Here is a 57,671-nt window from a genome sequence, read left to right as displayed (position 1 = left end):
GGTCACAGTAGGGCTCCTCTCGACCAACATCAGTGTGACTTTCAAGCAATTTAGGCTTAGTGGTTATGGCTGGAGTCTCTTCTCTCAATAATAGCGTTGGTTTAGAAAGCTTTTCCATTAAAAGGTCAGGTTCATCGGTCAATAATATGATTGGTGTCCTGAATACTGCACAGATAAAAAATAGGCTTTTTAAAGTAAAAGAACATTGAGAATGTTCGCAACTTACCTTTTATAAAGAGAATTTTGAAGCAGCTATTTCTCTCTCCACAAATTCCTGTGAGTAATGCGACATAACTTTTTCCTGAAATTTTTTAGAGTCTGGCCTATCAATTATTTCAAATTCGATCTCTTTATCTTCATGGCCATAATCGATTATATCTGGGAGGTTTAAGGAAGATTTAGTAAACACTTTAAAACTGTCTCCCCATATTATATCTTGCTGAGGGGGGACATGACCTATCATCGGGCCGAATATCATCTTTCTATTATGCGTAACATCTATCACTTCTCTGGCTATCCACAATGAAGGGATAGGAAATGAACCTGGGATAACTACTTGTCGCCATTTGCCCCCAGGAGCAAAAAAAGTTCCAGTTAATAAACAAGCATACATATATTTTTTTTTATCTTTCGGAAAATGGTCATTAAAAATAGCGGCACATTCAGGCAGCAATGAAAAACAGATAGACCCTGTATTATCACCAGATCCTGTTGTTGCTATGTGGAGTGAAGAGGCGGATTTAAATCCCCCATTTTTAACCATTTCTTCGGGAGAAAGGTCGCATAATCTGTAAACAATTCTACCTGGCTTAAAGGAATCTTCCATCACGTTCGGAAAATTAGTGCGCATGACTTGCATCTTTTGTTCTTTGTAATCGATTAAATCTTTTACTTTAGATGCATCTGGCTGCATGTGAAATCTCGGGAAATTACTAGAAGACGTTGAAAAAAAACTCCTACTCGAGAGATAACCAGGTTTAAATTTTATTGAACTAAGAGTCCTTGACCGCATTGATTCTGTACCTTACTGAAATTAAAAGAGGCTAGCTGTTTATCTAGTTCTATACTGGTTGTATTAAAGTGGCCGAAAATGCTTAATTCCATCAATAGGATGGTCTATTCCCGAACTTAATCATAAAGCCATTTGAAGAAGACATAAAATATATTGCAGAAGGGAGACTGTAAAGAGTTAGATAACCATTAAAAGTCCCATTAATCGTGTAGCTAACTAATTAAATTGCCGAGACCATCTAATTGTTACCGTATTAACACGGTATTAAGAGGGTTAAAAATAAAATATAAGTGACAAATTATGTTCAATCAAGTGATTTTTTATGCTTAATTTAAATGAAATAGAAATTTTGGAAGATAAAAGTGTTGTTACTTTATGATATGAATTCCCTAGCTGAAAGTGTCGGGTGGGGAGGATGTTATTATAATTCTCCTGAGTATAGTTCGTGTTTAAAATTAACTACAAACCAAAATGGATTTACTCATCACCATTTATCTTGTTGGATTAGTGATTGCGATTTGGCGAGCGAGCATTGTCTTCTACGGTTTTAAGTTAATGAAACACAATTCACTCATCGACATGTTTTCAAGGCGCGTCCTGATGTTATTGGCTATGTTCTTTTAAAGACCTTTTTCTGGCCATGTTACCTTTTTGCAGAATGAGTCCTCTCGTTCGATTCTTGAAACTTTTTTAAACATTATGGTGGTGATAAGGGGCATTGTTACTACGGTACCCGCGGTTTAAAGAATTTCTTAAACGACATGATTAAGGGAAAAAAGCGTTATCGGTATTTTAAGGTTCAGCATTTATTTTGGGAGCTAGAAACCACAATTACCCTAAAGAGGAATTTAAAGAACGGTATGCTGAAATCATTCTAGCGCGCAATAGGGGATTATCATCTACTCTTAAATTAGTCGCTTCATGTTGGATAGTTGTGAACGATTGCCACCCTCTGAGATGAAAGAAAGGCTTAAATTGCTTAATCCAAATGAACTTAAACAAGTGCAGTTTTGAATACCAGTTAAATTTTAACTTTGCTCGATTCAAAACTGATAGGGAAGATGGACTTTAAACATCATTAGGAGGGGAAATGATTAATGGCTTTCCAACCAATGGCTAATTTCGAGCATACTTTCTTCAATCACACTAACGGTTTGACGGTATAACTGTTCAAGCAAATCACGTTGCCCTGTTTTCCAGTAGCGCTCAAGAAATTGGCAAGCCATTTTTATTTTCATTGTGCCTACATATACGGCACCCCCTTTGATTTTATGAGCTAGCTGTTGTGTTTTATCCCAGTCATGAGCCTCATGAGCCTCTTTCATGAGGGCGAAATCTTTAGGAAGTGAGTCAGTTATCATAAACTTTAACATGTCGGCCAAAGCGGATTCATTGCCCGTGGCTTTAATCCCTTCCTCGATATCTAAAATAGGAAACTCTATAAGATTAAATAAATTGTCTTTATCCTCAGGTAACTCAGATAGATAGCGCTCTTTCTCTGAAGGAGCTTCTGGTTGATGGTGTCCCGGGATAAATGCATCAAGGATATCGACACAGCTTTTTGCTGTCAGTGGTTTAGTAATTACTGCGTTCATACCTGCCTCGATGCATCTTTTTTTATTTTCATCACCCGCATGTGCAGTGAGCGCAATAATGGGGGTATGTGTATTTGTTACTAATTCATGAACTCGAATCCTGCGAGTAACTTCATAACCGTCCAAATCGGGTAAACCGATATCCATTAGTATTAAATCATAAGATTTATTCTTGTAAAACTCGATGGCTTTATGGCCGTTAATGGCAATATCGGCGGTACAGCTTAAGCGATTGAGTATGGAATTTGCTGCTTTTTGGGCAATGGCATTATCTTCAACCACTAATATTTGTGTTTGATGTTGCCCTAGAGATTTTGTTGGAGTAGGGTTAAGATAGGTGGTTTCATAAGGTTTTTCGAGCATCTTGTCTAAAGCATAATCAATTCCTGATGAATCATCTAGAAGCGCTTCTTGTAGAGGAATTAAACAAGTGAAAATACTACCTTTTCTGGGTTCGCTTTCAAGATAAATCTCAGCCCCTAAATCATCAATAAATTGTTTAATGACGGATAGTCCTAATCCAGCTCCTTTGTATATTCCTTGATAAGAGGGGGTTAATCGTTTGAATTGCACGTAAATGTCTTGTTGCCTATCTTTATGTATGCCTATACCAGTGTCTTGAACTATTAATTTGAGAATTAATTCACGACTATTACGCTTAGCTAGTCGGGCAGATAGTTTTACAAAACCTGAATCCGTAAAATTTAGTGCATTGGCTATCAATTCCAGTGCAATTCGATGGAGTCGGATTTTATCCCCAATGAGATAGCGGGGGATAATCGGATCGATTTCGAGACTAAGGTTTAAATTTTTTTCCGCTGCTTTCGCACGATTCAGTGCGATGACATATTCCAGAGTTTCATGAAGGTCAAATTTTTTCCTTAATTTGGGAATTTCTCCGGAACTTACTCGAATGGCTTCTAATACTTCATCCAATAGATGAAGTAGTGCGTGACTTGAAGCAATCAAGTTATCTGCATATTCTTGAATTCTGGGATCCTCAAATTCTAATTTGATAATTTCAGAGAAACCGACAATCCCTGTTAGTGGGGTTCGGATGTCGTGGCGCATATTTTCTAAAAATTCTGTTTTTGCTTGATTTGCAGCTTCTGCTGCATTTTTAGCTTCCTTAAGTTCTGCCTCAATTTTTTTGCGGTTTGTTATATCGACTGAAATACCAACAACTCCAATGACTTTATTATCATCATCAAAAATAGGGACACGGCTAGAAAGATAATAAATTGGATTGCCATCGTTATCATGAAGCGGTGGATCTTCAATGTTTAATTAGGAATACCCGTGGCCATGACTTCCATGTCATCCCGTTTATAAATAGCCGCATGCCCCTCGTGCCAGCCGGCAATTTTACCCATCTCTTCATAGGTTATTCCGATGAAATCATCTAAATTTTTTAATCCAACAAACTTAAGTACGTTTTCATTACAGCCCTGAGTGATGCAATTTCTATCCAGCCAATAGACATTGTTTGGCATACAAGAAATAATTTTTTGATAGTAATCATGAACCTCCTGGACGGTCTTCATTTTTGCTAGAGAAGAAGGCAGCTTATTAGGCTTATTTTTTTGGGGGCGTATATCCTTATCCATCAGATTCTCTCAGTTACTGCGATATGTTTTACGTATTATTATAAGTTATTATCCTGAAAATATTGGTTTAAATATCTCGCTAATTCATAGACATGAGGCTCTTGAAACATTGATTCGTGATTTCCCGGAGTGTTGATGAGCTGAATTGGCTTATCAGTGAACTGTTCCCAATGATTAAATGGGGCATCAATCTCAGCAAATGCCGGCATAATTTCTTTTGATTTAAATAATACTATTGGATGTTCAATTAATCCTAATTGATATTTCCATAGTAATTGTAACCGATACCATTGAATATCGAATAAGATCTCAGGAGAAGGCAACCCATAGCGCTCGAAATCTAATCTGAGTTCATTGTGTTGTCTTAGCATTGAGTTTCTAAAATAATTATCATCCAATAGTGTGTTTGGGTACACTCCCCAACCATCTAATACAATAATCGCGGATACAGTTTCATTCTTTTGGCTTAGTTGTCGAGAAATTTCAGCAGCAACCGTAGCTCCAAAAGAGGCCCCACCGATTAAATAAGGGCCTTGATCCTGAATCGTTTTAATATGAGATAAATAAAAAGAGGCCATCTCTTCTATGCTATTTAGGACAGGTTTTTCTAAATCAATACTTGGATCTTGAATTCCATAGATTGGTCGAGCGTTTCCCAACAATTTCGCTAAGGAAGAAAACCAAAAGACAGTGCCCCCTATAGGATGGATTAAAAAAAGAGGAGTTTTCATTCCTTGAGATTGCAAACAAAGAAGTGGGTTTGGAATTGCTTTACTTTCCTTTTTGGACGGGTTGTCTTGTAGCTTAATAATGTATTCAGCCTGATCTTTTACTGTTGGGTATTTAAAAATATCCCGTATTCTTATTTGTACGTTAAAATGCTCATGAATCAAAGTGAGTAATTTTAATGCAAGAAGCGAATTTCCACCGGAATCAAAAAAATTATCATCAATGCCTAGTTGATTTACTTCGAGGACAACTTGCCAAAGTCGTATAAGTTCTTTTTCATGGGCTAATAGATTGCGGTCAATACTATCAATCGGTGCAGTCTTTTTAAAATCAGGCTCCGGTAAGGCGCTTACGTCGACTTTCCCATTTACAGATAAAGGGATTGTCTTAATCGGTATATACACTTTAGGCAACATAAAGGCTGGGAATTTATCCTTAAGATGCTTTTTAATGGTTACGATATCTAAAGATTGATGTGGTTTATGTGTTAAATAGCAAGCTAAATAATCATGCCCATGCGAATCAGTTTTTTTAATGACAATACAGTCGGAGATCTCTTTATGCTGCAATATCGTCAGCACTAGCTCTTTAGGCTCGATACGAACCCCATTAATTTTTACCTGATCGTTATTTCGCCCTAAATATTCGAGCTCGCCATTAAGTAGCCAACGAGCTAGGTCACCTGTTTTATAAATTAGCTTATGATGTTTGGGCTCGAATGGATTTTCAATAAAATTCTCTTTAGTTAATGAATCTCGATGGTGATAACCTTGAGATAAGCTAAGACTGCCGATAGCAATCTCTCCTGATTCTCCAATGCCCGCAAGGTTTCCTTGTTCGTTAATTAAATAAAGAGAAGTATTGGCGATGGGTTTTCCAATATTATTGGTTTGAATATCTTGGGAGGTAACCACATGAAAACTAATGTCAATGGTTGCTTCTGTTGGGCCATATAAGTTAATCAATTGACAAGCTAACTGATTGAAAAAAAGCGCTTTAATTTCTGGTCGTAGTGATTCGCCGCCAACAAAAACTTTTTTTAACGACTGACATGTTCTGATCCGTTTAGAATTTAAAAATAACTTGAGGATGGAAGGAACTAATTGAATTGTTGTTATTTGATTTTCATTAACTAAGTCAATCAATAGCTCAGGATCAATGTGCGCTCCTGAGGGTGCTATCACTAATTGTCCACCCGTATAAAGAGGAACAAGAATTTCCCAAACTGAAGGGTCAAATGAAAGGGGAGTTTTAAGAAGTATTTTATCAGAGCTATCGAACTGAAATTGATACTGCATCCATAACATATGATTGTTTACTGCGAGATGACTTATTTTTACGCCTTTAGGAACTCCGGTACTGCCTGAAGTATAAATCATGTAAGCCAAGGAGTGATTCCTTGCTTTGCAATGATAGCTGTCTTGTTGAGTATTTAAGTGTGTATCAATGCTATCTAAAAAAATGAATTTAATATTTGGTTGAGTTATGCGTGATTGGATTTCTGTCTCCGTGATAATAAATTTAGCACCGCTGTCTTTTACCATAAAATTGATGCGATCGGTTGGGTAATGAACATCGAGTGGTACATAAAAACAACCGCATTTAATAATGGCTAAAATAGAGACAATCACGTCAATACATGGTTGAGCATAAATTGCTACAGGATTATTAGGTGATAAACCTAGGGCAGTAAGATAATGAGCCATTTGATTGACGCGTTTATTCAATTCACTATAAGTTAAGGCCGAGTGCTTGAATTGAAGTGCGGCAGCTTCAGGCGTACGCTGCACTTGATGCTCTAAAAAGGAGGAAATACTTGCTTTTTTATCAAATGATAATAAATCTCCTTTTCCAATGTATTGTTTCAAGCTTTTAGTGCGGGTGTTATCCATGAATACTATCCGATTTCTAATGAAAAAAGCCCATAATTTTTTTCAATATTGAATTCGAACTCTGACGAAAGATTGCCTTTTACCATCATCATAGTGTCACATGAGATATCTCGTTTAGCTCCCAGGCTGAGCATTAATTTTTGTCCAGTTACATTCATTTCGGGTATATCGAGGATTATGTTTTCTCTCCCTGCAATTGCCACTAGTTTCATTAGCAAAAGTTTCGCAATATCTGCGTTATTTGCGTATAAGGGGCCAATTCGATACCCATGAATACAGGGGCGGATTAAGCCATAACCTACAATTGTGTTATCGACTTCCACGTAATAACCATTAATTTGAGGGTGGGATAACACGCTAGTTAATGTGTTTTTCCGACAATATCCAAAAATATTTTGGTCGAATTCGAAAATTCTGTTTAGGGATTTGAGTGATACAGGATACACCTGATGTTGATCTTTTTCGGATGAAAAGAGGGGTGAATTAATAACCCACCGCAAATGGTTTTGGCAGGGTTTAAAACCTTCTTCTTGATAGCGAGCGATTTGTTGTGGCACTGCATATAATAAGACATTTGCGTCTGGATAATTATTTAGCCTAGTGATTACTTGCTGCCAAATTTGTGAGCCGTAGCCTATGCCTCGTTCAGATTCGATTACAATAAATGGCCCAATAGTAAAAAATTGATTACTGTGCTTAACAAGTGACATAGAGCCTATAGGGTTTTGTTCTTTGAAAAAAAGAAAATGGCCTTTGGGGTCAATTTGATAATAAAAAGTGTTGTCATATTTTCCTACATTCCATCCTTCTTTCATGCACCAACTTTGGACAACCATAAAATCTTCAATGTTCATTTGCTTTTTTGATAAAGCACAGGAGGAATGATTTTCTTGAATTTTAAGCTGGATCTCATTGTTTTTTAGTGGTTTTTCCATAATTCAATGATTATATGTTGTTGTAAATGCTTTTATTTTAGCATGTTTGTTTTAAATTTATTGAATTGCAAATTAACCCTCTTTAAATGAGCATTATCATTTTGTTAGGTTTGGCAGAACACTAACCAATTATAGCTTGAGAAAAGGGGTGGAGCAGAGAAAATTAGCTATACTTCAGTCCACCAAAGACGGCTTGGCTGGTTGAGTCGGAAATCTATTCGAAAGTTTCAGCACGAAATGAATATCGATTGCCCGAGGTGATTTTAGAGCGAGAGTAAATAACTTCATCAAGCCCATTGTTTTTCCCAAAAAAAGATGAACAAAAAATATTGAAAAAAATAAATCCAAGATCTAATTTATTTACCACAAAAGAATTAATGTGTATCGATTTATTTTTGCAGGGTTATTCTAATAAAGAAATAGCAAGCATCTTAAAGTTATCTCCAAGAACAATTGAAGATAAAATAGATAATTTAAAAATAAAAATTAAGGCTAAGAGCAGGGTAGATTTAGCAATAAAACTCTATGAAATAGTGAAATAAAGTTTAAAAAGAAAGCAGTTCGACGCGTGAATTCATTTTAAAGTCGGGCTTAACCGTTCTATACGTTGACAACGTTGTTAGACTACGACTAAATCCTTATTTTCTCCTACATCGCTTAGGCAAGGGATTGCAAAAAAATCATTGCTAAATCCTGGTGTTACGATTCATAAGGAGTGATTATTCTCTTTAAAGACTAACCAACTGATAAACGTTGCAATGACAATCCCGGCGAGCACATTTAAAAACCGGCCGATAACCACTTCCGTGGCAGCATTAGGTAATCCTGCTAACAGCATGATGGCTAATGCGCTGCCCGCGTGATTTCCTGTCGCTGAAAATTTCATTTCATACCCAATCAACATACCGCACAGAAAAAATCCCAATGCTAACACTGCTCCAATAATCATGAGACTATTGGGAAATAAGATCGCTACAGAACCACCTAGAATAGCCGCAAAGCACTGGCCTAAGAAACGTACTAATCCCTTCTCCTGAGTTCCTTTGACTGTATTTTCGAGAATAACAAATAAGGTAATTGTCACCCATACCCCTTGTGGGTAACGAAAAATCATCCAGAAAAGAAATGTCAAGGAAGCCGTAATACCAATAATCAGTGAATCAATTAAATCCGCTTTAGAAAAATGAATGCTTTTAAACGCTAGTTTTATTTTTTTTGCGGCTTCACGATCAATCAGCTGTTGCTTTCTGGGAATCAATTTAGACATGATCCAACTCACCACAGCGACCACAATGATTCCCAAACAGACCTCAAGTGTACGATAAAGCGCTATCGCTTTTATGTTATTGAGCAAAAACGATTGAATGACAATAACAGCACTAAACCCAGCAACCACAGATAAGTAGTTATAAGGCCTAGTCTGTAAACCAATATAGGTGGTTATTGTGGAAAAAAGTAAAACGGCAAAAAATAATTCCAAAGGTGAATAACCTATTTGCATCGCAAGAATAAAACCAATCGATGCACCACACAAAGTACCTGCCAATCGCAGAAATGCTTTAATAAATGTTGCTGAAAAATTAGGGCGAGCAATGGAGGAAACCGTTACAACGGACCAGAATCCTTCATGAAAATGATAATATTGTGAAAGAGTGAAGCAGATAAGGCCGCTTAGGCACATCTGCAAACCAATGATTAATGCGTTTTCAATTTTATTAGTCATACCTTTGCGTTATATCAACTTTTTTCAGAGGCTGGGATTGGTTGAGTTACGATTAAGTGTAGAGCTTGAAGAGGCCTCTTTTGCTCAATTTCAAGCTAACATAAACCCTAGATCATTGCTAGAGGGTGAGCAAGAGGGTAATATTTTTACTAGCAAGTGTAGCTGTCTACTGTCTATCATTAGCAGTTCGACAACAGCCGTTTTTAGTTGCTAGGAGTGTTATTTTTTGTTAAATCATTCTCTAACTTTTGAGAAATCTCATGTTGGGGAAAATTTTGTAAAGTTTTATCACAATGCCTTTTAAACGCTTCATGGCAAGAGGGAACTTCTAAATTCATCACAAGATATTCAGAAGGGGAATCCTGTAGATGCTCAAGCCTTTCTTTTTCTGTTTGCTTAAACCAGGCGGCTAAATCTTTTTCTTCGGTGGTATCTGGTTGATAAAGCGAGTGATTCAGCTGTCGGGCTTACTGTCAAAGCCGTTTGATTGCTTTTTACAAAAAAATCTAGAGAATAAAAACATCAATAAATTAGCTAATCCTTTAAGTCGTGCTTTACATAATCTAAGAAATCAGTGCGATCGTTTATATTTGGATAATCAAGCACATATTTCATTTTACAACACGGCGTAATAGGAACAGCTAATTTTTTGCATGGAATTAATGTCCAGCAATAAATCAAATTACATCATCTGGATAAAAAATAAACTAATTACATATTTTATATTCTCAATTATCAAACTTAATTCAATTGAAAATCTGGGCTATTAAATTTTGCTTTAGGATTTTCAGGCGGTAAACCCAACAAAGGCTGGGTTTTATGTGGGATAGCTGAATTAGATCGCTATCTGCAGATTCAAGCAGGTCCATAGTAAAAAATATGTATAGATTATTCTTGCAGTTAAATAGCTTAATATGCTGAATTCGGAATCATAGAGATTGACATGAAAGCAAAGAATTTTATCTGGCAACGGCATATCTAATCTTTCATGTTTTTGATCGTCGTTATTTAATCCCATTTGCAAGCAAACGGACTATGCTTTCTTCACATGGAGGCGGATGGAACGCATTCGATGCTGGGAACCTGATCAATTACTGTAAAAAGATCAGCAAGTTTTTCAGAGTAAAAAAGATCGGCTTGGTTATCATCATTACTTTCCACTATGAAATGTTTACCCCTTTCAGTAGCCGAAAGGAGTGTTGTATAAGTGATAATATTAGAGACCACGCCCATTAAACCGTTCTTTAATTTCTCTCTAAATTTTTCAGCTTGACCCATGCAGCAACAAAATAGCTCGAGATTAGGGATATTTTGGTTTTCAAGGTCTAAATCTTCCTTTAAAAGCGCTATAACATTTTTTGCTTTTAGGCCAGCGATTTTTTCCTCGTTCAGGTTTCCCTGGGCAACAATAAGAAATGTATCAAATTTACCCAACAAGGCTTTGAATTTTGGAATAATTTCTTCATTAGCCAAATTGTATACCACGAGATTCTTATTTTGTTCCCGTAACTTTCTTTTGATGTCATCTTCCATTCCCGGATCTAGAGCGTAGATGAAATATTCCTGCTGATTATATAAATTTCTTAAACTAGATCCGATATCTGAATTGGCTATGATCTCATTATCATAATTAGTAATATCTTTGGTTTTATCGATAAAATATGAGTAAATTTCAACGACAATAACTCCATTTTTATTCAAGTGGTATTGCTTTAATTTTTTAAAAATAGAATCATTATTTTCAAATTTTCTTTTGCCCATAGATACATAAATATAGTTTTATTTAGGATCGAGTATATCTATGAAAAATTAAGTTAATATTAAATGAGTAACTTAAGGCAATTATTATTAACGCGAACGATAAGGATCATTGAAGATGAACAAGAGCACCAGAAAATACTGTATTTCTTATTTTTGCTGTGCTTGCTCAAGGCTAGATAGATTAAGTAATACTGCATACCCTTAAGATCGAGATTGGAGAAGCGTTCCAATGCGGCTACGCTCAAATTCCAAAATTGATCTGTGCTTGTGGGCATAGGCTGATTTCTGTTTCTCTTGCCACGTCGCACTGGCGTCTTTTCCACAGAGCTCAGAAAGCTTCATTTCCTCACATTTATCCTTATGATCATCGATAAGTTTTGTTATGTCATATACCCCTGTATTAACAATAATCCAACAATCCATGGCGGTCTTATGAGTTTGAATCTCTTTGATTGGAATAAATTTTTGTTCAGATAAAGCTTCCTGACATGACAATAGACTTATCAACAATATTAACCAACCTCTCTTCATAGCAATCCCTCCAATTTAATATTGTGTCTTTGAACACCACGAGATATTAAAAGCGATTTAAGATTTTTCTGAAACCCAGGATGCCCGCATATACGGAATTTTTCGAAATTTGTGCTATCAAACGGTTTGCCGCTGAATTCGGCAATAAACTGTTGCCCAGAACCGATATAAGATTCCCAGGTAAAATTAAGATGCTGTTGCATACAATCATCGAGCTCCTCACTAAAAAACATCTTTGATGCAGAGCTGTCACAGCAAATAAAATGTATCTTTTTCCGGAATGAAGAGGGAAAGGAGCGAATTGCAGCAAGGAATATAGCTGCACCTACACCGTAAGCAATCCACAACTGGGTTTGATCCGTTTTCCAAAAAGAAGTGCCGAACGGGGCTAAGACGCGAACTGATCCGGGAAGAGAAATAGTATTCAATTGCCCCGTGTCCTTGCCTCGAGCCTTGATGAAGAGTTCAATAAAGGGTTCGGACGGCCTCGAAATAATTGTAAAAGGATGCCAGATATAGGAAAGATTGGAAGATAAAAATTTAAGATACATAAAATGCCCAGGATCGAAGTGAAAATGTTTAGGTTCATTAGATTGAAGTTGGAGGAGAAATAACCCAGGACGTACTTCACACACTTTGCTGATTAAATATTTTTTACCCCAGAAAGAGAATACTGGAAGAATAACAGCTAATAATAAGGCGATTAATCCAAGTATACCTAGTGATACAAATATTAACCACTCCGCAACATTATAAGGAGCAAGTAGCAATACGGTATGAAGCAATGCCGTAATAAGACAAAGGGAAGTCAAAATATGAATACGGCGCCATCGTCTATAGGGGATTTGCAAACGGTAAAAGGCCAGTAGGCTGGCTAGAATAACACCGACAAATGTAATCCATCCGGATAAAAGGGCAAGATCGCTCCAATCAAAAATTAACTCGAAATGTCCCCTATAACTCCAGAATAATTGGCCTAGGTGATACATCATCATTGCGACGAATATCATGGCGATCCAATGATGCCAGCGCAATTGTCGTTGGAGACCATCGAATATCTTGTTTAATGTCGGACTTCGGACAGCCAGATAAAATGAGGCAATAAATAAGATCAGTGCAATATATCCACTCAATCGAATCATATATGATTTCGCCATTTTGGTTTGTCTAGGGTAGTTTCTTTTATGATCAAAATTACAAATTTGTCCTTAACTCGATTCATACCGGTTTCTCCTGAGTTATTCGCGAACCAATAATTTTTCTTACTCCATTAATAAACCAGCCAATGCGCTGATGTGATTCTCGCAAGCAGATTCAAAGGCAGGCTGAGTCTAAATTAGCGAAAATTTGTTGTGCCTTATGAAGAATTGCTTCTTTCTTATCGGTGCTCATTTTTTGCCAGTTCATGTAAGCATAGTTTAGCCGCGTATTATTCTTGAGCTTCTCTTGATTTTGTTTGAGGAAATTCCAGTATAAGGCATTAAATGGGCAGGCATTTTCTCCCAATAAATCATTTGGATTATAAGGGCATGATTGGCAAAAATTACTCATGCGATTTATATATTTTCCACTCGCGGCGTAAGGTTTGGTTGACATTAGTCCGCCATCGGCGTAAAGCGCCATACCTAATGTATTGGGAAGTTCCACCCACTCATAAGCATCAGCATAAACAGTAAGATACCAGTCACAGACTTGTTGGGGATCTAAGCCTGCCAATAACGCAAAATTTCCCGTTATCATTAATCGTTGAATGTGGTGAGAATAAGCTTCTGCTGAAGTTTGGCGCACGACTTCCTTAATACAAAACATTTTAGTTTCTGCTCCCCAGAAAAAAGCAGGTAGGTGTCTTACGGCATTAAAGTAGTTCATTTCCTTGTAACTAGGCATAAAGAGCCAATAAATACCGCGTACATACTCCCTCCATCCTAGAATTTGGCGTATAAATCCCTCGACCGAATTCAGGGGTGCTTTTTGAGTGAAGTAAGCCTGCTCAGCCCTCCGGCATAATTCTAAAGGCTGTAAGAGGCCTGTATTAAGGTAAAATGACAATTTTGAATGATATAAAGTTATTTCATTGCTGAGCATGGCATCCTGATAGTCACCAAAAAAGCCAAGGCAATGCCCCATAAAATAATCTGCTTCGGATAAGGCTTGATTGCGGGTGACTGCGAGGTTAAAAGGATGCAGTTCGCCAAAATGGTTTGAAAAGTGGGTTGAAACCAATCTCAAAATGTCAGCAGTAATCACATCTATTGGGTATTCCAAACGCTTAGGAAATGAGGGAACATGTTTTGCGTTTTTACGATTTTGCGCATCATAATTCCATGAACCACCGATTGGCTTCCCTTTTTCATCGATTAGTAAGTTATGCTTTTGGCGCATCATTCGATAAAAATGCTCCATGCGTAGTCGATTTTTGCATGTGGCCCAATTTTTAAACTCATTTGTTGTACATAGAAACCGATTGTCCTCATGGATAGTGAGTGGAACTGCTAATTGATCTTTGCAATCTTGAATCATTTTTAGAACCCGCCATTCTCCTGGTTCAGTAAGACAGATTGATGAAGGTTTTACCTCTTCGATTGCACGAAAGAGTTCTTTAGTTAGGCTCCCTTGATTATCTGGATCATCAAATTTGATATAACGAACTTGATATCCTTTCGCCACGAGTTCTTGAGCAAAATGGCGCATCGCGGAAAATATAAAAGCAATTTTTTTAGGGTGATGATCTACATAAGTGGCCTCCTGCGCAACCTCACACATCAAGATGACATCATCGCACTTATTAATTGCCGTAATGGCAGATAATGTTTCGCTTAGTTGATCGCCTAAAATAAAACATAGTTTAGCCATAAATTTTCACATATTAGGTTCGTTATATCTTCATTTTTGGACGAACACGGCTTAAACCCCCATCAACTGCAAGGACTTGTCCAGTTATCCAGCTTGTTTCTGGACTCAGTAAAAATAGGATGGCTTGAGCAATATCCTCTGGAGTGCCAATACGCCCGAGAGCATGCATCATTTTTGAGGCATTAAGGGCAAACTGGTTATTTACCAAGGAGGCAGTCAGTGGAGTATTTACCATTCCGGGGGCTATTACATTTACCCTTAAATTGTTCGGCGCATAAGTAGCTGCTGCGGCTTGGGCAAGTCCAATTATGCCTGCTTTGGCTGCTGCCACTGCTTCGTGGTTAGCAAGTCCAACTAATGCTGCCGCAGATGAAATCAATACAACTGAACCACCTTCTTTCATCATTAAACCAGCAGCACGAATTGTAGCAAATGAGGTTTTTAAAGAGGCATCAATGCTGGCTTGAAATTCTTCAACGGTGGTTGTGTGAGCACTTTTAAGGAGTAATGAGCCCGCGCAATTCACCACCCCATCAATAGTACCAATTTTATGAAACACTTCGGCAACGGCATCAAAATCACATGCATCAAGAATAAAATCAGGTTTTATCTTGCGATTATCTCTTGCGGTAGTAAATACTCGGTCACCTCGACTTTTTAAGTGTGTTGTAACGGATTGTCCAATTGCACTGCTTGCAGCGATAACTAAGTAATTAGCCATGAGATTATTTTCAATAACTTACCATAAAATTACTATGCTTCATTGAGTAGGAAACATCAATATGTTTGGGAACCAATGCAAAGTGCTCACAAGTTTATAGAGTAATTAGGAAGAGGGAAAAATTTATCTTCCATCAAACTTCTTTATAACGCTAAAGACATTCCATACGGTTTAACTCATTTTGAAAAACCACTGCAGGTTGCCCGTTTGGTTTACCACCTAACGAGCCAGTTTAAAAAGAGTAATACTATGAAAAAACAATAATCTGACTCATTGGCAAGTTCACTTTACAGGATAGTGGTATCTTTAAACAGATACTCCGTTTTAAAGTGGTGATGCTCAGCTTTTTTGTGAACATCAGTGCGTTGAGTTGATCTTCCATTTTTGTATGTCGCAGTTCATAAGGCTTGGCTAAAAAGCATTGATAAATCCCTCGATAGAAAATGAACGATAAGTAGTCAAACTAAATCGTTGTTATGTGCTATTAAATATATATTAAGTTAACTCAACGAATCGCGAAAATAGCTCTTACGAAGGAGAATTTATGTCGAAGATTAATGGCGGTCAGCTCGTTGTAAAATGCTTGGAGGCACAGGGTGTGGAGTTTATTTTCGGGATTCCGGGTGCAAAAATTGACACAGTTTTTGATGCCTTGGAAGATTCAACTATCCAATTAATCCTCTGCCGCCATGAACAAAATGCAGCGTTTATGGCGGCAGCTTATGGCCGTTTGACTGGTAAACCGGGGGTTGTGTTAGTGACATCGGGGCCAGGCGTTTCAAATTTAGCAACAGGATTATTAACAGCAACAACAGAAGGGGATCCAATTGTTGCACTTGGAGGCAATGTTGCTCGTGATATGGCTCTAAAAGCTTCCCATCAGAATACGAATAACGTGCAATTGATGAAGCCTGTCTGTAAAACCAGTGTGGAAACTGAAGTACCAGAAATCATTCCAGAAGCAATAGCAAATGCATTTCGCACTGCAGTTGCTCCGAGAAGCGGCGCTTGCTTTATCAGTCTACCGCAGGATGTATTGAAGGAAATGACATCCGCCCCAGTAATAAAGCCTGCGTCAAGAATTTGCTATGGCTTGGCACACCCTGAAACAATAAGGGCTGTTTCGCAATTAATAAATCAAGCAAAATGTCCTGTTTTATTATTAGGAGAGGAAGCAAGTCGCCCTGAAAATACCGAAGCAATCCGGAAATTACTCCTAAAAACCGGTTTACCCACCGTTGGAACGTTTCAGGCTGCTGGCGTGGTGTCAAGGGAGTTGGTTTCTTGCTTTGCTGGAAGAGTTGGATTGTTTCGTAATCAACCCGGCGATCAATTACTAAATCAATCCGACATTATTATCACCATTGGATTTGATTCAGTAGAATATGATCCAGAAGTATGGAATGCAGAGTGTCAAAAAACAATTGTGCATATCGATTATTCTCCAGCGACAATTCGCGAGGCTTATCAACCTAAATATGAAGTGCTTGGAGATATCGATGCCAATCTGAGTGCATTGATCGAACTCCTAGATACTTCCATGGTCTTAAGAAATCAGAAAAATGTAAAACCCTATCATGAGGCCCACCAAAAAATTATTTTGACGGGGAAATCATTGTCAAGAGGTAAATTAATGCATCCTTTGCATTTCATTCATGAATTACGCGAAGCCATTGACGATGACACCCTCATAACCTGTGATGTTGGAACAATTTACATGTGGATGTCCCGTTATTTTTTATCCTATCAACCCCACCATCTGTTATTTAGTAATGGCCAGCAAACATTGGGTGTGGCATTGCCGTGGGCTATGGCCGCAAAATTGGTTTATCCGAATAAAAAAATTATTTCAATGTCAGGGGATGGTGGTTTTTTATTTTCATCCATGGAGTTGGAAAATGCCGTAAGAAATAAACTTGATTTCGTCCATTTTGTGTGGCGTGATGGATCTTACAATATGGTTAAAGAGCAAGAATTAATGAAATATAAACGCCCATCAGGCGTTGAGTTTGGAAAAGTAGATCTAGCAGATTATGCCAAAGCGTTTGGAGCAATCGGATACGAATTACAAGATCCGGCCGACTTTAGCGAATTATTGCAAGAGGCATTAAAGCAAAAGGGACCTGTCCTGATTGATATTCCAATTGACTATTCCGACAACCCAGGGTTATTTGAAACGGGGGTGTTATCTTGAGCTGCTCAAATAAAACCCTGTTTCAGGTAGGGGTGCTTTGTGGATTTCTTGATAAAGTCTATGAGGGGGATCATACCCTGGCACAAATCATGGCAAAAGGAAATATGGGTATTGGAACCTTTGATTTTGTCCATGGCGAATTAATTGGATTGGATGGCCAATTTTATCGGATAATTGAAGACGGTATCGCAAGGCCTGTCGATCCACAACAAAAATCACCCTTTGCCTGGGTGGTTGACTTTGAGGAAACGCATCAGTTTACCTTGGAGGGGATTAACAGCTTCGAGCATTTTTCAGAAGCATTTGACCGACAAGTACCATCACCCAACTACATTTATGCTTATCGCTTTGAATGCCTGATGGATAAACTGGAGTGCCGGACCGAGTCCTGCCAACCAAAACCTTTTCAACCTTTGGTAGAAACAATGCCAAGCGTTCAGGTCAATTTCTCCTATAGAAAAGTAAAGGGAAAGGTTGCTGGTTTTTATTTCCCTTCTTACATGGCGACAATGAATATTCCGGGCCATCATATGCATTTCTTGGATTCAACCCATAGGCAAGGAGGGCATGTTTTTGATTGTGTATTTAAGAAGGCGTTAATCAGTGTGTGTTGTATTAAAAATTACACAGTCGCATTAGTTGAATCAGAGACGTTTGAAAAATTAAGCCCCCATGCTCAAAATTTGGAACAAGCCACCCATTTAATTGAAAAGCAAAGAAAATAGAACTTAGATACGTTTTTTTGGCAATAAAATATAAAAAAATCAAAGAGTTATTTTCTTTCTAAGAAGGCCGCGGAGGACAAAATTAAATCTTAATCTTTGCTTAAGGTTGCCATGTTAATATATGCTTCCCTATCATTCTATTTGATGATGTATGAACTTAGGTCCTTTTTGGTGTGAGCGTGATAAATCTTGGGTACGTTTTGTTTACGAGAACGAAATAGTCAAGGCTGAAATTGCTCAAATATCTTCGAAAGATCCCCGTATAACAACGGATTGGCAACCAATTACCAGGGGTAATTGGCACGTAAGTTATGCCTATAAACAGCAAGAGGCAGTGCCGGGATTTTATGTTTTAAGAGACGGTGTTTTATATTTTACTGATTGGAACCCAAATCGGGTTACGGGTATTAATGCCTCTGTGCTCAAGAAATCGGGGTGGTTTCCATATAATATCTTAAAAGATAACCCCTTCATCGGGCATCAAAAAGAAGAAGTTAGTACATTGCTCCCTAACACAGCGTTACCCTTAACCCCAGAGATGTTATTAGAAAAGTTAACAGAAGAACGCGCCTTAGAAGAGAAAAGAATAAGAGAAGCTCAAGAGGCGGAAAGGATTAGAGTAGAGCAGGAAAAAGCTCAATGGGAAGCCTGCAAAAAGGGAAATATACGTTATCGTGGTCTTGAAGCTGCGGGCCGCGACACACTATTCGAAATTGGAACCTTAGAGATTTTATATAACGAATTGTCGCTGGCTTTATATGATTTCCATATTAGTAATTACGACAATTGCGAAGATTATTTATATGCATTAAAAACGATCATTGAAGAGGATGGCGATCCTCATCATCAAGCTATTGTGAATATGGCTAGTCGTACAGATATTGATAGGGATTTAGGGTTTACGGGCGATGAGGAGTTACGCAAAGCATTAATGGCGCATAAGAAGACTTTCTTCTTTAATTTGTTACGTGAAGAAGTGAATTATCTTAGTAATGAATTCCATATTGAATGCAATCTTTTAAGCCATGAAGAAATAGCCGAGCACGAGGAGGAACAGCGGGCTTTGCGAAATATGACTTTCGATGAAATGTATGAGCAAGAAGGTAGCGATCAGGAGCTCCAAGCAGCTTTAGAACTGAGCCGAATTGAAACTGAGCGTCAGGAGCAAGAGCGCGTTCATTTTGAACAGCAATATCAACATGTTTTAGCAGCGAGTTTAGTTTCAAATCATTATCCCCATTACGATCCTATTGAAGTTGTTGAAGAAGATCAATTGTCTTTAATTCGTAATGCAGTAACCAAGGCCCAAGAAAGCTATAAAGAATGGTACGATGACAAAGATGGAGTAAAAGAGATACGGGGCAGGGATGGTTTTTTTAGCAGATGGTTTTTTAGACATGGTCCTTCTGGACAAAAGCGGGCGAGTGAGTTTAAGGATGACATTGTTCGGAATATTCATGACGAGGAGAATGCAATAGAGCGGATTAACGAGTTATTGCAAGACAGTAAAACAGCGTACAATCGGCACTCTTTCGCTTCATTTTTGCTTGATGAATTGCGAAAAATTGATGGGAGTTGCTGGAGTACAATAGCTCCGCCTAAAGAGGGAATATACGATAAAAACCAGGTCATTAAGAGGCTTTCCGTTTCTTCGGGGGATTTAGGTATTTTAGGAAGAATCTTCTAAAGCTAATTTAAATGGGGTTCTTTTTTGAATAGGGAAAATTAAATAATCCTCACATCCTCGTCAATAATCAGCCAAGCCTATGCTTGTTAGGTTTTCTGTGCGATGAAATGGTAACTCATAGTCACTAACCCCAAGCGATCCGCCTCACACAATGCTTCAACATCTTGGCTAAGTCGATCTAGCAACAAATTAAAGTGATTAGGGAGTAAATTTATTTTTACAAGAAATTTAACAATCGGTGATAATTTATCGTAATTACTCCCCGCCTTATTGATAAGAGGTTCTTGCGATTTATTGATACTTGGGTCTTCACTTAATAGCACTTTAAATCCGGCATTTTGTAAGACTAATTGATATTCTTCGGGGGAGGGAGTGCCAATTGCACCAATCAATGGTTTGATTTTTTGCATTAATTCCCGATGATGAGGATTTTGAGCGTCATAGCCAGGCAAACGAACCCACTCTAATAATGAAATTTTTCCACCTGGTTTAAGAATACGATGTAGTTCTGAAAAGAGTTTAGACAAATCTCTGCAGAGAGAAAGCGCCTGAATTTCGTAAATACAATCAAAATTATTATCATCAAAAGCGAGAGGCAAATCATTAAAGTCGGCATTGATAAAATGACATTGTTGGGATAAATTTTGCTTTTTGGCGAAAGCAATAGCATTATCTAATTGACTTTGATCAATATTAATTCCTGTGATTTGTGCTCCAGTAAGTGAAGCAAGATGCATGGCAACACGCCCTTTTCCACACCCTAATTCAAATACTTTATCATTCTCTTTCATCCCAAGGAGATGGACAAAATTTCTTTCAAATAGGATCTGATTATTGATGACATTTTTTGCTAAGTCGAGTGTAGGAGGTATATACATTTTTTCAACCTGCCCAATTGCGCAAAGATGATTAATCACCTCATACCAACTAATCAGTTTCTGCTTAACTTCCTCGTAGGCAATGGATTTTGAATCATCCATCGCTTGTCCGTGAACCCAATCACAATGATAGAGGTTATATGCCTCTAGAAATGCTTCAACTTTTTGTGGGGATAATTGATATAGCGCTTTAAATGAATTCCAGATAGTAACTAATCGATACAATGTTGAATTCGGGCTCAAAGTCATCGTGATATTTCCTTAATCGTTAAATCCCTTAAGCTATAGTATTCAAGTTCCAATGATTGATCGACTGCTTTTTTAAAAACTGCCGTCACACAAGGTATTATAGGTTCTTAAAGGGGCTATGGGTCCTGTTGTCCAATAAGGAATCCCTTGGAGAAAGTGTTCAAATATAATTCTATATGTAATAAGCATTGACTCTTGTTTGTTTTTGTATACAATTGGTGCTTGAATTGTTCTTTCCCCACTGTAATATGTCAATCTCAGAAGATGAATTAAAAGTAGTGTTAAATCGCCGTAAACACCGCCATGAAGTGCAAATTTATCAAACTCCTCAACCGAAAAAAAAAGCAAGAACAACACCTTTAAGTTTATTTGATTTGTGTGATGCTACCGCTCGTATCACAAAAATGTTACTTGCTCTTGGCGCTGAAAATAATTGGGATGATGTGCAAGAAAGCCGGGGCCGTTCTAAAGAAGCAGGGAGATATAGAGAAAATTGGTTATATTTGAGCCGTACGGATCATGGCGATTTTGCTGATTGCCCAAAAGAAAGAAAGACAAATTGGTTGAATGCTTTTCGATCAGGAATTCAACAAACATTCTTTTATTACCCTTCTAAAACCGAATTTAGAACGCATAAAAACTACATTGAAAGAAATGCTGCTGCTGCAGTACTCAGTTTAACTGGTTCATGCGATCAACATGCCTTTGTATTAGCGACTTTATTACGCGCGATATTGCCCAAAGGGACTCAAATAAATATTTGCGGGTTAAGAATGGGAGAAAAAAATTTCCCTCATACTTTTGTCGTAATTGGTAGTTTGAGGCAAAATTCAAGGGTACCTTTAACCGATCTTCCTTTAGATTCATTATTAGCAGTAGACGCTTGGCCAACAGTAGGGGGAGCTATATTGCTGAAAGATTTTTTTGTTTGCGATGGAGCGGTTAGGCATGGCGTTTTAGTTGTGGATAAATCTTATATTGCAGATGGTAAAGATCATCTTATCAAACGCGTTAGTAAGCAAAAAATACTATTGGATATTATCAAGGCAGGCGATCCTGATGTTGTGGTAGAACCTAGCCGTTATTTAACTGGCGCCACTATCAATTCGCTCGAAGATGAGGCTAATTATACTCAATTGATTAAGCGGGATAAGTACTTATCCGAGTTCCCCTCTGATTATGAAGGCATGTTTTGCGCGCCAACTATTTCAGAAAAATATGTGCAATCAGCTAAAAATATAGAGGCTCATGCATACATCTGTAAAAACTACCCTCATGAACAATTTATTCGATGCTTAGAGTATGTAGAAGAACAGGTAGGAAAAATCATTGCCGAGGATAAAAATGCTGATGGCGATTTTTCGCACCGTCTAAATTCTTTTGCTTAGTGAAATCTCCTTGTTTCTAAACCTAAATAAAAGCACTTGATCTCTTACCCAGCAGTCTGTAGTGAGAATTTAAAAGACGAATAATTTTACACTGTAAATATAAAATTACTCTTTTGTTAATAAAATATTCTATACTACACCACATTTTACAAATGGATTAATGAATGGCGACTTCTGAAGATACAGTTCGAGCTGAGCTAAAACGGGCACATGCTAACGAAAGGGGATCTTCTCCGGAGAGAGCAAAGAAAAGAAGAGCACTCGATTCTTTTAACATAGTTGAATTATGTGATGCAGCAGCACAGATAACAAAAATGTTGCTTGGCCTAGGTGCTGAGAATAATTGGAGTGATGTTAAGGAAAGCCAAGGCCTATCTATGATGGCCGGAATGTATCGAGGCAACTGGCTCTATTTAAGCCAGGTTGATCGTGGTGAGGACGAAGAACCCCCTAAAATAAAAAATAAGGCCAATTGGTTTAAAACGTTCAAAAGCGGGACTCCTCAGACATTCTTTTTTTACACGCCTAAAACTGAATCGAGAAAGCATCGCAGTTATGTTGAAAGAAATGCTGCTGCTGCAGTTCTCAGTTTAACTGGTTCATGCGATCAACATGCGTTTGTACTAGCAACTTTGCTACGAGCAATATTACCCGTGGGCACAGTTATAAATATTTGTGGTTTGAATGTGGCTGGGGAAACCATTCCCCATACCTTTGTAGTAGTAGGTTCTATAGGTAGAAAAAATATCCGTTTGCGTGATCTTCCTTTGCATAAATTATTAGCAGTTGATGCATGGACAATAATTGGAGGGGCAGTGGAATTAAAGGATTATTTTTTGTGCGAGGGGATAATTCGAGATGGGTTTTTGGTTGTTGATCAATCTTACCTTGCTGATGGCCAGGATCACCTTATTAAACGGGTTAGTAAGCAAAAAATTTTACTTGATATTATTAAAGAGGGACATTCTGGCATTCGTGTAAAAAGCAGCAGCTACCTTTCTTCGTTTATTCATCACGACCTAATAGAACAAATCAATTACACTAAAGTGATAAAAAGAGATAAATTTCTATCTGACTTACCTGACGATTATGATGGTATGTTTCATGGGGAAACCGTTTCAGCCACATATCAACCACCCATCCGAAGCAATCAGGCTTTAGAGTATATCTGTAGAACCTATCCGCATAAGAAATTTAATCGTTGCTTAGAGTATGTGAATGAGCAAGTCGAAAGCATAATCAACGAGGAGAAAAAATCGGATGCTGATTACACACAATCTTTAGCACCGACGTTGTAGTAAAAAATAAAGGCTTATTGGCTGGGGTTGCTTTGGTAAAACTAAAGTCATTAGAGGTGACAAGGGACGCAGCAATCAAGGATAGCGCTTATTTGTTATTAGTGTTTATCCTGTTTGGAAACCCATGTTGCTCAGGATTTTTAATGTCCATTGAGGGAAAAATGGATGGATAATTAGAATAAATGTCAGTTAAATATATTTAGTGTTAATATTATTGTCAAATTTACCCATTTTTAATTTTAAATGAAACGAAAATATGAAAATTCTTCCGCAATGACGGGGTCTGGGCAAAAAGAAATTCAAACCACAGCGGCTAAGCAAAAACGGCTCGGCTTCTTTACCAACTCTGATAAGAAGTATGGATTAGAGCAAAACTTAGTTTGTCAGATGAATAAGACGAATTTAGTTCAAGATGATCATACCGGAACGCAGGGTTGCTCAGTCGGACTTTATGAATTGATTGCACGTAATCAAAATAACCCTGATTGGAGTATCAGCCTATTTGATACATGTTCTGATGGCCCTGTCTTGTTACTCAATACCCAAACTGTTTTGCGGGGTGAGATACCCCATCTAAAACAAGATGGAATGGGGATTTTCATATTTTCTAATTGTAATGGCCGAATCGCTCTTGAAGAGCAATCTCTTGAGTACTGTATACGTCTTGTGATAGCCAATACTAAGCAAAGAATCGTTGTGGATAGCCATTTGCAAATTGCTGTTTCAGAAATTGATAGGTTTTTACAAAATGATTTGAAGGAATTATCAGATTATCTTAAAAAATATCAGGTGAACTTACTTGATATTGAGACGCAAATTTCAATTATTTACGGCCCTAAACCTGATTATTTAACTGAAAATGAATATGCTGAGGGAGAACTTCATTCGTCAGATTCAGAAAATGAAATACCTGAAGATGAAATTCCAGGAATTTTGATTGCATTCATGTTAGAAGAGACTTTAGGGAAAAAGATTAATTTGATAAAAGGGGATCCTGGTTCGGTTTCGCAAATAGATTTAAGTACTGGTTTGATTTACAGGAGCTCTGACACCGTTGAAGTAGCTTATGAAGCGGATGATGAATTTGAATCAACACCTCTCCAGTTTAGTTGAATTACCATGGTGAACAAGGATTTCAATCCACACAAGCTTTGGCTAGATTACTATGTAAAGAAACCGGAATTACGCCGTGCCGAAATAGCGGGAGTAAATTGATAAATAAGTCCCATCATTTTGCATGGCAATCAATGCATTATTGATTCGAGAGATAAGTTGACCTTGGTTGAGGTTAGCCATAATGCCATAACCCATACCGAATGGTATCGCTTTACCAACCAGCTTAAAAATACCTTGGCTGTTGTTAACCCAGTATGATGCTCCGATGTAATCGAACATAATAAGATCGATGTCGTTATCGGCTAGGTCTTTCAACATATCCGGCTGGTTATCGTAGCTAATCACTTTAACATTACTGTACATTTGCAACAGGAGAGATCTGAATACAGTACCTGCTTCCACTCCGATACGTTTGCCTGTATTGATATTGGTGCTATCAATATTGGAATCAGTTCTTGCAAATAATTGGGCTTTAGTCTGCAAATAAGGTTGGCTAAACAAATATTGGTCTAGCCGTTCTCGGGTAATAAAAAAACCATCTATGCCTAAATCAACTTTCCCTGATGCGACGGCTTTCATAATTTTTTCAAACGTCATGGGATGGTAGGCACAAGTTGCATTGATTCGACGGCAAATTTCATTCACAAGATCAATTTCAAATCCAGTGAACACATTATTTTTAGTCGCTTGAATTTCCATGGGGGGATTAAAGGGTGATGTACCGACTATGAGTTTTTCAGCATGCAGGCTAGGACATATCAAACAAAAAATAAGTAGGGTTAAGATGAATTTCATGAAGTAAATTCTCTATTTTTATCTATATGTTAAGAGCCTATCAAAAAAATGCATAGTTGCAAGAAGACTGTAAAAAATGAACACATTATATTTACATTAGAGATCATGCAAGTAAATACACCTGTCCATGGTGGGAGCAGACCGATAAGCTCTGTGTTTAAGCTGTTAGGTCTATAATTCAATGTATGTCAGTATAGGCAGTTGGGGCTTGCCACTCTCCCAGCCTTACTAAGAAACCTCAAAAATAGTTAAAAAGTTCACTACACTAATAATTATAAAGTAATCACATAAGGAATTGTTATGGTTGTCCCCAATACTATAAGCTTGATGGATGCTATCTATAATCGTCGTTCCGTACGAGACTATCAGCCAAAAAAAGTGAGTAAAGATCTCATTAGTATACTCCTTGATGCGGCAGTACAAGCCCCTTCCGCCCTTCATGAAGAGCCCTGCGCTTTTGCAATTATCCAGAATCAAGACATGTTAGATCGCATATCTGAGAGTGCAAAACACATATTGCGTGATGAATCTCTAAAAACCCAGTCAGAAAAGAAGAAACATGTTCTTAATGTTGTTGATCAACCCGAATTCAATATCTTTTACAATGCGAGTACATTAATAGTTATCTGCAGCAAATTCCAAGACTCATTTGTCGCAGCAGATTGTTGGCTTGCAGCTGAAAACCTCATGCTCAGTGCCTATGCCCATGGTCTTGGATCGCGAGTCATCGGTTTTGCTGTCCCCGCTTTGAATTTGCCGGAGTGGAAAGCTGAAATAGGAATTCCTGACGAAATGGTTGCTGTCGTGCCGATAATTTTGGGAATACCGGGCAGCTCTTCATTATCGTCAGGCCGGAAATCTCCCGAAATAATTGCATGGAAATAAGCGACAGTGGCTAAGCTTGGTTGATCTTAATTTAAGAATCCCCTCATTTAAGGGAAGGTCTTTAGCAAAGTTCGAGCTGGCAATAGGATTAACAGTTACTGTAAGGAGATAGGCTCGAAAGTGGTGTCCAATCAGTAGCCGGTTGCTCCGAATTTGTGCGCTGCTATTAGATAAGTGATCAGTACTATGAAGGAAACCATTGCAAGCAACAAATGAAAAATAACGAGTAATTTAAAGAGATCATCTTTTTGTACTATGTTAATTTTAAAGATGCAAATACCAAAAGAGGCTGTAAAGATAAATAAAACCACACTCACGATTAATAAAGGATGCATATGTTCTAAAATCATAGCAATGAACAGGGCTATTATCGCTGAAATTGCCACGATCCCATGCAAAAAAACCATTATTTTTCGAGGGTATTCATTTTTTAAAATAGGTATTGCGATGGTTAGTCCCAAACATGCAGCAAAGCTAAATAAAATTATCGCAATCCTTAGCATATTTAGTATCCCTCTAAGAAAATCCGTTTCCTTGCTGAAAAATAGCACTATTAAGCAAAGAAAGAAAATAAGGAATTTAATTTTGGCCTTGACTTTTCCGTTACGTAATCCCTTATCGTGTGATTTGTCAATTTAGAGGAAAATAAAATGTCCTACACGGTAAAAAAATTAGCTAAGATCTCAGGTGTGAGTCCGCGTACTCTTCGTTTTTATGACGAGATTGGTTTATTAAAGCCGGCTTATTACGGAGAAAACCAGTACCGTTACTACGAGGAAGAGCAGCTTCTGATGTTGCAGCAAATTCTATTTTTCCGTGAGCTTGGATTTTCTCTAAATGATATACAGAGGATAATTCATAGCGATGGCTTTGATAAGATTGAAGCATTGACTGAGCATAAATCTATCCTCTTGGAAGATCTTAAACGAATCAAGATCCTGACTAAAACTATTGATAAAACTATTTCACATATTAGAGGAAATTTGATCATGAGTGACATTGAAATGTATGAAGGCTTCGATCCGAAAAAGCAGCAGGAGTATGAGAATTACTTACTGCAAACGGGAAAAGTAACACAAAAGCAAATTGACGAAAGTTGGAAAAATGTTCGTCACTGGAAAAAAAACAATTGGGAAGATCATCAGCGGGAGGGTGAGGAAATTAATCAAGGATTAGTGAATGCTATCCTTAATGGAGCGAAACCTGAAGCCAAAGAGGTTCAAGATTTGATTCAAAGGCATTATCAATGGGTGAAAAAATTTTGGACGCCAACTCAAGAAAGTTATATTGGTCTTGGGCAGATGTACCTTGAACACCCTGATTTTAAGAGCTTCTATACGAATTATCATCCTGATTTGGTTGAGTTTTTAGTGGAAGCGATGAAAATATATGCCAAAGAAAAATTAAACTAAAACCCTCAAGACTTAATAGTTCAAACTTGGCCTGGTAAGTTAAGTTTGAACTATGGTCAATTTATCCTTTCTGGCACTGCTATTTTTCTGATGCATCTTTTGAGGATTATATTGATCTCACAATGACTAACAGTGAATTGCAGTGCTATTTAACAATCATCTTTAATACACTGTAAAAAAGAAAAAGGTTGTTCCCAGTGTGAAATGTTTAATTAAATCCTTAAATGATTCTTTTAAATCCACAAAGAGTTTAAATTTTGCAACATAAATAAAATTAATATAAAATTCTGTTCCCTTATTACGCTAATGAGCATTTATATAATCACTTAGAGTGCTCTGAAGCCTAAAAACACCAACTAAGAATTTTATCATGCTAAGACACACCAAACGAAAAAGATCTTTTCCTAAAAAATTTGAAGGTTTTGTAATACATACTCCGATTGCGTATACCTCCTCTGAATCTCAAACATCAAAAAAAAGAAAGGACCCAATTTCATTTTTTTCAGAAGAACCGCGTAAGAAAAGGAAATTGATTGCAAGCGTTAGTGACAAATCCGACCCCCCTTTCTTACAACAAACCCTAAAAGATCTAGGATTAGAAGACATGCCTTTGGATTCTTACATTCCTTCTCCTTTAGATAAGCCTGATTGGGTTACTGTCCGGAAAGTTTCGTTATTAACGAATATGGATGGACATGGTTTATTTGCTAGGTGTGACATTCCTAAAGGAACTTGTGTGGGTCTTTATACAGGGAAAGAATATTCATTGGATGAGTTTGAGGCATATCTAAAAGAAAACGCTGAAGCCAATGGTAATTATGCGATGACTATTGGAGAAAAGATAATTGATTCGAGTACTTCTGGGAACTACACGCGCTATATTAATTTCTCAGATACTCAAGCTAATGTATGCTTCGTAGCAGGTCGATTGCAGTATCAAAAAGTTGTAAAAGTAATAACAACGACAGATATCAAGGCAGGGCAGCAATTTTTAGTGGACTATAATGTTTATGATGAAAACGCATCGAAGCATTTTTATTTTCTAAGTCCCAGTGACAATTGGAGATCGACCGAAGACTTATATTCTGCTTATTCATATCAGACAGTTAGGCCACCTATAGATATGCCAGAGCTGGACATAAAAAGATCAAATAACTTGCTTGCAACGAATATAGGGAAGGCTATTTTAGGAAATAAAAATTTATCCACAATCGATATTCCCTATGAGCCCGAAGAAATAAATCTTCCTTATCTCAGAAAATATCGTCGAAATATCCTTAGGTTCGAGCAAGCAGATGTATTCACTCCGTTGATGCTCGCTTGCTATTTAGGCCAATTTGAAAATGTTCGGTGGCTTATTGATAAGGGAGCCAATATTAATCAACAACAACATCACTCAGGCAATTGTCCCCTGTTTTTTGCATTAATTGGCTACTCAGCTACTCTTGATAATAAGCGTGCTTATGTGGAAATAATTAAGTTACTCATTAATAACAAAGCAAATTTATGTGTGCATGATCGTACCGATAAGACCTTTTTGCATAAGGCGATCTCTACTTTAGACAAAGAAGACTTTCAAGCAGTGATGAACGTAATTAAAGAGCAAGAAGAGGTTAACTTGCATCAGCTATTCTCTTTTATCGACGAAAATAGCGATGATATTCTTGTGCATTGTCTCAGGGAAAAGCTGTTTGACCACGCTAAAATTTTGTTGCGCACTTACCCTACTTATTTTAAAGAATATTACATGAGCGGTTCTGGTGAGGATAAGGCTTTTAATAAAGAAGCATTTATTGATGCAACAAAAAATTATTCTCCAAATGAACGACAAACGCTCTTTAGGTTGCTGCAAGAACAATTTACAACGGCTAGGCCCAGATTGTTTTCTGACTTAGGGTTGGCCCGGGCTGAGGAGATTGACGCGGAGAATCTATCTTCATCGATGATGATGTAAGCAAGGATGCTTACCGACTAAATCGAAAGCCCTATTGTTCTTGAATAATGGGACTAAAGAAAATTTAAATCGCACTCTCTAATATTTATATTTTGAACTAACCAAGTGTATCGAAGGCGCTGCATTAGTTTTTACAATGATGGAGTCCTAGTGGTGCTTTCGCAGTCATCATGCTAAAGAGAGATATCTTGGATATTTTCGTTCTAGTTATGGGTGGGTATAATCCATAGTTATACCCAGTCTCAGAGTTTATAAATGTTTAAAATTGTCTCAGGTGGCCAAACCGGAGTGGATCAGGCCGGTCTTGCAATTGCCGAACAAATGGGGATTCCTTGGGGAGGATGGTGTCCAAAAGATGGATTGGATGAGAATGGCCTTTGTATCCGCAGGCAATACCCTTCCTTAAAGGAAACCGCGACTGCAGATCCTCAAGAAAGGACTAAACTGAATATTCGTGATTCGGATGGAACTTTGGTTATCGTACCTACCTGGCCGCTGCCTAAGGAAATAACAGACGGCACATACCTTACAATCACAGAGGCTCAGCAGCAAAACAAGCCTTGTTTAATTATAAGATTGGATGAAAAAGAGAGGAGAGCATTAGAGCAGCTAAGAAAGTGGCTGAAAGAGCATCATGTTGTCGTGCTCAATATTGCCGGTCCTCGAGAATCAAATTGCCCCGGAATAAACAAACTAGCATACGAATTTTTACAACAAGCGTTTGAATCGCTCAAGCCAGTTATTTAAGCAAATTGCGTTTCGTTAATCGAGTCGACCCGTTCGGGATAAAAAGCAATATATCCTCTGATTCGTTCCACAGCGTTGTGAGGATTTTCATAGGACCAAGCTGCGTTTTCAATTTTTTTATCGTCGATAGCGACGTTGTAATAAGAGCAGTTGCCCTTATAAGGACAGAAGGTTTTATGAGTACTTGGCTGCAATAATGCCATATTGACGTCTTCACGAGGAATATATTGAACCGGAGGATAATTAGCTTCACGTAAAATCAAAGCGTTATAGGTATCAGCAATCACGTTTTCTTCAATTTTAATGATCACGCGATTTGTATTTTGTTCGATGGTTATAGGGTGATCGGAACCAGGCATCCTAATTTGTTTGTTTTCCATTTTATTTCATTCCAAATTTTTCTGTCTAAATAAGTATAGTGGTCCTAATATGGAAAAATAGACCAACGGCATCTATTCTTTTAATTAATAGAATAACAAGGAAATACCATCATGCGTAATAACCTATTCTTTAGAATAATAATTAGTATAGGTTTCGCTTTTCTTTCTACTTTGGTATTTGCGGACGAAACGCCAAAAGATGCCTGGATTCGCGACCTCAAGGAATTGGCACCGGAGATAATCTGCAAAAGTTTTATTCAAGATTCGGACTTAAATAAAAAGATGAAAGCTGCAAAAATTGACTACGAAAAGTGCCTGACATTGATCCCTGCAAGCTTTGACAAATGCCAGGCAAAATATTATTCCCAAATTCCAGACACGATAACAAAAAAGGATGCCGAAAAGTGGGGCAACAATTTAGGGATGTGCATTGGAGGGGAATTTACCGTTAATTATTTATTGATTCCCCAATAGAATAGCCTTTGCCAAGGTGTCTGCTCTAAATGGCAACAATAGACTTCTATTTTTGTTCAGACTATACTCCTGCTATCTAAAAAACAGGCTTTGATTGATTTTTAATGGATAAATCAATTGTCATACATCAAACGGCTGATGTGCAATCACAAACGATCGGCAAAGGTACAAGAATTTGGCAGTTTGTTGTCATCTTGCCTCAGGCTAAAATCGGCGCTGAAGTTAATGTCTGCTCTCATTGTTTTATTGAAAATGATGTAATCATTGGTGATAGAGTAACAATTAAATCGGGTGTTCAGCTTTGGGATGGGATTCGCATTGAGCAAGATGTATTTATCGGTCCAAATGTAACATTTACTAACGATAAATTCCCACGTTCAAAGCAATATCCAGAAAAATTTTTGCAAACGCATATTAAAAAAGGGGCCTCAATAGGGGCGGGTGCAGTGATTTTGCCCGGCCTTACAATTGGTGAAGGGGCAATGATAGGAGCGGGGGCGATTGTGACTAAATCAGTTCCTCCCTACGGCATTGTCATGGGTATTGCCAGCAAATTAGTTGGCCATGTGGATGGAACGGCAGATCCAGCACTTTCTTAAAACATCGGATATTTTGATCAAAAAACCATTCAATAATGGTGTGGGTTGACCTCATCGATTTACAGAAATGGAAAATTTTTTGTGATTATCATTCGATGAATTTGGACAAAAGGATAGTCTAATGATTCTAGTAACTGGAGGATGTGGGTTTATTGGTGCTAATTTTATTTTGAATTGGCTAAAGACACATGATGAACCAGTCCTTAATGTCGATGCTCTAACTTATGCCGCTAATCCCGACAATTTATCGACGGTAAAAAAAGACAAGCGTTATTTATTTGTATACGGAAACATCGCAGATAGGGCGTTATTTAAGCAATTATTGGTTAATTTTAAACCAAGAGCAATAATTAATTTTGCTGCCGAAAGTCACGTGGATCGATCTATTCATAATCCAGAAAAATTTATCAAAACCAATATAGAAGGTACTTTCCACCTGCTCGAGTCAGTGCGCGAATATTGGTTAAACCTGGGTACCGAAGCAAAAGGGAACTTCCGGTTTTTACACGTTTCTACGGATGAAGTATACGGTTCTTTGATGGCAGATGCTCCTTCGTTCACCGAAAAGAAAAATTACGAACCTAATAGCCCCTACGCAGCAAGTAAAGCGGCTAGCGATCATTTAGTTCGAGTTTGGCATCAGACTTATGGTGTCCCTGTTCTTACTACCAACTGTTCTAACAATTACGGCCCTTTTCAATTCCCAGAAAAACTTATTCCGTTGATGATAACCAATGCATTAGCTGGTAAAACCTTACCCTTATATGGTGACGGAGAAAATATTCGTGATTGGTTATATGTGATTGATCACTGCCGGGCAATTGAATGCGTGTTGTCGCTCGGACAAATCGGCTCAACCTATAATATAGGTGGTCACAACGAAATGACTAATTTAGAAATTGTTAGCACGATTTGTCAGTTACTCGATGAATTTCAACCTAACAGCAGAGGAAGCTATAAACGATTGATTACTTTCATTGAAGATCGACCAGGACACGATAAACGCTATGCAATCAATACTCAGAAAATTGAAAGTGAATTGGGTTGGAAGCCAGTCGAAACGTTTGCTAGCGGCATAAGAAAAACTGTCGAGTGGTATTTGAATAATTCACAATGGCTAAACGACGTAATCTCCCGTAATCATCAAGAATGGCTTCAAAGACATTATTTTCATCAACAACAAAAAGAAGTGAGTGCATGAAAAGAAAAGGAATTATCTTAGCCGGGGGCGCAGGCACGCGCTTATATCCTGCAACATTGTCTATCTCCAAACAATTGATGCCCATTTTTGATAAGCCAATGATTTACTATCCATTAACAACTTTGATGTTAGCAGGAATTCAAGAGATTTTGGTGATTTCTACTCCTCGCGATCTCCCTAATTTTTGTGAGCTAATGGGTGATGGGGCACAGTGGGGATTAAATTTAAGCTATGCACCGCAGCCTTTTCCTGATGGATTAGCTCAGGCATTTATCATAGCTAAAGAATTTTTAAACGGTTCACCTTGCTCATTAGTACTTGGTGACAATATTTTTTATGGCCATAATTTAAAGGCCATTTTACTGCGGGCCCAGCAAATTGAAATTGGAGCCAGTATTTTTGCTTACCCTGTTCATGATCCTGAACGTTACGGTGTCGTAGAATTTGATAAAAATGGTCAGGCGCTAAGCATCGAAGAAAAGCCTAAGAATCCTAAATCCCGTTACGCTGTAACAGGATTATATTTTTATGATCCCCATGTTGTTGAGATTGCTGAATCAATCAAACCTTCGCTACGCGGTGAGTTAGAAATTTCTGATGTCAACAGCCGTTATTTGCAGGCTGGCTTGCTTAAAGTCGAGATTATGGGGCGAGGTTACACCTGGCTTGACACAGGGACTCACGAAGCAATGTTGGAAGCTTCTCACTTTATTTCTACGATTGAACGAAGGCAGGGGTTTAAAATCGCTTGTCCTGAAGAAATTGCTTGGCGGCAAAAATGGATAAATGATGAGCAATTAGAAACGTCCGGTAGCCGATTAGCCAAATCTGGATATGGGCAATATCTTTTAAGCTTACTGAATGATTCAGGATTTAGCACAGGTTGGTGAGTCATTGCGAAATAAGCGATAATTGCTGAAAGGTGAATCAAGTTGTAGGAAAATCATTAATGCTAGCGATTAACTTTGTTGGGTGCGGCAATTTAGGAAAAACGCTTGGGCGATTAATAACAGTACACCATTTGGGTAAGGTAGAGGGGGTCGTTACTACTTCTTTGAAAAGTGCAGATAAAGCAGTTGAATTTATCGGTGCAGGTAAGAGTTGCACCAATTACAGTGAACTCCCAACAGCAGATATTTACTTTATTACGACAGGTGATGATCTGATTGAAACAGTCTGTAACCAATTGATTGCCGAGGCAAAGGTTGCTAAAGGAGCAATCATTATTCATTGTAGTGGTTCATTATCTTCAGATGTCCTTATGCAGGCCAGGGATGCTGGTTGTTATGCCTTCAGTGTGCACCCGGTTAAAAGTTTTGCAAATCCCGAATTAAGTGTTGAGCAATTCTCCGGTACCTATTGTGGATACGAAGGAGATGAGGCTGTTTTCCCCACTTTGAATGCATTATTTACTGGTATGGGAGCAATCTTATTTCCAATAACTAAGGAGCAGAAACCCATTTATCATGCTGCTGGTGTTATTGCTAATAATTACATAGTAGGTCTTCATTACCTAGCCAGCGAATGTTACCGGTTTGCGGGGGTAGATGAAAATATAGCATATCAAATGACCTCTATGCTCATGAGCGAGGCTATACAAAATTTACAAAAATTCAATCACAAAAATGCACTTACCGGGCCATTGCAGAGAGGGGATATTGAGGTTGTCAGGGAACACCTTTCTCACCTCACTGCGTTACCACAAATTAAAGCTGTTTATGCCTCTTTGGGTGAAGCGATTATTCCAATTTCTGATCGTGCAAAGCAACTTAAAGACAAGTTCGTTGCACTTTTTCAGGAGCAAAGTAAGGAATAAATCAATCCAATGATTCCCTTAAAAAATCGGTTGCTCTTAAAGTAGGGTTTGTTTTATAAAACTGGCATAAAGCATTGCGAAATAAATTTGTCCGCTCAGATAATCCTTTTTCACAATAGATTAGAACTTGCTGATAAATAGCTTCCTTAAATGCCCCTGCATCCGATTCAACACCATTTAAATTATCGATACTTACTCGAAAGCGATAACCGGTGGCAACTGAAAGAATCCATTCTAAGGCCTGTGGTTTTACCTCGACCTTTTCAAAGCGTTTTTGTTGCTCAGCGTTTCTTCCATCGGGTTCATACCAATAACCAAAATCCACCTGTTTTCTGCGTTCCTCTCCTGCAATTAACCAATGCGCGCATTCGTGAAGAGCACTGCTGAAAAAGCCATGTGCAAAAAAAATGGCGTGATACGGGCAATGTTCATTAGCAGGAAGATAAAGGGGTTCATCACCTCCTTTTACTAATTTGGTGTTATAGTTTTCAGCGAAGCAATCGTTAAAAATTGTAATTAAATCTTGATATTGATGCACAAAAAATCACTCTAAAGTAAATCTAAAAACCATAAATATAATGTAACACAATCGCTCTTCCTAGTTTTTTTATTCGTTTTAACTAGAAAACAGACATTGAATTATCCATTAAATTAGACAAAACTAATGCGTTACTCGAGTCAGGAGATTTTTTTGAGACAAGTTTATTTTTACAATACGAATCATGCGGTCACTGTCGGTAATATTTTTTGTGTTGGGCGTAATTATGGTGATCATATAGCGGAATTGAAAAACAAACGGGAGAATACTCCTCTTATCTTCTTAAAGCCAACTTCTGCATTAAATACAGAACATGTTATTCGCTTACCCTCATTCTCCAGTGAAATTGATTACGAAACCGAATTGGTGTTGCTAATTGGTCACGATTCAAAACAAATTAAACCAGAAGATGCATTTTCATGTATTGCGGGTTATGCAGTTGGGCTCGATCTGACGGCGCGTGATCTACAAGCTCAAGCAAAAGAAAGGGGGGTACCTTGGGCCTTGGCTAAAGGGTTTGACTACGCGGCTTGCGTATCCAAATTTATCCCTGCAGAGGAAGTTGCCAAACCGCAACAGCTTGAATTTGCAATGAAATTAAATGGAGAAATGCGGCAGCAAGGTCATGTTCAGCAAATGATATTTGATATTCCCCATATCATTAACTATCTAAGTATAATGTTCACACTTCAGGCAGGCGATTTAATTTTTACCGGCACCCCAGGTGGAGTCGGGCGCTTGCGTCAGGGGGATCAGATAGAGCTTCAGCTATCCGATAAAATGATTGCTACTTTTTCAGTAGCAAACTAAGTCTTAGAAACTCCTATAACTGGGAAAGGAACTGGTTTCATCAGGACATTCACTTATCTGTGATGGCGAGGTTAAATTTTTTCCCGCAGTTTGAGCAAATTCGGTTAATGCTTTAGCCTCTTCACTAAAGCGGGTACGCTCCCGATGAATTGAGTTGGCAAATTTATGGGCGGCCACCGCAGATAGCATAATCGGTGAAAGAATTGTTCCAGAAGTAGCGCCAGCTGAAAAAATAGTTCCTGTGATGGTGACAATGTACAAAGCAATGCTTGCCAGTGCTAATAAACTGGCGATCACAATATCTCGTTTAATAATCTTTTTAGCTTCGTAATCGCCATGACTCACTAAAGTGACTAATTGATTAATTGCTTGCACATTTTCAGGTTGCAAGACAACCGCGTTCGCTGCATCAACGCACTCTCGCAATTTTTGGATTCTTATCTGCGAGGGATACTTAGAGCGAACTAAATCGATGGCCAGCTCTTCTGCACTTTGTAATACAGCATGTGCTTGCGAATAAATGAGTGTTTGCTTGGATTGATGCACATTATTTCGTAACACTTGCAAAGAGGAGAGTAACTGTTTGACCTCTTTATTATAAAAATTGTTGGCCAAACTATCTTGATAAAGCGTATTAAGTAGTTGCTCTCTTCGATTCTCGATGTCTCCTTTATCCCGCCAGTCTTCATGTTTTGATTTTGATCGGGTAACTTGTGCCAGTTTACTCATCGAATCGGCGAAAAAAGTAGTTTTAATTTCACTACTTGAGAAGTAATAAAGTTGCCCGAAACCAACCCCTAAACTTCCTCCTTCAGCACCAATGATCCACAAATGCGCTGCTAACGAAATACCATGGCTAACGACTGCTTCAACTATCGCCAAAGCAAGAAGCGCTGCTGAAACGAGAATATGAATGATTGCGTAAGCTGTTTTTTCCTTGTCACAATGAAACCGTTTATAGTCACTTTCTTCAACCAGTTTCTCCAATTTTTTAACTTCGGATTTCTTGCCTGGGTTTGCAATGACATGTGCAGTTTGCTCAAAGCAGGCCGCTAACCGTTTCATCCGCTGAACAGAAGGTTTACTGTCTTTTAATAATTCAATAACTAATTCTTGACTTGCTAAAAAAGCTTGCTCGGCATAGGCATTGATAATTTGATTATCTTTAGCGAGTGCAGATTGTTTTGCAAAATAATCAAGCGATTCAATCATTGCTTTTGCTGCCGAAATCCTTTCCCTATCTTGTTGATGGTAATGATAAAACGCTTGGTACAAGTCGGACAGCCCTTTGTCGAGATGCAGAATATGTGCTTTATGATTTTCTGCTAAATAAAAATTGCTGAACGTTTCTGTGGGTTGTAATGAGGATAATAAGCTGCGTGTAGTGAATTGATTTTTTGCAACAAATAGAAACTCCTGGAGAGTCTCGCTAATTATCTCACGCGTGGCTAAGCGGCTGCGAGAATAGGTGCTGCGAAAAATTAAGGCTCGACCTGTATTGACACCATTAATGACATTGTCAATTGCAGAGAGGAAGAGATGTTTCCACGATGTAAATGCCCTCAATTCAAAGGTACCTGCATGGAGCATTTTTTCTAAATCAATAAACGCTTCTTCATTATTTGATTGAGTGAGGACTCTACCTACTAAATTTGCACAGGTGATGATGTTATTTGCGATTCTAATTTTTTCTTCATTAGTGTAATGGGCTTCTCTATCCAATATTCCAATGCCTAGTAAATAAACCCGTATTAGTAGAGAAATTGTTACCTGAGTTAACAAAGTTCCATTAGTATGCGTCTGTTGGCAAACGAGTTCTCGCAGAGAAGTTAGTTGTTTAAGTAAGTCCTGTGGAAGCTCGGGAATTGTATGGTTTTTGAATGAGTTGTCAAATTTATTAGCCAGTGCTAATACTTCACCAATCTTATACATAACAACTCTCTAAGCAATCGGAATTAACCTAATGGCATCAAATTCCATAGTCATTTTGGGAGCAGATTGTAGCAAATAATTCAAAGCAAATTAATTTTTTGCAAATTTGAAATAAAATTTTAATTATTTGAAATGAAGTTTATTCGATCATGCCCGCGGTTTCCCGCGGGATTCGTGTCGGTTAGTTGACTAAATTGCAATCGCCTTTTCCGTCTGCACTCCAACGGGTACCAATTACTTTAGTCTCATTACAGTTATCCTCTTTACAAAGTTTTGTCGCAGGCCTTATTTGGCAAGCCCCAGACCATCCTTCATTAAAAAAGGCGATGGAAATGGCCTTCGTTCCTTTTGGTAAAGTGGCAACACCTTCGCGTTCTTCGACTGTGGCAGCGTTAATCCAGTTGGTTTGAGAGCCGTCCAGATTGTAGTTCAAGCTTAGCTCAGTGATTGGTCCTAAATCACCAGCGGTGAATTTAACCGTCACTTCTTTAGGTAAGGATTCATTTTTTGGAGGAATATCTCCGCTAATAGCTACTTTGGGAGGAGTAGGGTAATTTTCACCACTTAATTTGCCTAAGTATTGGAATGGGTTGAATTTAAATTCGTTCATTAATATCCACGCATTTGATGTGGTGCTCGGTAGAGTATTGGCATTCCAGCCAAAGGGTATAGCAAAGCGTTTGCTTGCGTAAAGATAAGCTTGTCCTGCAGTTTCTGGAAGGGTTACATAATATTCTTTGGGTGTTGCCCCATTAAAATTGGCAGATAGGTATAAATCATTGCGAAGATGTGTAATCCCTTCTTGCATGCTGGCGAGATCAGTTTTCAACTCACTGGTATCGATTCCCCGTTTTTCATAATAATCGATTAATGAATAAAGGGTATTAATTGCCCCTGCTGTCCATTCTGTTGACATGATTTTTTCAGGCTGGTCACCTGCATTATTATTTAAGGTGTAACCAACGCCCCAAAGTTGCCCATTGTTAAAATATCCTCCTTTATTGCGCACGTTCTTCCAAATCGTTAATGCAGTTCCGGCGCCATACCATTTGTCGATCGTCTCAACACCCAAAGCAGAGGTTCCCCAAGTGTTAATATCAACCGCCATAGCCCCACTTTGTTGTGAAGTATCAGGAACCCATCCGTTAGTTGATGCCGGGTCAGCCGCTGTGCCGTGAGTATAAAAGACCCCTCGCTTCTTATCATAAGCGCCATTATAAAGGAAACTTAACAGGCCAATCGTTTGGTAGCCATTCACGGTGGTTCCGCCATTTAGCATCACATCGATAGAGGCTAATGCTTGGATAACCTCAGGAGTTTGGCCACTATTTTGCAGGATTTGTTTTAGAATTTGTAAGCCGCCAAGGACAGAAAAATTATTTTCAATTGAAATTTCGCCTTGAGGAATTGGGCCTTGATTACCTTGCGACCCTCCTGGGGCATAATAAAATGCACCAATACCCGCTTGCATTGCTGAAAATGCATAAAGGCTAGCGATGGCATTTTTTAAGGCAGGGGAATTTGAATCCACTTTGCCATGGTTAAGTATTGCTTCCGCTTGCAATGGACCGATTAATTGAGCCCAGGCATTTTCTCCGGTAATAGGTTTCCAATCCGACCAGGTACTGACATATTTAAAGAAATCTGGGGAATGATGCTGAGGATCATGTTCAGCCATTTCTTCAGGATCATAGTCCCATCTAATGTAGTCTTGATACTTAGTTTGGTAGAAAGGGTCTTTATTTTGAAAATTTGTAGTGATCATGCGAAAAGTAAAAGCGATTTTAGGATCATTAATTGATTGTTTATAGCCATATTGAAACATTGTATTTGTTGCGCGGTTTTCTTTATGAGAGATAGCTTGTAACTGATTGGCAATCAATGTTTTTGCTTTATCTTGATCCAAATAGCCATTCTTGGCTGCCAAAGCTAAAGCAATTTGCCAGGTAGACGCATCATAAATATCGGCACCGTATTTCATATCAGTTCGTTCGATTTGTGCTTGGGCTTGGAGAATTTCTTGCTCAGTTCCCTGTTGAGGAGGTAAGCCACGCCCAAGAATAGCGTAAGGATTAGTATAGAGGCTGTCAATGACCGTGCAGGTATTATTAGAGGAACAAATATAATCACCAAAATATCTTGCAATATCATCGCCATGGCCAATGTAATAACTTAAAGGAACAGCTTGAGAATCTTTGCTGGCAATCAGCAGTTCAGGTGAGATAAGAAATTGTACAAGTTGCTTGATGTCGTTGGTATGAGCAGCGGTTGCGAAGTTGATATAAGCCACTAATAAACCGCTCACAGCTAACTGCTTAAGATATTTTGCCATACAACTATTCCTCTAAAGTAAAACGAAGAGGAATTATACACGAGTGCATTTTGATTCCTTGGGAAGGCTGGGTTTTTACAATCAATTAACAAAATAAAAGATTAGTCATGCATTTGACGTGAATTGAAAAGGAGATAATATACTTGGTTAATACGAGTTAAATGGGAAATAAAGAATTATGCCTACTTTTGATATTGTATCAGAAATTAACAAAGTAGAATTACGCCATGCTGTTGATAATGCTATACGAGAACTGGGAACCCGATTTGATTTCCGTGGCGTAGAGTCCAGCATTGATTTAAATGAGTTGACCGTCACATTAAAGTCAGAATCGGAGTTTCAAGTCAGGCAGCTTGAAGATTTATTCCGCAACCATTGTACTAAGCGAAATGTGGATACTGCTGGGGTTGATATAGACGATAAGCCAGTTCATAGCGGTAAAACTTTTTCCTTATCCATGACCTTTAAACAAGGTATTGATCAACCAACGGCAAAGGAAATCGTTAAATTTATTAAAGATAGCAAGCTAAAAGTACAAACATCCATTATGGGTGATAAAATACGCGTCACTGGAAAAAAACGCGATGATTTGCAAGAGGCTATCGCTTTGTTAAAAAAATCAGATATTAAGCTGCCCCTGCAATTTGAGAATTTTCGTGATTGAATTCAATCCGTTTTATCTTGGAGTGCAGCGATTATTCAAGATGGGTTAATAGACAAACCGTCTGATACTTCAACTTTTTGGGTATCCATCTTGGCTGCATTCTCTGTAAACCAGTTGCGGCGAGCAATAGCAAGCGATTCATCAACGATAGAGGTTAATTCCCCCCAACGAAGTAAATTTTTGCACCAATTATTAAAACTAATCAGGCGAGGGCAGTCTAAACGGTGTATGAGACTATTTAAAACTTGATGGCTCTCCTCGCTTAGTTCAACTAAGTTATTGTTTTGTAAAGAAAGTAACTCCAGAGCATCGGAATCTTTTTCTAGCCGTTTCTCAATAAAATAATCTAAAGCTTGCCAATATTCGACTCCGAATTGATACAGTTGGTTATCATCAATTTTTAACTCCCTTACGGAACTATTAATTAATCCATGGCAAAAAGTTTGCCAACAGGATAGGGAGACGGTAGAACCTGCATGATTGTTTTTAAATGAAAGCGAAGTGACCCCTGTTGTCGTAATGACTTCCAAAAAATGGGTAATTTGTTCCTCAGTGTAAGAATCAAGACGAATATTGTATAAACAAAGCTCTTTTTTTTCATTATTTAACTCGTCGCGAATGTAGTCTTCTAAATCTTTAAATGAAGTAAAAGGGTTTAGTAGCAAATTTCTCATTAATGTAATCCAATACATAAGTCCTTGAATTCAGGATAAACATTTTTTAGGGCAATTGTCTATTTGTTGTCGAATAGGAGCAGTCATTTCAAAAATAGACCTCAATGGTCTATCATAAAACATATAGGCAATGACTGACCTGGCTGAACCAAAATTCAAGTTTAGATAAGGAGATCGGTTTTGAAGTGTGGTGTGTATATCTTGCAAGGCAGAAAACCTAAAACACTTCATAGGTCGCCACTTTGTGCGTCATTTTGCGGCTCAGATACTTAGGCTTATGTCATTGCCTGTATGCTAATCCTCTCATTTCATAAGCAAATCAGTTTATCAAATTTTGTTTAATTTGTGATCGTGTTATATAATTAATTTGCAGATCATAACAAGGAAGCGATCATGAAAAAAATAATAATTGCAGTATCGATGGTTCTACCTGCAACTTTTCTCACCGGTTGTACTATTTCTGAAGCCTCCTACTCCCCTGGATACAATAATGATTATGTCTATGCTGTTGGTTATTACGGCTATCGGCCCTATTGGACCAGTTATTATTCTGGCGGTTGGGGAAACGTGGGTTACTGGCGTGGTTATCGTGCTTATTCAAATCGCAGTTGGTTTGAAGGCCGTAGATGGTAACGTATAGCCTTTGGGCTAAAAGGGTTGTCTGTCTTTCCTGAATAGGTTGGGTCGATTATCCCAACCTAGATTTGTATAAGTCTCGTTTATTCTTTAGCCCGAGAAACGTATTCTCCTTTACGTGTATCGACTTTAATAAGCTCGCCTGTTTGTACAAATAAAGGAACACGGACTACAGCACCAGTTTCAAGAGTCGCTGGTTTGCCACCGCCTCCAGAAGTATCCCCTTTAAGACCAGGATCGGTATCAGTTATTGCTAGAATAACAAAATTAGGTGGAGTAACCTGTATAGGTTCATTATTCCATAAGGTAACAATACAAATGTCTTGCTCTTTTAACCATTGTGCTGCGTCAGCCAATGTGTCTCGGCTTACCGCGTATTGTTCAAAGGTATCAGGAACCATAAAATGCCATTGTTCCCCATCGTTATACAAATATTGCATTTCCACATCAGCTACATCGGCTGATTCTAGTGTTTCACCTGATTTAAAGGTGCGCTCAACCACGCGTCCGGTTTTTAAATTACGAATTTTGACTCGAGTAAACGCTTGACCTTTACCAGGTTTAACGAATTCGCAATCAACGATGCTGCATGGTGCATTATCGACCATGACTTTTAAGCCATTCTTAAATTCATTTGTGCTGTAGGTAGCCATTAGTGCTCCACTGTTGAGATTTTATTGCATTTTCGATAGAGTTCGCAGTTTATCAATTTTGTACACCTGTTGCGAGTTTTTAAGTACGGTTGAGATGAAAAAAGCGATAGTATAAAGATAGTATAAAATCTGGATTCATCATAACTTTTAATCAATGCGAGATTACGCTGTGACTTGGCAAAAAATCCTGGCGCAAGGATTCACCTCCGTCAATGAATTGCTAGAGTTCCTATCATTACCTTTGGAATTAGGCAGTGCGGTAGCTGAACAACAATTTAAAACCCGAGTTCCTCGAGGGTTTGCAGCGCGTATGCAGCCGGGTAATCCACATGATCCGCTTTTATTGCAAGTTCTAGCGGTTAATGAGGAGTTGCAGACAGTGGATAACTATGCCACTGACCCCCTTGCTGAGTCCTCTACTAATCCTTTGCAGGGATTAATACATAAATATCAAGGCAGGGTGCTTCTCACATTAACAGGTGTGTGTGCTGTTAATTGCCGTTTTTGTTTTAGACGCCATTTTCCCTATCAAAATAATAATCCTGGCCGCAACGGTTGGCAGGAGGTTCTGAATTATATCCGTCACGATCCAACAATTTTCGAAGTTATATTGAGTGGGGGCGACCCGTTGTTAGCTACAGATAAAATGCTGGGTGATTTTATAAATCAATTAGAAACTATCCAACATATACGTACAATTCGGTTTCACACACGAATCCCAGTAGTCTTGCCGGAACGCATCAACGATGCTTTATTAACCATACTTTCCGATACCCGATTGCGCAAAGTGATTGTGTTGCATTGTAATCATCCCCAAGAATTAGATGAGGGGGTGCAGCAAGTCTGTAGTGCACTGCGTCAGGTTGGTTGCCACTTGCTCAATCAAACTGTCTTATTGAAAGCAATCAATGATGACGCAGAAATTTTGGCTAATTTAAGTGAGCGCTTATTTGATTGTGGTGTTTTGCCTTATTATTTGCATGTCTTAGATAAAGTGGTGGGTGCGGCTCATTTTGATTTATCAGAAAAATTAGCTCGTGCGATTCATTTACAATTACAAAGCTTATTACCTGGTTATTTAGTGCCTCGTTTAGTGCGTGAGGTACCAGGTAAAGCGCATAAACTATGGTTATAAGAATTAGCCGCTACTCCTAATGGCCATTTTTTGAATACAATTCTAATAGTTTCTCTTGCGCGCTATACGTTCCATTTCCGAGTCGTTTATAACTGCCATCAGCCTGCATTTCCCAAGCATTGGTGTTGTCCCTTAAATAATTTTTAAAAATTTCCTGCTTAATCCGCCGACGACAAGCCTCATCAAGAATAGGAAACATGACTTCAATCCGTGTATAAAGATTGCGCTCCATCAAATCAGCACTTGCACAGTAATAACGCTCTTCATTTCCTGTGCGGAAATAATAGACTCGATGGTGTTCAAGAAATCGGCCGACTATCGAAATGACACGAATATTATCAGAAATGCCCGGAATGCCTGGTTTAAGGCAGCAAACACTGCGCACTAACAAATTTATTTTCACTCCGGCTTGGGACGCTTGATAAAGAGCCTGAATCATCGTTTTATCTGTTAATCCGTTAACTTTTATGTAGATTTCTGCTTCTTGTCCCTCACTGGCTGCTTGGCGGCATTGTTCAATGAGTTGCAGCAAATTTTTTTGTAGAGTAAATGGAGAGTGGCAAAGGGCTTTAAGTTTAACTGCCCGTCCCAATCCTGTGAGCTGTTGAAAAATCACTTGGGTGTCGGCAGCAATCGTTGGTTCACAAGTCAGTAACCCTAAATCGGTGTAACGTTTTGCCGTTTGCTCATGATAATTCCCCGTTCCTAAATGGACATAGTGTTTTAGTTTTCCGTGAGTACGCCGCACGACAAGCGTCATTTTAGCATGCGTCTTGTAGCCCATTACGCCATATAAAACGAGAACACCGGCCTCGTGTAGACGATTTGCGAGTTTTAAATTGGATTCTTCATCAAAGCGCGCACGCAATTCAATCACTGCTGTGACTTCTTTGCCAGAACGGGCTGCCTCTACAAGGGCTTTTACCATGACTGATTCAGAGTGCGTTCGATAAAGGGTTTGTTTAATCGCTAAAACTGCCGGATCTGCTGCAGCTTGGCGGACAAAATCAATCACTACTTCAAAACTTTGATAGGGATGATGCAATAAAATATCTTGCTCATCCAAGACATTAAACAAATTACGCTTTTGATGGATGAATTCTGGGTATTGGACAGTCAGAGGCGGGTAATTCAACTCCGGGCGATCAATACGGTTTACGACACTGTAATAACGCTGTAAATTGACTGGTCCATCACAATAATAAGCATCTTCATGGTGTAAGTGATGTTTCTGCAGAAGAAAATCAACAATATTTGCAGGGCAATCAATGTCTACTTCAAGACGCACCACATGACCATAGTGTCGTGTAAATAATTCACGTTGAACAGCAACAGCTAAATCCTCAATTTCTTCTTCGCGTAAAAATAAATCACTATTACGAGTTAAGCGGAAAGGATAGCAACCGTTAATTTCCATCCCAGGAAATAATCGATGAATATGGGTTTGAATGATCGAAGATAAATAAACAAAATAACTACCTCCCTCAGTACAAAGTTCTGAAGGTAAGGGAATCATACGTGGTAAGGAACGAGGTGCATGAACCACTGCGTAGTCGATGTTCCGATCAAATGCATCTTTACCTCGTAAAGAAATAATAAAATTCAAGCTTTTATTAAATAACCGCGGAAAAGGGTGTGCTAAATCAAGCGCTATAGGACTGACAATAGGTAGAATTTCATTTTTGAAATAATGTTTTGCCCAGAGATGAATATCATCGTCCCATTCTTCGACAGGAAGGAAATGGATATTCGCTTTTTTCATTGCGGGTATGAGTTCTTTATTGAAGATTTCATATAACTCATCGGTAAGGAGATGAACTTTTTTACTGAGCTGCCCAAAAATTTCGTCAGCTTGAAGTCCGTCAATGTAGAGCTTTCTTGAATGAAGCGCCATTTTTTCTTTTAAACCAGCAACTCGGATTTCGAAAAATTCATCGAGATTACCACTGCAAATGCAAAGAAAACGCATACGTTCTAATAAAGGGACACGTTCGTCTTTCGCCAGTTGCAAGACTCGCTCATTAAAAGATAATGCTGTAAATTCGCGATTGATATAGTATTCTGGGTTACCCAAATCATTGCTCACAGTCTATACCTCTCGGAATAAAAACTAAGGCTCGTACAAATCATATATTGCTCATTTTGCCAGTAGCTCTAAAAAAATGCGAGCAAAAGGAAACGAGTAGCGAGAAGTTTGTGTATGAACTAAGGCCATGAATCTTAACTAGGTTTGACGAGGAAAAAGCAAATTCCAATAAACGCAATAAATCCCCAAAAAGGTGAGAGCTGAAAATAAGTGAGTCCGATAAAAAATAAAATAGTCGCTATGGTAATTGGGAGCGAGTAATACACACCAAAAATACCTTGCGCGACTGAGTAAGAAGCGGCGGCTAAAAGAGCTAAGGCGCCGTATTGAACGCTGACCATAATTTTGTGGGTGACGGGACTATTATTCGAACTCAACACCTGATAGCCTAAGACGGCTAAAATCAGCCCTGGAAGGTTTAAGCAAGTTAATGCCAAAATTAAACCCAGTATTCCTGATGCTTTATAGCCGATTAATGCTGCTAGCTTGACTGCAGTCAAACCAGGAAAAAGGAAGCTTGCCCCCACCATACTGACAAATTCTTCTGAGGTAATCCAGTGGCGATTGGTGACCGCTTCGTATTCCAAAAGTTTTAACATGGAATTACCGCCACCTAAGGAGATGAAACCAATTTTGCCAAAGCTGAGTATAATGGCGAGAAGATTATTCATCATAGGCTAAAATTTGTTTAAGAAAATTAACATAGTCGCAGGAAACTCGTTCTCCCAGCAAGTGTTTTGCTATGGAAGAGACTAGTGTTTTGGATTTCCCTTCGATACAAGCGCTGTAGAAAATTTGTTCGGCTATGGTAAGGCGTGCTAACTCGAGTTTGATTATCGGCTCACTTGCAAATTTATAAATTAACGCATCCTTCTCTACCTCAATATCTCGTTTGTTATTTTTTAATTGTGCTAATAAAGCAGGAGCTGAGAGGCCGTCAGTGCCTGGTAGAATTTCATTGTCTGGATAATCTTCAAGGTTAATTTTTTTGCCGTAGCCACGTAACATACCGCTTTCTTTGAGTAAAGGTTTATAAAGCATTTGCATTCGCCGGCGTTTAATATTGAAATTAGACTTAGGCAAGAGAGAATAACAATCTTGCCGGTGTTTGGTTTCATAGTTCGAGAGAGATAGAAAGTGATGGTCCAAGCCATGTAACGTAATCGTTGTGTTAGATGGCCAGAAATACCGTGCTTCCCAGCGTATTTCTTCGCGGGCTGCCTTTAAATTTTGCAAATTGAGCATGTTATCGTTCTCGATTTCAAAATTCCAAACTAGGCGTGTGTTCATGAGCATCAATCTATAAAAACATTTACACTAGTTGATTCATAACAGTAAACGCTAACCATCGCAATGCTTATTGCATAATTTACTGTTTAATATAGTAATTTATTCTGGTTTTATCACTCGCAAAATGGTTAAAGACAGGTATATACTTAAAGCTTAACTGCTTTTCCAAGCAAAGGAAGGTGCTGACATGGCTACTCTGCTGTTTCTTATCTATTTAGTATTTACTCTGGTTGTACTCTATCGTGGGATGAATGCAATGAGCTGGGAAATCGGTAGCGCTATCTATCTGATTCTAGCCACATTTGTAATTGGCATGAATTGGTTTCTCGGATTACTCATCTGGTTAGCCATCATTGCTGCAGTAGTACTCATTAATGTTGAATCTTTGCGCGATGCAATCAGTGATTTCTTGTTCCATCACGCGGGTAAATCAATTCCCAAGTTAACCAAAACAGAAGAAGAAGCTTTAAATGCTGGAGATACTTGGATTGAAAAGGATATTTTTACCGGATCTCCGAACTGGGAAACTCTAAAAAATGTTTCTGCACAACTTACTCCAGAAGAACAAGCTTTTCTCGATAATGAAGTGCAAACACTATGCAGCATGCTTGATAATTGGAAAATAAAGCAAGCCGGGGATTTACCAGAAGACATTTGGACTTATATCAAAGAAAAAGGCTTTTTAGGATTAGTAATCCCTAAGGAATATGGAGGCAAAGGATTTTCAGCGCGGGCCCATTCTGATGTCGTGCTCAAAATAGCGAGTCGTTCCCCTGCAGCAGCTGTCACGGTGATGGTGCCAAATTCCCTTGGCCCAGGTGAGTTGCTCACTTACTACGGAACGGATGAACAAAAGGCTAACTATTTACCCAACTTGGCAAAAGGAATTGATATCCCTTGTTTTGCCCTGACTGAGCCGGGGGCTGGCAGTGACGCTACTTCAATTCAATCTGAAGCGATTGTGGTTAAAAAGAAAGTCGATGGTAAGATGGTTTTAGGATTAAACATCACTTTAAATAAACGATGGATTACTTTAGCCCCTGTCGCTACACTCATCGGGCTCGCAGTGAATCTGAAAGACCCCGATGGTTTGTTGAAAGGGGAGGGTTCTGAAGGCATAACGTGTCTGTTAATCCCACGTGACACTGAGAATTTGATCATCGGTAACCGGCATTTACCCGCTGAACAATCGTTTATGAATGGAACTTTACGTGGTGAGAACATTTTTGTTCCCATCACTACTATCATAGGTGGACAAAAAAATGCGGGTCATGGTTGGCAGATGCTAGTTGAATGCCTATCCATTGGCCGCTCAATTTCTTTACCTGCTTTAGGTTCTGCGTCTTCTTCAGTCGCTTATCTAACGACCGGGGCTTTTGCCAGGATTCGTCGGCAATTTGCAGTCGAAATTGGCAATTTTGAAGGGATAGAAGAAAAGCTGGCAGAAGTAGCGGGGTTAAATTACATAGTGAATGCTACCCGCCTCTTAACTGTAGCTGCAGTTAATCAACATAAAAAACCCTCTGTGGCCTCTGCGATTACTAAATATTTTAATACTGAGCTCGCACGAATTGCGATCAATGACGCGATGGATATCCATGCGGGTCGTGCTGTGGTCACAGGAGAGCGCAATTACCTCTTTGATTTTTACCAAAGCATTCCTGTTTCGGTGACTGTAGAGGGGGCAAATATCATGTCCCGCAATTTGCTCATTTTTGGGCAAGGCTCTATGGCTTGCCATCCCTACGTACGGGATGAGTTTTATGCGATATCCCGCAATGATAAAGAGGGTTTTCGCCAATTGATTTGGCAGCATATTAATTATTCAATGCGTAATTTTGCCAAAGCACTTTGCTCCGCATGGACTGCTGGCTTATTTATCGAAGCTCCGGGAAATGAACTAAATTATGGGTACAAAAAATTGGCCCGGTTAAGCCATGCCTTGGCCTGGTTAGCAGATTTATCTTTAATTTATTTGGGAGGGGATTTAAAGCGTAAGGAGCGTTTGTCTGCAAGACTAGCGGACGGGATGTCTTTCCTTTATATGGCAATGGCTGTACTTCGTTCCTACCAAGAAAATAATGAGAACCCAGATGAGAAGCTGCATGCTAAATGGGCGTTAAAGTATTGCTTCTATCAAGCACAAAAATCGATGATTGCTTTTTGCCGTAATTTTCCATCAAGACCATTGGGATTCTTAATGCGTTTAGTTGCCTTTCCTTTTGGGCAAACAATGGCTTATCCAAGTGACAAACTTGATCATCAGTTAGCCCGATTGATGATGAAAAATAATCATTATCGGAATCGCATGTCGAAATTGATCTTTTTAAGCGGGGATCGAAAACAACCGGTCGACAGAATGGAGCAAACTTTGCAACTCATTATTAACCATGATGAATTGTACAAGAGGATAAACGATCTTAAACGGTATAAATTCGGCGCTTTGAAAGAAAAAATCGCTGAAAAAGTGGCGAAAGGCGAATTATCTCAAGCAGAAGCTGATAATATCATCAGCGTAGAGCGAGCTTGCTGGGATGCCATTCAGGTAGACGAGTTTTCTTTTGACTCCTTGAAAAAGAAGAGTTTTGCTTCTCTTGCGGATACTTTTCCAAATCCAATGGATTAGCTTTTAGAAAAAGCTTTGATGATCGTAATTCATCAAGGCTTTTTCTTTTTTATCTAAAATTTACCCCGTTGTCTCAATATCTTTACTTTCTCTTAACGGTTAAGGATAAAAGTTAAGCACCAAAAAACTTTGTTGATTTGCTATAATAATCTAACGAATTATTTTCACAATGCGTAACTAATCTTATATTTTTGTGAATAATCAAAGCAGTGAGAATTTGAAATGCCCAGAGCCACATTACGCACGACAACCCGCGGCACAGGAATAAAACCGCTAGCCCCTGAATCAAAAGCAATTGATGCTGCCAAGGAATGTGTTCGACATAGTCCTGAAGGCGCTGATTATTTGGTTGATCGCTTTGACAATAGAATGGATGAGTTAGGCATGACCGAAGAAGCTAAAGGAATGCGACGACATTTAGAGGATTTCAGAGAATATGTTCATATGAAAAGCGCAACAAATGGTCAGGCATGGTTTGGTGAATTTGTAGAGGGCAACTATAAGAACTTGCAAAGGAATATTGCTGACAAAGCGGCTAAAGAGGTGGCTGAAAACATTCAAGGTCCTATCAGAGTGGATTTCGCTGTTGATGAAAATTCTCACTATAAGCGGGTGTTTGTCAATGAAGGCCAGAAAATATCTGGTGAACAAGCTAGGCCGTTAGATAAACTCGTTAACGCGTTCTTCGGGGAAAATGATATAGCCAATAGAGGTAACATTCTCTATGAAGCCACAAAAGAAGGCGACATGAAATATGAAAGAGGTGAACCTAAAAGAGCCGATCCAGAGGAAGTGGATAGCTTGATGAAAACAGAATTAAAAGATTACCTTGGTGAGCATGGCATTGAAGCTGATGTGAGAAGTCGAAGCGGTCAAGCTAAGCAACAGCCTCAAAAAGCTGCTCAGCAAGTTACAGGAAGAGCTGCTGCAGTCAAAGAGGCTCCCGCTCCTGGTACGCCTACGCCAAGTAGTGGTGACGAAGCGCCTACTAGTGCTCCAGCAGCCTAAGTATTAACGCGAGCTTAGCCATGCGTGGACCAGTAGACAATGTGCGAGTCTCTCAGTAAGCAGGGACTCGTCAAGCAGCATTCAATCTGTAGCAGACAGATGTACTATAACAAAGCGTTAGCAAATTTAAGCCGTTCTGCGGAGCCAATATCCACCCATAATCCTTGATAAAGTTCTCCAGTAGCTCGGTTTTCTTTAATTAAGCTGTGAAACAAAGAAACAACCGAATATCTTCCCGCTTTGTATTGTTCGAAGGCTTCGGGTCGATAGCAGGCTATACCAGAGTAAGTGTAGCGCTTGTTTTTATTGCTAAGTTTGTTTTGATGAATTAAATCAAAATCCCCTTTAGCATTATGTGAAGGATTATTAACCAGCACTAAATGGAGTTTTGCATCATTCGCTAAGTGCAAAGAGCTAAATTCATAATCTGTAAAAATATCAGCATTCACGGTGATAAAAGGATCTTTACCGAGTAAAGGCAAAGCATTATAAATCCCTCCGCCTGTTTCCAGGCCCCCTGGTGGTTCTGGTGCGTAACAGATTTCGACATCCCATTTTGCTCCATCTCCGAGATAATGGCGTATTTGTCCGCCAAGATGGGCATGATTGATGACAATTCGCTCGAAGCCCGATCTTGCTAATTTCTCAACATGGTATTGAATCAGCGGTTTTTGGTGAACAAGGCACATGGCTTTGGGCTGAGTATCAGTCAGTGGTCTTAAACGCTCACCTCGGCCAGCAGCCAAAATCATCGCAATTTTCATGGCAAACGTACCCTATTTTGAATGAAGTGATAAAAGGAATCGAATTGTGGATAGCATTCCAAGCAAGCAACGACATAATGAAGAGTCAAGGGCATATCTTGTAAATAACTGGGTTTATTATCTCGCAAATACAAACGGGAGAAAACGCCTAAAACTTTCAAATGGCGTTGCAAACCACAATAATCAAAGGCTCGAATAAAATCGGGTAATGAGTATTGTTTTGCGAGTGATGAATGCTCATAAAAATATGATAACCAACTCATGACTTGCTCACGCGGCCATTGAATATAACAATCTTTTAATAGGGAAACGAGATCATAAGTAAAGGGTCCATACATTGCGTCTTGAAAATCAATGATCCCTAACTTAATTTTATCATCTTGTTCAAGCAGCATAATATTCCGTGAGTGATAATCCCGATGAATCAAGACATTAGGCTGTTTTGTCACTTCAGCGCTAAGCCAATCAAAAGTCTGACTAATGAGTGCTTCCTCTGTGGTCGAAAGGTTGAGTTTTAAATAAGCGTGTAAGAACCATTCTTTGAATAGATTCAATTCATATAGGATAAAGTTTTTATCAAATGGAGGTAGTTGTGCTGCCTTGGATATAGTATTCAATTGAAGGATATTCAATGTGTCCATCGCTGCTTTGTAAAGCTTATCAGCAGTTTGTGAAGAAAGAGCATGGAGCAATAGTGTATCGCCAAAGTCGTCAAGAATGGCAAATCCCTGTTTTTTATCGACAGCATGAATTTTTGGTGTTGATAGGCCATTGGTGCTCAGTAAATCAGCAATGGCTAAAAAAGGCTCGAGGGTTTCTTTATCAGGCGGAGCATCCATGATGACTTGAGTTGATCCTTTATAATGAAGGCGGAAATACCGTCTAAAACTAGCATCTCCTGCAAGAGGAATTAAGGTAAATTGCGTTGAGGCAAGAATTTGCTCAAGCCATTTGCTAAGTGCGTTTTGTCGATCATGCATGCTATACTCCTCTGCTCATTTCTTTGGGCGCAAATCAGGGACTGTAAGTAGGCCCTAGCGCATGTGAATCATAAGGTATTTTGGTGGCGGTGAAAATTAACTTTGATTCGATTAAACAACAATTCGAAAAAATAACTTGTCATCGCTATTTGTTTGTGGGATTAACCACTGCAATAGGGATAGTCGCGGGTACGTATCACGTCGTTACCCACGCCTCAGAAATAATGGTTGAGCCTGTGCAAGCTTGTGTGGTGGCAAGAGAGGCTGAGCTAACTGCTGCCAATCGAACAAAATTTGCTCAATGCTTGGGTTGGCAGGCAAATCGCTCTTTTCCACTTTGCGGCGGTTTTTATAAACCAATTGCCATTACTCCCCTTTCGAACGATGAAGTACGCATTACGGCGAATAATGTTTCTTTCTACCGGGAGGGACGTTCGGAACTATCTGGAAATGTGGAAGTTCAGCAAGAGGGGCGTATAGTTAACGCACAAACTGCCTATGTATACCGTGATGCTAAAACCAATAAAGTAACCCAAATTGAATTGTTAGGAGAGGTAAAGTATTTAGAAGCAGGAAGGCTGATGATTGCTCGGAAAGCGACAATTAATCCGCAAGATAAATCAGGCAAAGTTGAGGATGTTTTGTATCGCTTTAATGTCCGAAAAGGTGGTGCAATTCAACCTGCTTGGGGGCGAGCAAGTTTGATTGAGCGCTTTGCCAACAAAGATTATTTATTAAAAAAAGCGACTTATACAACTTGTGTCCCTGAAGATAATGCTTGGCAACTCGAAGCAGACAGTATTAAATTGGATAATGCCAAATCGATTGGAGTAGCACGAAATGCTAAATTAAGGATTCGCAATTGGCCTGTTTTATATACCCCTTATTTAAGTTTCCCAACCTCGAAAGAACGAAAATCAGGATTTCTAATGCCTGTTGTTGGTTCCTCAAATGTAGGTGGGTTTGATCTTGCTTTACCTTATTATTGGAATATCGCCCCAAATTATGATGCAACGTTAATTCCCCATGTGTATACAAAACGCGGTTTTATGATGGGAAGCGAGTTTCGTTATCTAACACAAAAGTCGTTTGGCATCATTCGTGGTCGATACTTGCCTCATGATCGCGCATTTAATCGATTTTTATTAGAAAATAGGGATGAACATCCCTTATTACGTGCAAAGTCTTCTGACCGATGGTCATTTCAGTTACAAAATTCAACTTTAATCACTCGTGATTTTCATCTCGGTATCAATTTTGATCAGGTTTCGGATGATTATTTTTTACAAGATTTTAGTACTAATCTGGCAACTCTAACGGAGAGGCAATTGTTACGTCAGGGGGATCTGTCTTATACAACGGATCATTGGTTTTTCCGCGGTATGTTGCAAAGTTACCAAACACTGCATCCAATCAACCAGACACCAGTGAGTGATAATTATCAACGCTTACCTCAACTGCTGGCGGAAGGATCCTATGATGAATTGCCTTTGGACAGCAGTTTTTCCATGCAAGGGCAATTTGATTATTTTCTCTGGCCGGCAAAAATTTTATTCCAACCTGAAGGGGCAAGGTATCATTTAAATCCTGCTCTCTCATTTCCGCGGTCAAAATCCTGGGGTTATATCACTCCTTCCGTTCAATTGGTCGAAAATTATTATAATGTAAGCAATCAACCATCCTATGCAAAATCACAGTTTAATCGTTCTATTCCTCGCTATAATATTGATGGTGGTTTGTATTTTGATCGTACAACTGTGTTTAAAGGTAAGGAATTTACTCAAACTTTAGAACCGCGTCTTTTTTACCTTTATGTTCCTTACCATAACCAGACCCAAATTCCGGTGTTCGATTCCGGTTATATGATCTTTAGTTATGATCAATTATTTCGCAATAATCGATTTTCTGGTTTTGATCGCATTGGGGATGCAAATCAGCTCTCCTATGCGTTGAGTTCCCGTTGGTTATCTGATGAGACAGGTAAGGAAAAGGCGAATATTTCGATTGGCCAAGCCCGCTATTTCTCAGAAAGAAAAGTAAAACTGTGCCAAAGCATCACCGGTTATTGCGAAGATAATCCTGATACTTTAGGGCTTTTGTCGCCTACTGAAAAATTTTCACCTATTGCAGCCCGCGGAGAGTATCACTTCAACCCCAACTGGGTAATGTCAGCAGATTATGTGTGGGATTCTGCAACGCATTCGACTAATAATGGTCATGTCAATTTTCATTATCAACCGGAATCGAGTAGCAACAAAATTATTGGCGTCGGCTACACCTATCTTGTAAATGGCGATATTACAAGAGTAGCCTACACCAACCTACAGAATAATCCGTTACATCAAGCAACTTTTGCTTACGCTTGGCCCTTCAGTACCCATTGGAGTACTTTAGGTGCGTACAACTACAACATCAGCAAGCGTTATGAAATGATGTCCCTTTTTGGAGTACAATATGATAGTTGTTGTTGGGCGGTTCGATTGATTGGAGGACGGGCATTTCGCAGCTTGGATTCTTTATCGCGGCCCCAATATAATAACAATGTGTTTTTACAGATCCTGCTAAAAGGACTTGGCTCCGTCGGAAATAGTGATCCGTCTAGCAGGATAAGAACTTATATTCCAGGTTATAATGATATGTTTCGCAATAAGTGATTAACAAGAATAAGATTGCTTGTATTTTGTTTAAGAATCACCTAAATTGCCCACACAAATAGTAAAGGGGAAAATGGCATGATGAAGCGGATTGTGTTTATTATACTGCTATTGCCTATATTAACGGTTGTAGCACAACCTTTGGATAAGGTAGTAGCTATTGTTAATGATGGAGTCATTACTGCTAGTGAACTAGACGCACAAGTTAAGATCTTAAAAGAACAGTTGATTGCTAAGAAGATGCAACTCCCTTCGGATAAGATTTTGCGTAAACAAGTCCTTCAGCATTTAATCGATGTGGATTTACAATTGCAACTGGCAAAGCGAAATGATATTTCAGTCGATAGCACAGATTTAAATGATGCGATTGCCAAGATTGCTAGTAACAATCATCTAACTCTAACTCAGTTACGAGAAGAATTGAGCAAACAAGGCTTAAGTTGGGAAACGTTTAGAGAAAATGTTCGTAAAGAAATATTGATTAGCCGTGTGCAGCAGAAAGCTGTGGGCAATGAGATTACAGTATCAGCAGAACAGGTCGAAGATTATCTAAAAAATGCTAAAAATGATAACAAAACCCAGCAAACTTACCACATACAAAATATCGTTATTCCTTTGCCTGAGGAACCTACTACGGAGCAACTAAACAAAGCCCGTCAAAAGGCGAAAGACTTACTAAGCAAAATTAACCGTGGCGACGATTTCAACCGTTTAGCTATTGCTGAATCAAGCGGAGAGTTTGCTTTGGAAGGGGGCGATTTAGGTGAGCGGCATTTGGCAGAGCTTCCTGAGGTTTTCGCTAAACGGGTTGTTAGCATGAGTGTAGGTCAGGTTACTGGTCCAATACGAACTGGGAATGGTTTTCAGTTGATTAAACTAATCGCTGTTAATGGCGGTGAGCAGCGACATGAAGTGACTAAGACTCACGTCCGTCATATTTTGGTGAAGCCAGATGCGAGTACGACTGAGGATGAGGCAATGAAGCAAGCAAACAACTTGTACCAGCAGATAAAAGCAGGGAAAGATTTTGCTCTTCTGGCAAAACAGTACTCTTTAGATGCTGCAAGCGCAATCAAAGGTGGCGATCTTGGTTGGGTAAATCCAGGTGAGCTAGTCCCTGAATTTGAAAAAGCAATGGACAATTTGCCAATTCATCAAGTGAGTAAACCTGTAAAGTCCGTTTTTGGATGGCATTTAATAGAAGTATTAGAGCGCAAAAAAATTGATGATTCCCTGGCGTTTAAGCGCCAACAGGTTAGGCAGTTTTTGCAACAACGCAAATTTACAGAAGCGGTACAAAATTGGCAGCAACATGTGAGAGCTGATTCTTACGTGAATATTTTGGATAAAAGTCTAGCATGAAGCCTTTGCTTATTAGCAGTGGCGAACCGGCAGGAATAGGTCCTGATTTATGTCTTGGACTTGCGTCATGCGAGTTCCCTTTAGTCGTTTTGGGCGATAAAAACTTAATCGCCCAAAGAGCGAAGGAGTTAAAGCAAAAAATCACTATTATTGATTATCAGGCCAACGTTCCAGTCCAGCCCATATCTAACTGTTTAACTGTCCTTTCAATTCCGTGTGCAGCACCAGTGGTTGCCGGAAAATTAAATCCTCTCAATGCACCCTACGTCGTTAAAATGTTAAGTCTGGCTACCGATAAGTGTTTACAAGGAGAATTTTCAGCGCTGGTTACTGCACCTGTACATAAAGCAGTTATTAATCAAGCTGGAAT

The 57,671-nt window shown here is 38.8% G+C and carries 50 protein-coding genes (1 of these 50 running past the window's edge); 25 read left to right on the top strand and 25 right to left on the bottom strand.

From position 1 onward, the window contains the following. Positions 1-229 precede the first annotated feature (229 nt). The 5 genes from LMI_RS13610 to LMI_RS13595 form a co-directional block, all read right to left on the bottom strand. Positions 230-913: a hypothetical protein gene (locus tag LMI_RS13610; RefSeq protein ID WP_045100275.1), complete on the bottom strand. Its 684-nt coding sequence runs from the start codon at positions 911-913 to the stop codon at positions 230-232. Between the two features lie 1,193 nt (positions 914-2,106). Next, positions 2,107-3,678, bottom strand: a complete 1,572-nt coding sequence (locus LMI_RS13605) for a response regulator (RefSeq protein WP_052679592.1) — start codon at positions 3,676-3,678, stop codon at positions 2,107-2,109. A gap of 212 nt (positions 3,679-3,890) precedes the next feature. Further along, positions 3,891-4,214, bottom strand: coding sequence for a hypothetical protein (locus tag LMI_RS14980; RefSeq protein ID WP_052679591.1), 324 nt, complete (start codon positions 4,212-4,214; stop codon positions 3,891-3,893). Positions 4,215-4,252: 38 nt separating this feature from the next. Then, on the bottom strand, positions 4,253-6,835 hold the full coding sequence (locus LMI_RS13600) for an amino acid adenylation domain-containing protein (protein ID WP_045100274.1): 2,583 nt from the start codon (positions 6,833-6,835) through the stop codon (positions 4,253-4,255). Positions 6,836-6,840: 5 nt separating this feature from the next. Beyond that, positions 6,841-7,770: a GNAT family N-acetyltransferase gene (locus LMI_RS13595; protein ID WP_045100273.1), complete on the bottom strand. Its 930-nt coding sequence runs from the start codon at positions 7,768-7,770 to the stop codon at positions 6,841-6,843. A 329-nt stretch (positions 7,771-8,099) separates the two neighbouring features. On the opposite strand from LMI_RS13595, the gene LMI_RS13590 reads away from it, so the two are divergent. Then, positions 8,100-8,312, top strand: a complete 213-nt coding sequence (locus tag LMI_RS13590) for a helix-turn-helix transcriptional regulator (RefSeq protein WP_143001042.1) — start codon at positions 8,100-8,102, stop codon at positions 8,310-8,312. A 164-nt stretch (positions 8,313-8,476) separates the two neighbouring features. Here LMI_RS13590 and LMI_RS13585 read toward each other — a convergent pair whose 3' ends face one another. The 6 genes from LMI_RS13585 to LMI_RS13560 all read right to left on the bottom strand — a co-directional run bounded on the left by LMI_RS13585 (position 8,477) and on the right by LMI_RS13560 (position 15,359). After that, entirely contained in the window at positions 8,477-9,493 is a 1,017-nt protein-coding gene (locus LMI_RS13585) for an FUSC family protein (protein WP_045100271.1), read from the bottom strand. A gap of 1,044 nt (positions 9,494-10,537) precedes the next feature. Then, the gene (locus tag LMI_RS13580) at positions 10,538-11,254 is read right to left on the bottom strand and encodes a hypothetical protein (protein ID WP_052679590.1); all 717 of its coding nucleotides are present in this window, start codon (positions 11,252-11,254) and stop codon (positions 10,538-10,540) included. Positions 11,255-11,455: 201 nt separating this feature from the next. Further along, complete coding sequence (locus LMI_RS13575; RefSeq protein ID WP_045100270.1) at positions 11,456-11,785, bottom strand: cytochrome b5 domain-containing protein; 330 nt, start codon at positions 11,783-11,785, stop codon at positions 11,456-11,458. After that, entirely contained in the window at positions 11,782-12,942 is a 1,161-nt protein-coding gene (locus tag LMI_RS13570; RefSeq protein WP_082050755.1) for a ferric reductase-like transmembrane domain-containing protein, read from the bottom strand. The genes LMI_RS13575 and LMI_RS13570 overlap by 4 nt, the downstream gene beginning before the upstream one ends. A gap of 157 nt (positions 12,943-13,099) precedes the next feature. Further along, positions 13,100-14,638 carry a cryptochrome/photolyase family protein gene (locus tag LMI_RS13565; RefSeq protein WP_045100268.1) on the bottom strand — a complete coding sequence of 513 codons (1,539 nt, stop codon included), beginning with the start codon at positions 14,636-14,638 and terminating at the stop codon, positions 13,100-13,102. A 22-nt stretch (positions 14,639-14,660) separates the two neighbouring features. Next, positions 14,661-15,359 (bottom strand): SDR family NAD(P)-dependent oxidoreductase, encoded by a 699-nt coding sequence (locus LMI_RS13560; protein ID WP_045100267.1) that lies wholly within the window; start codon positions 15,357-15,359, stop codon positions 14,661-14,663. A 544-nt stretch (positions 15,360-15,903) separates the two neighbouring features. On the opposite strand from LMI_RS13560, the gene alsS reads away from it, so the two are divergent. From alsS to LMI_RS13545, 3 genes are all read left to right on the top strand, one after another. Next, complete coding sequence (gene alsS, locus LMI_RS13555) at positions 15,904-17,553, top strand: acetolactate synthase AlsS (protein ID WP_045100266.1); 1,650 nt, start codon at positions 15,904-15,906, stop codon at positions 17,551-17,553. Continuing rightward, on the top strand, positions 17,550-18,278 hold the full coding sequence (locus LMI_RS13550; RefSeq protein WP_045100265.1) for an acetolactate decarboxylase: 729 nt from the start codon (positions 17,550-17,552) through the stop codon (positions 18,276-18,278). Before alsS ends, LMI_RS13550 begins: the two co-directional genes overlap by 4 nt. Positions 18,279-18,429: 151 nt before the next feature. Further along, on the top strand, positions 18,430-19,965 hold the full coding sequence (locus tag LMI_RS13545) for a hypothetical protein (protein WP_045100264.1): 1,536 nt from the start codon (positions 18,430-18,432) through the stop codon (positions 19,963-19,965). 86 nt (positions 19,966-20,051) lie between these two features. Here LMI_RS13545 and LMI_RS13540 read toward each other — a convergent pair whose 3' ends face one another. Next, positions 20,052-21,092, bottom strand: a complete 1,041-nt coding sequence (locus LMI_RS13540) for a class I SAM-dependent methyltransferase (protein ID WP_045100263.1) — start codon at positions 21,090-21,092, stop codon at positions 20,052-20,054. 248 nt (positions 21,093-21,340) lie between these two features. Between LMI_RS13540 and LMI_RS13535 the strand changes: the two genes are divergently transcribed. The 3 genes from LMI_RS13535 to LMI_RS13525 all read left to right on the top strand — a co-directional run bounded on the left by LMI_RS13535 (position 21,341) and on the right by LMI_RS13525 (position 24,891). Further along, a complete protein-coding gene (locus LMI_RS13535) occupies positions 21,341-22,480 on the top strand; it encodes a hypothetical protein (protein ID WP_045100262.1) in 1,140 nt (379 codons plus the stop codon). Between the two features lie 164 nt (positions 22,481-22,644). Further along, a complete protein-coding gene (locus LMI_RS13530; RefSeq protein ID WP_045100261.1) occupies positions 22,645-23,778 on the top strand; it encodes a hypothetical protein in 1,134 nt (377 codons plus the stop codon). Positions 23,779-24,021: 243 nt separating this feature from the next. Further along, positions 24,022-24,891, top strand: a complete 870-nt coding sequence (locus LMI_RS13525) for a hypothetical protein (RefSeq protein ID WP_143001043.1) — start codon at positions 24,022-24,024, stop codon at positions 24,889-24,891. 69 nt (positions 24,892-24,960) lie between these two features. Here the strand turns inward: LMI_RS13525 and LMI_RS13520 are convergent, their stop codons facing one another. Further along, positions 24,961-25,689 carry a transporter substrate-binding domain-containing protein gene (locus LMI_RS13520; RefSeq protein ID WP_045100259.1) on the bottom strand — a complete coding sequence of 243 codons (729 nt, stop codon included), beginning with the start codon at positions 25,687-25,689 and terminating at the stop codon, positions 24,961-24,963. Positions 25,690-25,989: 300 nt separating this feature from the next. Here LMI_RS13520 and LMI_RS13515 point away from each other — a divergent pair, with 300 nt between their 5' ends. Beyond that, positions 25,990-26,574 carry a nitroreductase family protein gene (locus tag LMI_RS13515; RefSeq protein WP_045100258.1) on the top strand — a complete coding sequence of 195 codons (585 nt, stop codon included), beginning with the start codon at positions 25,990-25,992 and terminating at the stop codon, positions 26,572-26,574. 131 nt (positions 26,575-26,705) lie between these two features. Here LMI_RS13515 and LMI_RS13510 read toward each other — a convergent pair whose 3' ends face one another. Beyond that, entirely contained in the window at positions 26,706-27,077 is a 372-nt protein-coding gene (locus tag LMI_RS13510) for a hypothetical protein (RefSeq protein ID WP_045100257.1), read from the bottom strand. 147 nt (positions 27,078-27,224) lie between these two features. On the opposite strand from LMI_RS13510, the gene LMI_RS13505 reads away from it, so the two are divergent. The 3 genes from LMI_RS13505 (at position 27,225) to LMI_RS13495 (ending at position 30,687) form a co-directional block, all read left to right on the top strand. Further along, positions 27,225-27,986 (top strand): MerR family transcriptional regulator, encoded by a 762-nt coding sequence (locus LMI_RS13505; RefSeq protein ID WP_045100256.1) that lies wholly within the window; start codon positions 27,225-27,227, stop codon positions 27,984-27,986. Between the two features lie 529 nt (positions 27,987-28,515). Beyond that, complete coding sequence (gene ankI, locus LMI_RS13500) at positions 28,516-29,940, top strand: Dot/Icm T4SS effector AnkI/LegAS4 (RefSeq protein ID WP_161939862.1); 1,425 nt, start codon at positions 28,516-28,518, stop codon at positions 29,938-29,940. Between the two features lie 255 nt (positions 29,941-30,195). Continuing rightward, positions 30,196-30,687, top strand: coding sequence for a putative molybdenum carrier protein (locus tag LMI_RS13495; RefSeq protein WP_045100255.1), 492 nt, complete (start codon positions 30,196-30,198; stop codon positions 30,685-30,687). On the opposite strand, the gene LMI_RS13490 is transcribed toward LMI_RS13495, so the two are convergent. Then, entirely contained in the window at positions 30,684-31,067 is a 384-nt protein-coding gene (locus tag LMI_RS13490) for a DUF427 domain-containing protein (protein WP_045100254.1), read from the bottom strand. The two genes, LMI_RS13495 and LMI_RS13490, sit on opposite strands and share 4 nt — an antisense overlap. A gap of 111 nt (positions 31,068-31,178) precedes the next feature. Here LMI_RS13490 and LMI_RS13485 point away from each other — a divergent pair, with 111 nt between their 5' ends. The 5 genes from LMI_RS13485 (at position 31,179) to LMI_RS13465 (ending at position 35,157) form a co-directional block, all read left to right on the top strand. Further along, positions 31,179-31,541 (top strand): hypothetical protein, encoded by a 363-nt coding sequence (locus LMI_RS13485; RefSeq protein ID WP_052679588.1) that lies wholly within the window; start codon positions 31,179-31,181, stop codon positions 31,539-31,541. 104 nt (positions 31,542-31,645) lie between these two features. Continuing rightward, positions 31,646-32,140 carry an acyltransferase gene (locus LMI_RS13480; protein WP_045100253.1) on the top strand — a complete coding sequence of 165 codons (495 nt, stop codon included), beginning with the start codon at positions 31,646-31,648 and terminating at the stop codon, positions 32,138-32,140. 121 nt (positions 32,141-32,261) lie between these two features. Then, positions 32,262-33,341 (top strand): dTDP-glucose 4,6-dehydratase, encoded by a 1,080-nt coding sequence (rfbB, locus tag LMI_RS13475; protein ID WP_045100252.1) that lies wholly within the window; start codon positions 32,262-32,264, stop codon positions 33,339-33,341. Further along, positions 33,338-34,231: a glucose-1-phosphate thymidylyltransferase RfbA gene (rfbA, locus tag LMI_RS13470; protein WP_045100251.1), complete on the top strand. Its 894-nt coding sequence runs from the start codon at positions 33,338-33,340 to the stop codon at positions 34,229-34,231. Before rfbB ends, rfbA begins: the two co-directional genes overlap by 4 nt. A 59-nt stretch (positions 34,232-34,290) precedes the next feature. Beyond that, positions 34,291-35,157: a Rossmann-like and DUF2520 domain-containing protein gene (locus LMI_RS13465; RefSeq protein ID WP_045100250.1), complete on the top strand. Its 867-nt coding sequence runs from the start codon at positions 34,291-34,293 to the stop codon at positions 35,155-35,157. A gap of 1 nt (position 35,158) precedes the next feature. Here the strand turns inward: LMI_RS13465 and LMI_RS13460 are convergent, their stop codons facing one another. Next, positions 35,159-35,695, bottom strand: coding sequence for an elongation factor P hydroxylase (locus tag LMI_RS13460; protein ID WP_045100249.1), 537 nt, complete (start codon positions 35,693-35,695; stop codon positions 35,159-35,161). A gap of 153 nt (positions 35,696-35,848) precedes the next feature. Between LMI_RS13460 and LMI_RS13455 the strand changes: the two genes are divergently transcribed. After that, positions 35,849-36,505: a fumarylacetoacetate hydrolase family protein gene (locus LMI_RS13455; RefSeq protein WP_045100248.1), complete on the top strand. Its 657-nt coding sequence runs from the start codon at positions 35,849-35,851 to the stop codon at positions 36,503-36,505. Positions 36,506-36,508: 3 nt separating this feature from the next. On the opposite strand, the gene LMI_RS13450 is transcribed toward LMI_RS13455, so the two are convergent. Together LMI_RS13450 and LMI_RS13445 are read right to left on the bottom strand one after the other, a co-directional pair. Continuing rightward, positions 36,509-38,437, bottom strand: coding sequence for a hypothetical protein (locus LMI_RS13450; RefSeq protein ID WP_045100247.1), 1,929 nt, complete (start codon positions 38,435-38,437; stop codon positions 36,509-36,511). 181 nt (positions 38,438-38,618) lie between these two features. After that, complete coding sequence (locus tag LMI_RS13445) at positions 38,619-40,769, bottom strand: hypothetical protein (protein WP_045100246.1); 2,151 nt, start codon at positions 40,767-40,769, stop codon at positions 38,619-38,621. Positions 40,770-40,947: 178 nt separating this feature from the next. Here LMI_RS13445 and LMI_RS13440 point away from each other — a divergent pair, with 178 nt between their 5' ends. Continuing rightward, positions 40,948-41,433 carry a YajQ family cyclic di-GMP-binding protein gene (locus LMI_RS13440; RefSeq protein WP_045100245.1) on the top strand — a complete coding sequence of 162 codons (486 nt, stop codon included), beginning with the start codon at positions 40,948-40,950 and terminating at the stop codon, positions 41,431-41,433. Positions 41,434-41,468: 35 nt separating this feature from the next. On the opposite strand, the gene LMI_RS13435 is transcribed toward LMI_RS13440, so the two are convergent. Continuing rightward, entirely contained in the window at positions 41,469-42,107 is a 639-nt protein-coding gene (locus LMI_RS13435; protein ID WP_045100244.1) for a hypothetical protein, read from the bottom strand. Positions 42,108-42,500: 393 nt separating this feature from the next. On the opposite strand from LMI_RS13435, the gene LMI_RS13430 reads away from it, so the two are divergent. Then, positions 42,501-42,740, top strand: coding sequence for a hypothetical protein (locus LMI_RS13430; protein WP_045100243.1), 240 nt, complete (start codon positions 42,501-42,503; stop codon positions 42,738-42,740). A gap of 86 nt (positions 42,741-42,826) precedes the next feature. Here the strand turns inward: LMI_RS13430 and efp are convergent, their stop codons facing one another. Next, complete coding sequence (gene efp, locus LMI_RS13425; RefSeq protein WP_045100242.1) at positions 42,827-43,396, bottom strand: elongation factor P; 570 nt, start codon at positions 43,394-43,396, stop codon at positions 42,827-42,829. Positions 43,397-43,550: 154 nt separating this feature from the next. Between efp and epmB the strand changes: the two genes are divergently transcribed. Then, positions 43,551-44,531: an EF-P beta-lysylation protein EpmB gene (epmB, locus tag LMI_RS13420; RefSeq protein ID WP_045100241.1), complete on the top strand. Its 981-nt coding sequence runs from the start codon at positions 43,551-43,553 to the stop codon at positions 44,529-44,531. 16 nt (positions 44,532-44,547) lie between these two features. Here epmB and ppk1 read toward each other — a convergent pair whose 3' ends face one another. From ppk1 to LMI_RS13405, 3 genes are all read right to left on the bottom strand, one after another. Then, positions 44,548-46,617, bottom strand: coding sequence for a polyphosphate kinase 1 (gene ppk1 / locus LMI_RS13415; protein WP_045100240.1), 2,070 nt, complete (start codon positions 46,615-46,617; stop codon positions 44,548-44,550). A gap of 134 nt (positions 46,618-46,751) precedes the next feature. Then, the gene (locus LMI_RS13410; protein WP_045100239.1) at positions 46,752-47,291 is read right to left on the bottom strand and encodes a chromate transporter; all 540 of its coding nucleotides are present in this window, start codon (positions 47,289-47,291) and stop codon (positions 46,752-46,754) included. After that, complete coding sequence (locus tag LMI_RS13405; protein ID WP_045100238.1) at positions 47,281-47,907, bottom strand: hypothetical protein; 627 nt, start codon at positions 47,905-47,907, stop codon at positions 47,281-47,283. The genes LMI_RS13410 and LMI_RS13405 overlap by 11 nt, the downstream gene beginning before the upstream one ends. A gap of 187 nt (positions 47,908-48,094) precedes the next feature. Here LMI_RS13405 and LMI_RS13400 point away from each other — a divergent pair, with 187 nt between their 5' ends. Together LMI_RS13400 and LMI_RS13395 are read left to right on the top strand one after the other, a co-directional pair. Further along, complete coding sequence (locus tag LMI_RS13400) at positions 48,095-50,533, top strand: acyl-CoA dehydrogenase (protein ID WP_052679586.1); 2,439 nt, start codon at positions 48,095-48,097, stop codon at positions 50,531-50,533. 222 nt (positions 50,534-50,755) lie between these two features. Continuing rightward, a complete protein-coding gene (locus LMI_RS13395) occupies positions 50,756-51,541 on the top strand; it encodes a hypothetical protein (RefSeq protein ID WP_045100237.1) in 786 nt (261 codons plus the stop codon). Between the two features lie 104 nt (positions 51,542-51,645). Here LMI_RS13395 and murU read toward each other — a convergent pair whose 3' ends face one another. Both murU and LMI_RS13385 read right to left on the bottom strand, forming a co-directional pair. Next, the gene (gene murU / locus LMI_RS13390; RefSeq protein WP_045100236.1) at positions 51,646-52,305 is read right to left on the bottom strand and encodes an N-acetylmuramate alpha-1-phosphate uridylyltransferase MurU; all 660 of its coding nucleotides are present in this window, start codon (positions 52,303-52,305) and stop codon (positions 51,646-51,648) included. Further along, complete coding sequence (locus LMI_RS13385; protein WP_045100235.1) at positions 52,302-53,285, bottom strand: aminoglycoside phosphotransferase family protein; 984 nt, start codon at positions 53,283-53,285, stop codon at positions 52,302-52,304. Before LMI_RS13385 ends, murU begins: the two co-directional genes overlap by 4 nt. A gap of 224 nt (positions 53,286-53,509) precedes the next feature. Between LMI_RS13385 and LMI_RS13380 the strand changes: the two genes are divergently transcribed. The 3 genes from LMI_RS13380 to pdxA form a co-directional block, all read left to right on the top strand. After that, on the top strand, positions 53,510-55,939 hold the full coding sequence (locus LMI_RS13380; RefSeq protein ID WP_102010603.1) for an LPS-assembly protein LptD: 2,430 nt from the start codon (positions 53,510-53,512) through the stop codon (positions 55,937-55,939). Positions 55,940-56,017: 78 nt separating this feature from the next. Next, the gene (locus tag LMI_RS13375) at positions 56,018-57,301 is read left to right on the top strand and encodes a peptidylprolyl isomerase (protein ID WP_045100234.1); all 1,284 of its coding nucleotides are present in this window, start codon (positions 56,018-56,020) and stop codon (positions 57,299-57,301) included. Next, positions 57,298-57,671, top strand: the 5' portion of a protein-coding gene (gene pdxA, locus LMI_RS13370; RefSeq protein WP_045100233.1) for a 4-hydroxythreonine-4-phosphate dehydrogenase PdxA. 604 nt of this gene lie beyond the right edge of the window; 374 of the gene's 978 nt are visible here — the first part of the coding sequence; it begins with the start codon at positions 57,298-57,300; its stop codon lies beyond the right edge, outside the window. Before LMI_RS13375 ends, pdxA begins: the two co-directional genes overlap by 4 nt.

The organism is Legionella micdadei, assembly GCF_000953635.1.
GTDB classification, from domain to species: domain Bacteria; phylum Pseudomonadota; class Gammaproteobacteria; order Legionellales; family Legionellaceae; genus Tatlockia; species Tatlockia micdadei.
This window is presented reverse-complemented; position numbering and strand designations above follow the sequence as displayed.

Excerpts from the sequence above, each read along its gene's own strand:
- LMI_RS13610 (WP_045100275.1), bottom strand. The coding sequence starts at position 913 with ATGCAGCCAGATGCATCTAAAGTAAAAGATTTAATCGATTACAAAGAA.
- LMI_RS13605 (WP_052679592.1), bottom strand. The coding sequence starts at position 3,678 with ATGCGCCACGACATCCGAACCCCACTAACAGGGATTGTCGGTTTCTCT.
- LMI_RS14980 (WP_052679591.1), bottom strand. The coding sequence starts at position 4,214 with ATGGATAAGGATATACGCCCCCAAAAAAATAAGCCTAATAAGCTGCCT.
- LMI_RS13600 (WP_045100274.1), bottom strand. The coding sequence starts at position 6,835 with ATGGATAACACCCGCACTAAAAGCTTGAAACAATACATTGGAAAAGGA.
- LMI_RS13595 (WP_045100273.1), bottom strand. The coding sequence starts at position 7,770 with ATGGAAAAACCACTAAAAAACAATGAGATCCAGCTTAAAATTCAAGAA.
- LMI_RS13585 (WP_045100271.1), bottom strand. The coding sequence starts at position 9,493 with ATGACTAATAAAATTGAAAACGCATTAATCATTGGTTTGCAGATGTGC.
- LMI_RS13580 (WP_052679590.1), bottom strand. The coding sequence starts at position 11,254 with ATGGGCAAAAGAAAATTTGAAAATAATGATTCTATTTTTAAAAAATTA.
- LMI_RS13575 (WP_045100270.1), bottom strand. The coding sequence starts at position 11,785 with ATGAAGAGAGGTTGGTTAATATTGTTGATAAGTCTATTGTCATGTCAG.
- LMI_RS13570 (WP_082050755.1), bottom strand. The coding sequence starts at position 12,942 with ATGGCGAAATCATATATGATTCGATTGAGTGGATATATTGCACTGATC.
- LMI_RS13565 (WP_045100268.1), bottom strand. The coding sequence starts at position 14,638 with ATGGCTAAACTATGTTTTATTTTAGGCGATCAACTAAGCGAAACATTA.
- LMI_RS13560 (WP_045100267.1), bottom strand. The coding sequence starts at position 15,359 with ATGGCTAATTACTTAGTTATCGCTGCAAGCAGTGCAATTGGACAATCC.
- alsS (WP_045100266.1), top strand. The coding sequence starts at position 15,904 with ATGTCGAAGATTAATGGCGGTCAGCTCGTTGTAAAATGCTTGGAGGCA.
- LMI_RS13545 (WP_045100264.1), top strand. The coding sequence starts at position 18,430 with ATGAACTTAGGTCCTTTTTGGTGTGAGCGTGATAAATCTTGGGTACGT.
- LMI_RS13540 (WP_045100263.1), bottom strand. The coding sequence starts at position 21,092 with ATGACTTTGAGCCCGAATTCAACATTGTATCGATTAGTTACTATCTGG.
- LMI_RS13535 (WP_045100262.1), top strand. The coding sequence starts at position 21,341 with ATGTCAATCTCAGAAGATGAATTAAAAGTAGTGTTAAATCGCCGTAAA.
- LMI_RS13530 (WP_045100261.1), top strand. The coding sequence starts at position 22,645 with ATGGCGACTTCTGAAGATACAGTTCGAGCTGAGCTAAAACGGGCACAT.
- LMI_RS13525 (WP_143001043.1), top strand. The coding sequence starts at position 24,022 with ATGAAACGAAAATATGAAAATTCTTCCGCAATGACGGGGTCTGGGCAA.
- LMI_RS13520 (WP_045100259.1), bottom strand. The coding sequence starts at position 25,689 with ATGAAATTCATCTTAACCCTACTTATTTTTTGTTTGATATGTCCTAGC.
- LMI_RS13515 (WP_045100258.1), top strand. The coding sequence starts at position 25,990 with ATGGTTGTCCCCAATACTATAAGCTTGATGGATGCTATCTATAATCGT.
- LMI_RS13510 (WP_045100257.1), bottom strand. The coding sequence starts at position 27,077 with ATGCTAAGGATTGCGATAATTTTATTTAGCTTTGCTGCATGTTTGGGA.
- LMI_RS13505 (WP_045100256.1), top strand. The coding sequence starts at position 27,225 with ATGTCCTACACGGTAAAAAAATTAGCTAAGATCTCAGGTGTGAGTCCG.
- LMI_RS13495 (WP_045100255.1), top strand. The coding sequence starts at position 30,196 with ATGTTTAAAATTGTCTCAGGTGGCCAAACCGGAGTGGATCAGGCCGGT.
- LMI_RS13490 (WP_045100254.1), bottom strand. The coding sequence starts at position 31,067 with ATGGAAAACAAACAAATTAGGATGCCTGGTTCCGATCACCCTATAACC.
- LMI_RS13485 (WP_052679588.1), top strand. The coding sequence starts at position 31,179 with ATGCGTAATAACCTATTCTTTAGAATAATAATTAGTATAGGTTTCGCT.
- LMI_RS13480 (WP_045100253.1), top strand. The coding sequence starts at position 31,646 with ATGGATAAATCAATTGTCATACATCAAACGGCTGATGTGCAATCACAA.
- rfbB (WP_045100252.1), top strand. The coding sequence starts at position 32,262 with ATGATTCTAGTAACTGGAGGATGTGGGTTTATTGGTGCTAATTTTATT.
- rfbA (WP_045100251.1), top strand. The coding sequence starts at position 33,338 with ATGAAAAGAAAAGGAATTATCTTAGCCGGGGGCGCAGGCACGCGCTTA.
- LMI_RS13465 (WP_045100250.1), top strand. The coding sequence starts at position 34,291 with ATGCTAGCGATTAACTTTGTTGGGTGCGGCAATTTAGGAAAAACGCTT.
- LMI_RS13450 (WP_045100247.1), bottom strand. The coding sequence starts at position 38,437 with ATGTATAAGATTGGTGAAGTATTAGCACTGGCTAATAAATTTGACAAC.
- LMI_RS13445 (WP_045100246.1), bottom strand. The coding sequence starts at position 40,769 with ATGGCAAAATATCTTAAGCAGTTAGCTGTGAGCGGTTTATTAGTGGCT.
- LMI_RS13440 (WP_045100245.1), top strand. The coding sequence starts at position 40,948 with ATGCCTACTTTTGATATTGTATCAGAAATTAACAAAGTAGAATTACGC.
- LMI_RS13435 (WP_045100244.1), bottom strand. The coding sequence starts at position 42,107 with ATGAGAAATTTGCTACTAAACCCTTTTACTTCATTTAAAGATTTAGAA.
- LMI_RS13430 (WP_045100243.1), top strand. The coding sequence starts at position 42,501 with ATGAAAAAAATAATAATTGCAGTATCGATGGTTCTACCTGCAACTTTT.
- efp (WP_045100242.1), bottom strand. The coding sequence starts at position 43,396 with ATGGCTACCTACAGCACAAATGAATTTAAGAATGGCTTAAAAGTCATG.
- epmB (WP_045100241.1), top strand. The coding sequence starts at position 43,551 with ATGCGAGATTACGCTGTGACTTGGCAAAAAATCCTGGCGCAAGGATTC.
- LMI_RS13410 (WP_045100239.1), bottom strand. The coding sequence starts at position 47,291 with ATGATGAATAATCTTCTCGCCATTATACTCAGCTTTGGCAAAATTGGT.
- LMI_RS13405 (WP_045100238.1), bottom strand. The coding sequence starts at position 47,907 with ATGAACACACGCCTAGTTTGGAATTTTGAAATCGAGAACGATAACATG.
- LMI_RS13400 (WP_052679586.1), top strand. The coding sequence starts at position 48,095 with ATGGCTACTCTGCTGTTTCTTATCTATTTAGTATTTACTCTGGTTGTA.
- LMI_RS13395 (WP_045100237.1), top strand. The coding sequence starts at position 50,756 with ATGCCCAGAGCCACATTACGCACGACAACCCGCGGCACAGGAATAAAA.
- murU (WP_045100236.1), bottom strand. The coding sequence starts at position 52,305 with ATGAAAATTGCGATGATTTTGGCTGCTGGCCGAGGTGAGCGTTTAAGA.
- LMI_RS13385 (WP_045100235.1), bottom strand. The coding sequence starts at position 53,285 with ATGCATGATCGACAAAACGCACTTAGCAAATGGCTTGAGCAAATTCTT.
- LMI_RS13380 (WP_102010603.1), top strand. The coding sequence starts at position 53,510 with ATGGTTGAGCCTGTGCAAGCTTGTGTGGTGGCAAGAGAGGCTGAGCTA.
- LMI_RS13375 (WP_045100234.1), top strand. The coding sequence starts at position 56,018 with ATGATGAAGCGGATTGTGTTTATTATACTGCTATTGCCTATATTAACG.